The 56,755-nt window shown below is 55.2% G+C and carries 51 protein-coding genes (2 of these 51 cut by a window edge); 25 read left to right on the top strand and 26 right to left on the bottom strand.

The window, feature by feature from the left end; genetic code table 11:
- The 4 genes in view from M8Q36_RS18720 to M8Q36_RS18705 are tightly spaced (at most 25 nt apart) and all read right to left on the bottom strand, a layout consistent with a single transcriptional unit that may run on beyond the window.
- Positions 1-345: the 5' portion of a DUF2975 domain-containing protein gene (locus tag M8Q36_RS18720; protein WP_249881908.1), read on the bottom strand. The gene continues 189 nt to the left of window position 1, outside the view; only the first 345 of its 534 coding nucleotides appear in the window; it begins with the start codon at positions 343-345; its stop codon lies off the left edge, out of view.
- A gap of 25 nt (positions 346-370) precedes the next feature.
- On the bottom strand, positions 371-718 hold the full coding sequence (locus M8Q36_RS18715) for a hypothetical protein (RefSeq protein ID WP_249881907.1): 348 nt from the start codon (positions 716-718) through the stop codon (positions 371-373).
- Entirely contained in the window at positions 705-1,820 is a 1,116-nt protein-coding gene (locus M8Q36_RS18710) for a serine hydrolase domain-containing protein (protein WP_249881906.1), read from the bottom strand. The genes M8Q36_RS18715 and M8Q36_RS18710 overlap by 14 nt, the downstream gene beginning before the upstream one ends.
- Before the next feature lie 9 nt (positions 1,821-1,829).
- Positions 1,830-2,636 carry a MipA/OmpV family protein gene (locus M8Q36_RS18705; RefSeq protein WP_249881905.1) on the bottom strand — a complete coding sequence of 269 codons (807 nt, stop codon included), beginning with the start codon at positions 2,634-2,636 and terminating at the stop codon, positions 1,830-1,832.
- Between the two features lie 146 nt (positions 2,637-2,782).
- Between M8Q36_RS18705 and M8Q36_RS18700 the strand changes: the two genes are divergently transcribed.
- Complete coding sequence (locus M8Q36_RS18700; protein ID WP_249881904.1) at positions 2,783-3,523, top strand: SDR family oxidoreductase; 741 nt, start codon at positions 2,783-2,785, stop codon at positions 3,521-3,523.
- 31 nt (positions 3,524-3,554) lie between these two features.
- On the top strand, positions 3,555-4,028 hold the full coding sequence (locus M8Q36_RS18695) for a GyrI-like domain-containing protein (RefSeq protein ID WP_249881903.1): 474 nt from the start codon (positions 3,555-3,557) through the stop codon (positions 4,026-4,028).
- A gap of 310 nt (positions 4,029-4,338) precedes the next feature.
- Here M8Q36_RS18695 and M8Q36_RS18690 read toward each other — a convergent pair whose 3' ends face one another.
- Positions 4,339-4,734 (bottom strand): nuclear transport factor 2 family protein, encoded by a 396-nt coding sequence (locus tag M8Q36_RS18690; RefSeq protein ID WP_249881902.1) that lies wholly within the window; start codon positions 4,732-4,734, stop codon positions 4,339-4,341.
- Between the two features lie 397 nt (positions 4,735-5,131).
- Positions 5,132-6,055, bottom strand: a complete 924-nt coding sequence (locus M8Q36_RS18685; protein WP_249881901.1) for a LysR family transcriptional regulator — start codon at positions 6,053-6,055, stop codon at positions 5,132-5,134.
- A 128-nt stretch (positions 6,056-6,183) separates the two neighbouring features.
- On the opposite strand from M8Q36_RS18685, the gene M8Q36_RS18680 reads away from it, so the two are divergent.
- Entirely contained in the window at positions 6,184-7,581 is a 1,398-nt protein-coding gene (locus tag M8Q36_RS18680; RefSeq protein WP_249881900.1) for an MFS transporter, read from the top strand.
- Here the strand turns inward: M8Q36_RS18680 and M8Q36_RS18675 are convergent.
- The 4 genes from M8Q36_RS18675 to M8Q36_RS18660 form a co-directional block, all read right to left on the bottom strand.
- Positions 7,578-8,183 (bottom strand): class I SAM-dependent DNA methyltransferase, encoded by a 606-nt coding sequence (locus tag M8Q36_RS18675; protein ID WP_249881899.1) that lies wholly within the window; start codon positions 8,181-8,183, stop codon positions 7,578-7,580. The genes M8Q36_RS18680 and M8Q36_RS18675 overlap by 4 nt on opposite strands.
- A gap of 63 nt (positions 8,184-8,246) precedes the next feature.
- On the bottom strand, positions 8,247-8,789 hold the full coding sequence (locus tag M8Q36_RS18670; RefSeq protein ID WP_249881898.1) for an NUDIX hydrolase: 543 nt from the start codon (positions 8,787-8,789) through the stop codon (positions 8,247-8,249).
- A gap of 152 nt (positions 8,790-8,941) precedes the next feature.
- Positions 8,942-9,115: a hypothetical protein gene (locus M8Q36_RS18665; RefSeq protein ID WP_017456786.1), complete on the bottom strand. Its 174-nt coding sequence runs from the start codon at positions 9,113-9,115 to the stop codon at positions 8,942-8,944.
- A 154-nt stretch (positions 9,116-9,269) separates the two neighbouring features.
- Entirely contained in the window at positions 9,270-9,752 is a 483-nt protein-coding gene (locus tag M8Q36_RS18660) for a GNAT family N-acetyltransferase (protein WP_249881897.1), read from the bottom strand.
- A gap of 346 nt (positions 9,753-10,098) precedes the next feature.
- Here M8Q36_RS18660 and M8Q36_RS18655 point away from each other — a divergent pair, with 346 nt between their 5' ends.
- Positions 10,099-10,719 (top strand): response regulator transcription factor, encoded by a 621-nt coding sequence (locus M8Q36_RS18655; protein ID WP_249881896.1) that lies wholly within the window; start codon positions 10,099-10,101, stop codon positions 10,717-10,719.
- Here the strand turns inward: M8Q36_RS18655 and M8Q36_RS18650 are convergent.
- From M8Q36_RS18650 to M8Q36_RS18630, 5 genes are read right to left on the bottom strand one after another with little or no spacing between them, the layout of a single operon-like run.
- Positions 10,716-16,259 (bottom strand): trifunctional serine/threonine-protein kinase/ATP-binding protein/sensor histidine kinase, encoded by a 5,544-nt coding sequence (locus tag M8Q36_RS18650; protein WP_249881895.1) that lies wholly within the window; start codon positions 16,257-16,259, stop codon positions 10,716-10,718. The genes M8Q36_RS18655 and M8Q36_RS18650 overlap by 4 nt on opposite strands.
- Positions 16,256-16,642, bottom strand: coding sequence for a response regulator transcription factor (locus tag M8Q36_RS18645; RefSeq protein ID WP_045508422.1), 387 nt, complete (start codon positions 16,640-16,642; stop codon positions 16,256-16,258). The genes M8Q36_RS18650 and M8Q36_RS18645 overlap by 4 nt, the downstream gene beginning before the upstream one ends.
- Positions 16,643-16,658: 16 nt before the next feature.
- Positions 16,659-16,922, bottom strand: a complete 264-nt coding sequence (locus M8Q36_RS18640) for a XapX domain-containing protein (protein ID WP_045508421.1) — start codon at positions 16,920-16,922, stop codon at positions 16,659-16,661.
- Positions 16,923-16,926: 4 nt separating this feature from the next.
- Positions 16,927-17,097 (bottom strand): DUF1427 family protein, encoded by a 171-nt coding sequence (locus tag M8Q36_RS18635; protein ID WP_249881894.1) that lies wholly within the window; start codon positions 17,095-17,097, stop codon positions 16,927-16,929.
- Between the two features lie 58 nt (positions 17,098-17,155).
- The gene (locus tag M8Q36_RS18630) at positions 17,156-17,842 is read right to left on the bottom strand and encodes a hydrolase (RefSeq protein WP_016496081.1); all 687 of its coding nucleotides are present in this window, start codon (positions 17,840-17,842) and stop codon (positions 17,156-17,158) included.
- A gap of 238 nt (positions 17,843-18,080) precedes the next feature.
- On the opposite strand from M8Q36_RS18630, the gene M8Q36_RS18625 reads away from it, so the two are divergent.
- From M8Q36_RS18625 to M8Q36_RS18610, 4 genes are read left to right on the top strand one after another with little or no spacing between them, the layout of a single operon-like run.
- Positions 18,081-19,955, top strand: a complete 1,875-nt coding sequence (locus M8Q36_RS18625) for an amidohydrolase (RefSeq protein WP_249881893.1) — start codon at positions 18,081-18,083, stop codon at positions 19,953-19,955.
- Positions 19,956-19,959: 4 nt separating this feature from the next.
- Positions 19,960-20,376 (top strand): DoxX family protein, encoded by a 417-nt coding sequence (locus M8Q36_RS18620; protein WP_249881892.1) that lies wholly within the window; start codon positions 19,960-19,962, stop codon positions 20,374-20,376.
- Positions 20,373-22,007, top strand: a complete 1,635-nt coding sequence (locus tag M8Q36_RS18615; protein ID WP_249881891.1) for an MFS transporter — start codon at positions 20,373-20,375, stop codon at positions 22,005-22,007. Before M8Q36_RS18620 ends, M8Q36_RS18615 begins: the two co-directional genes overlap by 4 nt.
- A gap of 44 nt (positions 22,008-22,051) precedes the next feature.
- Positions 22,052-22,873 carry an alpha/beta fold hydrolase gene (locus tag M8Q36_RS18610; protein WP_249881890.1) on the top strand — a complete coding sequence of 274 codons (822 nt, stop codon included), beginning with the start codon at positions 22,052-22,054 and terminating at the stop codon, positions 22,871-22,873.
- Between the two features lie 53 nt (positions 22,874-22,926).
- Here M8Q36_RS18610 and M8Q36_RS18605 read toward each other — a convergent pair whose 3' ends face one another.
- Positions 22,927-24,705, bottom strand: a complete 1,779-nt coding sequence (locus tag M8Q36_RS18605) for a thiamine pyrophosphate-requiring protein (protein WP_249881889.1) — start codon at positions 24,703-24,705, stop codon at positions 22,927-22,929.
- Between the two features lie 104 nt (positions 24,706-24,809).
- Here M8Q36_RS18605 and M8Q36_RS18600 point away from each other — a divergent pair, with 104 nt between their 5' ends.
- Entirely contained in the window at positions 24,810-25,229 is a 420-nt protein-coding gene (locus M8Q36_RS18600) for a GNAT family N-acetyltransferase (RefSeq protein WP_249881888.1), read from the top strand.
- 3 nt (positions 25,230-25,232) lie between these two features.
- Here M8Q36_RS18600 and M8Q36_RS18595 read toward each other — a convergent pair whose 3' ends face one another.
- The 3 genes from M8Q36_RS18595 to M8Q36_RS25525 all read right to left on the bottom strand — a co-directional run bounded on the left by M8Q36_RS18595 (position 25,233) and on the right by M8Q36_RS25525 (position 28,953).
- A complete protein-coding gene (locus M8Q36_RS18595) occupies positions 25,233-26,807 on the bottom strand; it encodes a sensor domain-containing diguanylate cyclase (RefSeq protein ID WP_249881887.1) in 1,575 nt (524 codons plus the stop codon).
- Between the two features lie 172 nt (positions 26,808-26,979).
- The gene (locus tag M8Q36_RS18590) at positions 26,980-28,200 is read right to left on the bottom strand and encodes a diguanylate phosphodiesterase (RefSeq protein ID WP_249881886.1); all 1,221 of its coding nucleotides are present in this window, start codon (positions 28,198-28,200) and stop codon (positions 26,980-26,982) included.
- A 105-nt stretch (positions 28,201-28,305) separates the two neighbouring features.
- Positions 28,306-28,953: a GntR family transcriptional regulator gene (locus tag M8Q36_RS25525; protein ID WP_249881885.1), complete on the bottom strand. Its 648-nt coding sequence runs from the start codon at positions 28,951-28,953 to the stop codon at positions 28,306-28,308.
- Between the two features lie 271 nt (positions 28,954-29,224).
- On the opposite strand from M8Q36_RS25525, the gene M8Q36_RS18580 reads away from it, so the two are divergent.
- From M8Q36_RS18580 to M8Q36_RS18540, 9 genes are all read left to right on the top strand, one after another.
- Positions 29,225-30,589, top strand: a complete 1,365-nt coding sequence (locus M8Q36_RS18580; protein WP_249881884.1) for an MmgE/PrpD family protein — start codon at positions 29,225-29,227, stop codon at positions 30,587-30,589.
- A gap of 26 nt (positions 30,590-30,615) precedes the next feature.
- Positions 30,616-31,938 (top strand): MmgE/PrpD family protein, encoded by a 1,323-nt coding sequence (locus tag M8Q36_RS18575; RefSeq protein WP_249881883.1) that lies wholly within the window; start codon positions 30,616-30,618, stop codon positions 31,936-31,938.
- Positions 31,939-31,950: 12 nt separating this feature from the next.
- Positions 31,951-32,712 (top strand): sulfite exporter TauE/SafE family protein, encoded by a 762-nt coding sequence (locus M8Q36_RS18570; RefSeq protein ID WP_249881882.1) that lies wholly within the window; start codon positions 31,951-31,953, stop codon positions 32,710-32,712.
- 153 nt (positions 32,713-32,865) lie between these two features.
- Positions 32,866-33,912, top strand: a complete 1,047-nt coding sequence (locus M8Q36_RS18565; protein ID WP_249881881.1) for an amino acid ABC transporter substrate-binding protein — start codon at positions 32,866-32,868, stop codon at positions 33,910-33,912.
- 63 nt (positions 33,913-33,975) lie between these two features.
- The gene (locus M8Q36_RS18560; RefSeq protein WP_249881880.1) at positions 33,976-35,190 is read left to right on the top strand and encodes an amino acid ABC transporter permease; all 1,215 of its coding nucleotides are present in this window, start codon (positions 33,976-33,978) and stop codon (positions 35,188-35,190) included.
- Between the two features lie 9 nt (positions 35,191-35,199).
- A complete protein-coding gene (locus M8Q36_RS18555) occupies positions 35,200-36,267 on the top strand; it encodes an amino acid ABC transporter permease (protein ID WP_249881879.1) in 1,068 nt (355 codons plus the stop codon).
- Positions 36,267-37,025 (top strand): amino acid ABC transporter ATP-binding protein, encoded by a 759-nt coding sequence (locus tag M8Q36_RS18550; protein ID WP_283945969.1) that lies wholly within the window; start codon positions 36,267-36,269, stop codon positions 37,023-37,025. Before M8Q36_RS18555 ends, M8Q36_RS18550 begins: the two co-directional genes overlap by 1 nt.
- Positions 37,026-37,474: 449 nt before the next feature.
- Positions 37,475-39,013: a methyl-accepting chemotaxis protein gene (locus M8Q36_RS18545; protein ID WP_249881878.1), complete on the top strand. Its 1,539-nt coding sequence runs from the start codon at positions 37,475-37,477 to the stop codon at positions 39,011-39,013.
- Between the two features lie 57 nt (positions 39,014-39,070).
- The gene (locus M8Q36_RS18540) at positions 39,071-40,153 is read left to right on the top strand and encodes a mannuronate-specific alginate lyase (protein WP_249881877.1); all 1,083 of its coding nucleotides are present in this window, start codon (positions 39,071-39,073) and stop codon (positions 40,151-40,153) included.
- A gap of 6 nt (positions 40,154-40,159) precedes the next feature.
- Here M8Q36_RS18540 and M8Q36_RS18535 read toward each other — a convergent pair whose 3' ends face one another.
- Genes M8Q36_RS18535 through M8Q36_RS18510 form a run of 6 tightly spaced genes read right to left on the bottom strand, consistent with a single transcriptional unit; the run spans position 40,160 to position 47,067 of the window.
- On the bottom strand, positions 40,160-40,957 hold the full coding sequence (locus M8Q36_RS18535; RefSeq protein WP_249881876.1) for a hypothetical protein: 798 nt from the start codon (positions 40,955-40,957) through the stop codon (positions 40,160-40,162).
- Positions 40,958-41,006: 49 nt separating this feature from the next.
- Entirely contained in the window at positions 41,007-42,158 is a 1,152-nt protein-coding gene (locus tag M8Q36_RS18530) for an MFS transporter (RefSeq protein WP_249881875.1), read from the bottom strand.
- Positions 42,159-42,161: 3 nt separating this feature from the next.
- The gene (locus M8Q36_RS18525; protein WP_249881874.1) at positions 42,162-42,986 is read right to left on the bottom strand and encodes a hypothetical protein; all 825 of its coding nucleotides are present in this window, start codon (positions 42,984-42,986) and stop codon (positions 42,162-42,164) included.
- Entirely contained in the window at positions 42,973-44,412 is a 1,440-nt protein-coding gene (locus tag M8Q36_RS18520; protein WP_249881873.1) for a radical SAM protein, read from the bottom strand. Before M8Q36_RS18520 ends, M8Q36_RS18525 begins: the two co-directional genes overlap by 14 nt.
- Positions 44,412-45,686 (bottom strand): glycosyltransferase family 2 protein, encoded by a 1,275-nt coding sequence (locus tag M8Q36_RS18515; protein WP_249881872.1) that lies wholly within the window; start codon positions 45,684-45,686, stop codon positions 44,412-44,414. Before M8Q36_RS18515 ends, M8Q36_RS18520 begins: the two co-directional genes overlap by 1 nt.
- A 22-nt stretch (positions 45,687-45,708) precedes the next feature.
- Complete coding sequence (locus M8Q36_RS18510; RefSeq protein ID WP_249881871.1) at positions 45,709-47,067, bottom strand: glycosyltransferase family protein; 1,359 nt, start codon at positions 47,065-47,067, stop codon at positions 45,709-45,711.
- Between the two features lie 480 nt (positions 47,068-47,547).
- Between M8Q36_RS18510 and sra the strand changes: the two genes are divergently transcribed.
- The 3 genes from sra to M8Q36_RS18495 all read left to right on the top strand — a co-directional run bounded on the left by sra (position 47,548) and on the right by M8Q36_RS18495 (position 51,585).
- The gene (gene sra / locus M8Q36_RS18505) at positions 47,548-47,685 is read left to right on the top strand and encodes a stationary-phase-induced ribosome-associated protein (protein ID WP_086868995.1); all 138 of its coding nucleotides are present in this window, start codon (positions 47,548-47,550) and stop codon (positions 47,683-47,685) included.
- Between the two features lie 187 nt (positions 47,686-47,872).
- Positions 47,873-49,576, top strand: a complete 1,704-nt coding sequence (locus M8Q36_RS18500) for an NAD-dependent malic enzyme (protein ID WP_200550992.1) — start codon at positions 47,873-47,875, stop codon at positions 49,574-49,576.
- A gap of 302 nt (positions 49,577-49,878) precedes the next feature.
- Positions 49,879-51,585: an ABC-F family ATP-binding cassette domain-containing protein gene (locus M8Q36_RS18495; RefSeq protein WP_249881870.1), complete on the top strand. Its 1,707-nt coding sequence runs from the start codon at positions 49,879-49,881 to the stop codon at positions 51,583-51,585.
- 205 nt (positions 51,586-51,790) lie between these two features.
- On the opposite strand, the gene M8Q36_RS18490 is transcribed toward M8Q36_RS18495, so the two are convergent.
- Positions 51,791-52,393 (bottom strand): inorganic diphosphatase, encoded by a 603-nt coding sequence (locus M8Q36_RS18490; RefSeq protein WP_249881869.1) that lies wholly within the window; start codon positions 52,391-52,393, stop codon positions 51,791-51,793.
- A 275-nt stretch (positions 52,394-52,668) separates the two neighbouring features.
- Here M8Q36_RS18490 and adhP point away from each other — a divergent pair, with 275 nt between their 5' ends.
- The 4 genes from adhP to M8Q36_RS18470 form a co-directional block, all read left to right on the top strand.
- Positions 52,669-53,679, top strand: a complete 1,011-nt coding sequence (adhP, locus tag M8Q36_RS18485) for an alcohol dehydrogenase AdhP (RefSeq protein ID WP_249881868.1) — start codon at positions 52,669-52,671, stop codon at positions 53,677-53,679.
- Between the two features lie 63 nt (positions 53,680-53,742).
- Complete coding sequence (locus tag M8Q36_RS18480; protein WP_249881867.1) at positions 53,743-54,177, top strand: VOC family protein; 435 nt, start codon at positions 53,743-53,745, stop codon at positions 54,175-54,177.
- 135 nt (positions 54,178-54,312) lie between these two features.
- Positions 54,313-55,935 (top strand): TIGR04028 family ABC transporter substrate-binding protein, encoded by a 1,623-nt coding sequence (locus M8Q36_RS18475; protein WP_249881866.1) that lies wholly within the window; start codon positions 54,313-54,315, stop codon positions 55,933-55,935.
- Positions 55,936-55,946: 11 nt separating this feature from the next.
- A protein-coding gene (locus M8Q36_RS18470) for an ABC transporter permease (protein ID WP_249881865.1) crosses the window boundary here: on the top strand, positions 55,947-56,755 show its 5' portion. The gene runs 136 nt beyond the window's last position; the window shows 809 of its 945 coding nt (coding positions 1-809); its start codon is at positions 55,947-55,949; the stop codon falls past the right edge of the window.

The following is a 56,755-nucleotide window of genomic DNA, read 5'->3' as shown; positions in this document are numbered from 1 at the left end:
GCTTAGCATCATCAATGCAATAGTACGCACACAACGTGCCATCGCCAGGTTGAGGATTTGCCGTTTACCAACCAGGCGCATCACCTGCATTCCCTGCCAGATAGCAAAAGCAAACAACCCGACGGGAAAATAGAGAATGATTAACAGCAGTAACTGGTGAAGTGGCGATACGGCAGCCACTGACTGGTTTTCTGCTTGCATTTCGGCAAATTTAAGCATGCTGGAAATAAAAAACGACTCACCGGAAAAATATAACCACAGCGGTGTAATTAAGGCGAGGATGAAAAAGAACGGTAATATCCCTGAGATAAATATCAGGCTGAGTTTATTTCGTACACCTTTCACTTTGTACCTTCCCGAATTAAGGATTCTATTTTAAAACCAGCATGCTCAAGCATGACATAAGCATCAGCGAAATGGCAATCTTGCCAGCCGCCAGTACGCGCGGGCTGCGCGATAACCAGGGCGCAGGCCACGAGCGATAAACGCTGATGGCAATAAACGACGCCTGAACGGTCCATGTCAGCATTCTGAACAGATAACCGGTATTGGTCAGATGCGTGATTGTCTGCATCATTTCGGCACAATAAATGACAATCAAAGCCAGCTGGATATAGTTCAACAACCGTATTTTGTAATGCGCGACCCATGAGCCGCAAATAAACAGAATGACCGAAACAAAAGTTAATATTGCCCACAACATGTCAATCCAGTTCATGATGCGCTTCCGTTTTAGCAGGAGTCAGCGTTAACAACAGGCGCATGGCCGGACCAATAACGGGCCATGCGGTATCTGAGAGGATCACTACGGCGGATTGTTGCTGTAGATCGACCGCAATCGCGGAGGCAAAACCGGAGGATTCACCGTCGTGCCAGGTGATGTCTCGCCCACGAATACGGGTGGTAAACCAGGCATAACCCACGCGTGAATCCGCATCGTCAGTGGCAAATCGTGGCTGCATTGCTGCGCTATCGGCAAGTTTACCCGCCAGTAAGGCCTGCGCATAATGCGCCATATCGACGATGGTTGAACGCACACCGGCAGCCGGCGTGAACGCGTGCTGTATCCATGGCGCTTCGGCAAATCCGGACACCGCCCAACCGTGGTGAAACGTGGGCGTGTCAGGGGTTAATGCTTCGGCAACAACGGTGTTTGTCATTTTTGCCTGCGTAAAAACCCGTATTTTCAGCAGTGTATTAAAAGGTTGATGTGCAGCTCGCGACAGTGCCAGGCCCAGCAAGGCGTAGCCGGTATTTGAATAATCAAATCTGGCGGGCGTGGCTAAGCGGGTGTTATTCACCATTTCGATGACGGATTGTTCGTCATACTCCCAGAAGTTTTCACGCAGGATTATCTGGCTGATCACCCGGATCTTCTGGCGCAGCGATGAGGCCAGCGGCGGCAGGCCAGAGCGATGCGATGCCAGTTGCTCAAGGGTAATTTCGCGCGCCGGGCCGCTGATTTCCGGAATAAGATCGCCAACGCGGGTTTGTGCTGTCGCTTCACCCCGGCGAAATGCCTCCATCAGTAAACTGCTGGTCATGGTTTTGGTCAGGCTGGCGATTTCATATTGTCGGTTGTAATCACTGTTCCAGAGGGCATATTGCACCCCACGCGGCGTGATCAGCGCGGCGGCGACGCTGCCTCGCGATCCTTTCAATAACGGCGTTAAAAACGACACCAAACTGGTATCTCCCGTCTGGCGAGGAGACGGGGGGCTGAAACCGGGTTGCAGGTAAATACCGGCGGCAATCAGAGTGATAAATACCGCGCCCGCAGCGAGCAGCCGCGTGCGGCTGCGAAAGTGACATTTGCTCATGGCGTCGCCTCAGAATGTGTACTGGATCAGTGACGACAGGGTGTACTGCATCCGGCTGTTGACCAGAGGGCTGCTCCCCGAGTCATCGAACAGGTACTGCGCGCGGCTGGTCAATCCTGCCGCCAGGTTTTTATCGAAATGCCATACCAGCTCGGTATACACACCACCTTGCTGGAAGCCTGATGAGGGGGAGTAAACGGCAAAATCGGTGCGTTGCGCCTGCTGCGCCGTTACACCGTAGTGGCGTTGCTGGTAGCCACTGTTCGCCCAGCTTATGTCGCCACCGACCGAGAGCGCGACATTCTGTCCGCGCCAGAGCTCGGCTTCCGCGCCGCTTGTGACGAGCAGGCTTCTGTCTGGCGCTTCGCCGCCGTATCGCTGCTTTTCCGTGGCTGTTAACAGGCGAAGCCACAACGTCCAGTTTTCTTGTTGGTAACGCAGGTCTGTACCCGCCATCAACGCTGCAGACAGGTTACCCATTCCTTGTAGATCGCGGTTTTTTCTGCTGGAAAACGGGTAGTTAAACACCTCTTTTCGCGCCTCATCTTGCATTAACAGCAGGCTTACGCTGAAGGGCGAGTCCGGCGTCAGTCCCCATATCAGCCCGTCGGTAGACAGACCGAACAATCCCCAGTTTTCGCTATGAAGATTCACGCCCGCTTTCAGCAGTGGTCCCACTGCCATGTGGTTTGAACCGGAGTAAATGGGGCGAGCGCTGACGCCCAGCCCGGCAAAACCGGACAACTCTGCGCTGTGTGTCGGCGCACAGATGAGTAATCCAGAGAACAAAACACCCTGTTGCAGACTTCTTTTCATTCGATGCCTCTCCTGGCAAAGGTGGTTGAAGTGGATGCAGGCTAGCCTGGTGTTTATCGTTTTACAATAAGTTTTTATTGTTTTATTTTAATCATCGTTGAGGATAAAAACGCGCATTGGCACAGAAACGGCTTCAGGGAGGCGGGATGGCCAGGTTCACAGGTAAGAAAATTGTCATTACGGGAGCCAGCAGTGGTATTGGTCTGGCGGGGGCGAAACGCATTATTGAGGAAGAGGGGGAAGTCATGATCACCGGGCGTGATGCGCACAAACTGGCGCGCCTTCGCAAGGTGCTGCCACCTGATGCCCGGTTGCTGCAAAACGACGGAGCCGATCCGGCAGCGGCGCAAGCGCTGGCTGAAGCGGTAGCTTCTTTCGGCATGCTGGATGGCTTATGGCTAAATGCCGGGCAGTTGGCTTTTGCTCCTGCCGAAAAGGGTAGTGCCGCGCTGTTCGATAACATGATGAAGAACAATGTTCGTGCCGCGGTACTGCAAATATCCTGTCTTGCCCGCTTTTTGAAAGCGGGTGCGTCGGTGGTGCTGACCGCATCGACCGCCGCATATGAAGGAACACCGCTCTCTGCGATTTACGCTGCCAGTAAAGGGGCGCAGCTGGCGCTGGTTCGCTGTTGGGCAACGGCCTTTGTAGCACAAGGGATCCGGGTGAATGCGCTGGTTCCAGGCGCGATAGAAACCGGTTTGCTTGAGGCGATCCCGGCGCCATTTCGTGATCAATATGATGCGCAGATCCGCGCCATTGTGCCGATGAAGCGGCCTGGAGCACCGGAGGAAGCGGCTGCTGTCGCGTTATTTTTGTTATCTGATGATGCCAGTTATGTCACGGGCAGCCAGTACGTGGTTGATGGCGGGCTGCTGCGTTTATAAACGTTATTCTTAATAATGGTGCGGAGGATTTATGAGTTTACGGTTTGAAAATGCGCTTCCCAGGAGCATCGTTTGTGCGCGCGTTGGTGGTCCATGGAACGAGACAGTACCGGTTGGTTTTCAACAAATTATTGGCTGGGCGCAGGAGCAGGGCGTGACTTACCGGGAAGCGCTGGTGTTTTACTGGGATGATCCTGCGCAAACGGATGTTGCCGACTTGCGTGCCGATGTCGCGCTTACGGTTGATGCGCAAACACAGGTGAAAATTACCGGTACGGCATTCAGAGAAGAAATTGTGCCGGGAGGGTTATACGCCGTGTGGCATACGCTTGTGCGGGACGGCGCTTACGCCAAAGCATGGAGCGATTTGTACGCTGCGATAGAAAACAGCGATTACGAACTTGCTCGCGGCGTTTGTTTCGAAAACTACCTTTGCGATGGTCGTGATGGCAACTGGGATCTTGAAATCTGGCAGTCGGTAGAACCCAGGAGCTCAAACCGCTAACCGCATACGCACGCAGCGAATACCGCGTGCGTAAATCTATTTCAGAATGGCTGACATCAGATGACAGTCAGCTGTGATTAACTCATTTTGAGATAGCCTTGCTGGAAGTGCAATGCAGAAGAGGTGAGAGGCCTGTGCGCTGGATAGATAGCTCAGCCAGGGCTGGGTTTTGTCGAGGCTCTTTAATACATATGTTATTTAACATAATATACATTATGCGAACTAACATGACATTGGATAGAATCCAGCCGTTTGCCATCATGATTGCCGTGTCATTTATCGCTGATTTTCTTGCCTAAGTGCTTCGCAGTTACAGCAGTGATTCCGCCATGGGTGTTCCCTGATGAAATCGCATCTGCCATCGGTCTGGTGTTGTTTTACACGCCTCCCACAATGATGCCCGCAATGTTTGCTTCATCTTCTGTCCTTGTCCGTTGAGGATAAAACTTCGGTACGTCAACAATACATAACCATTGTTGTGCATCGACAATGCAAAATCATCTGACGCGATCGGCTCAGCGTCCTCATTTGCCAGCGCAGCGATCACTTGTTCTCTGCTGTATCGTCTGCCTGATCGACCAATTTCAAAAAAGTCAGGGTGTAAAAGCCTCTCAACAACTTCGGGCTGGCATCGAATTTCAGGATCATGAAGCTGCTGTTCATATCTCACTAGCATCGCCAGTAACGCATCTTCTTTGTTCATCATCTTCCTTCCGGCCTGTTTGCGTCACACATTTTTGAATGTATCGCTACGCACAAATTTTATTCAAATTATTCTTAATTGATTGCAAGGTTGTGCCCTTTACTCTTAAATTCTCAACGACATAAGAACATTCGCACATGGAGAGATTGAATGACGCACCTTGTATTTTATCTCCGCCTTTTTCTCACTTTTATTCGGCTCGGTGGATAATTACACTCCGCAGATAACATCACTCCTCGGGTTAATATTCTTTTTACTAAATGTTAAATGGATAAATTCCGCACTGTTTTATCGGTCAATCGTGCTGTCGTTACATAATCTGGTCTGGCGAAAACAGTTAAAAATAGAGGCGCGACAAGCGCAAATTCTCAAACATTAATAACATCCTCGGGGGAAATGTTTACTTCCCCTTCTCATCCGGGATTAAACGCCGACACACTCCCAGCATAAACTGGCGCAACCAGCGATGCGCGGGATCGACTTCTGAACGCGGATGCCACAGTTGAGATACGGTAATGGCGCGCGTTTTTACCGGCAGCTCAAACATTGCCACTCCCTGCCTGGTCGCAGGGTTGAGAAGAAATGAGGCCGGGATAAGTGCGATAAGATCGGACGCACGCGCCACGGCTAACGCCGCAGGGAAACCCGGTACCACGGCGGCAATTTTCCTGCGCACGCCCTGCTCTGCCAACCCTTCATCGACAGGGCCGCTTGTTAACCCACGACGTGATGCCACGACATGGCTCCAGGCGACATACTCGTTGATCGTCATCTCATTAAGTTGCGCCAGCGGATGCGTATCTCTGACGACGCCCACAAAGCGATCCCGGAACAGTGCCTGCACGCGGATTTCTGGCCCCATTTCGCTCAGTACGCCAATTTCCAGATCGACCCGTCCTTCCCGCAAGGCACTGGAGCCTTTCTCCGGCTTTGGCGTAAACCGCAGCATTACGCCTGGCGCGGCAGTCGCCATTTCCGCAATCAGCGTTGGGCCGAATGCTTCAACAAAACCATCGTTGGCACGCAGGGTAAACATCTGCTCCAGCGAGGCAATATTGAGCTCGGGTTGTGCGGGTCGCAGCAACGCCCGTGCCTCGAAAACGGCGTTGTGCGTGCGTGTCTGAAGCGTTTCTGCATAAGGCGTCAGCACCATATTGCGCCCGGCGCGCACTAATAACGGGTCGCCAGTGGTTTCCCGCAGACGGCTAAGTGTTCGGCTCATCGCCGAGGCACTCAAACCAAGCCGCCGCGCTGCTGCCGCCACACTGCGCTCGGCAATCAGCACATCCAGTGCAACTAACAAATTCAGATCGGGTTCACTCATCGTCATGTCCATAACAGAAGGATCAGATATGGCGTTTACTGCAATGTATTAATGCAAATGCTGCGCCTTCCGCCATATATTCCGCGAAATTATAGTTACCGCAAGCACAAAATCAGCAGAGGTTGTTTATGACACTATTTTTGGATAAACCCGGCGATGAAGGATTGCCAGGGCGCGAGCGGTTGCTGGCCATGATTGCGGTGATGACCAGTACCACAATGGCGGTGTTTGATGGCTCGATGGTGAATATCGCCTTGCCACAAATTGCGCGGGCATTAGATGTCACCGCCGCAGAAGCTATTTGGGTGGCGAATGGCTATCTGCTCTCCGCCGCCATGACGCTGGCAATCTTCGCCGCATTAGCTGCGCATATTGGCTTTCGCCGATTATTCGCTGCCGGGCTGGGCCTCTTCACGCTGGCGTCGCTGGGCTGCGCGCTGTCGCAATCGCTGGAAACACTAGTCGCGATGCGTATCCTGCAAGGGATTGGCGGGGCGGCAACACTCAGCATTGCACCGGCGATTTTACGCTCGGTCTTTCCCAATCGGCTGCTGGGGCGAATTCTCGGAATGAATGCACTGCTAATCGCTTCGAGTACCGCTATTGCGCCGGTACTGGGCGGCACCCTGCTGGCAACGTTAAGCTGGCAATGGCTTTTCGCCATTAACCTTCCGCTGGGCATCCTTGCCCTGCGCTTCACATTACGGGTGATCCCGGCTGCAACCTCTGCGCTGCGCGGGCCATTTGATACGCCGGGTGCGCTGCTTTCGGCTCTTATGCTGGGCTCGGTAGTAATGGCATCGAGCGCCAGAACAGGGCTAACTGCCTTGAGTTACGGGTTTGTTGGGCTGGCTGCCGGGGCATTGTTTGTTTTGCGCCAGCGCCAGGCATTGCAGCCGCTGATGCCGCTGACGCTTTTTGCCTCGCCGCGTTTTTCGCTGGCGGCACTGACATCGCTGGCCTCTTTTGTCAGCCAGGGGATGACGTTTGTCGCCCTGCCGTTCTTGTTTCAGAGCGTGTATGGTTACAGCGCGTTGACCTCGGCGCTGCTGTTTACCGCCTGGCCTGTTGGTATCATGCTGGTTGCGCCCCATGCCGGGCGGCTTGCTGACCGCTACGCACCTTCCTTAATTGCCACCGTCGGTCTGTGCCTTTTTGCGGTGGGATTAATTTTGCTGGCGCGATTACCGCATAATCCGCCGGTGTGGGATGTCAGCCTGCGCAGCCTGATCTGTGGCATTGGCTTCGGTTGTTTCCAGAGCCCGAATAATAAAGAGATGATGGCGAACGCCTCAAGGGAGCACAGCGGGTACGCGTCCGGCGTACTGGCGATTATGCGCACGTTCGGCCAGTGTCTTGGCGCGGCGCTGCTTGGCGGGATACTTGCGCTCTATGCCCCTTCCGGCAATGTGGAGCAGGAGGCTTTTGCGGTCCGGCTTGGCTTAGGGCTGGCCGCTGGCGCGACGCTCCTGGCGATCCTCTTTAGCCTGAGCCGCATCCGGCAGATATCGGCATCGCCGCTTTAGCGAACGCGTTGCGCCAGCCATACGGTATGCCCGGCGCAGTGCGGATCTTCCTGAACCATCCCGATAACCTCGAAACCGTGATTTGCTAATAACGCGCGGTATTCGTCAGGTGCGAGACTGGCATGGAACAACGGTTCACCGGCAAACTGCCCCATTGCGATCCCGTGATCGGTTCCGCTGGTGAACATTAACGCGCTGCCCACATGGCTGTGTTCGGCAAAACGATCGAACATGTTGCGTTGATCCTCATGCGTCAGGTGAAAAAAGCTGTCCCAGGCCAGAAGCCCATCGAAGGTTTCGCCGAGCGATAGCTTGCGCATGTCCTGCTGGATCCAGTGTTGAGCGGGAAACTGCTGACGCGCACGTTCCAGCATTGCGCTTGCGCCATCAACACCGGTGAGTTGAAAACCCTGGCGGATAAACCAGCCCGCAATCGGCTGCCCGTTACCGCACCCGACATCGACAATGCTGCCAGCATCAGGAAGCAGGTTGGCGAATTTTTCCAGCCAGTGTTTTTCAAACAACAACTGCGAGCGCTGCTCAGCAAATGTTTGAGCGTGGCGTTGATAGATCGAAAGAATATGTTGTGCGGCACTGTTCATGTTTATCTCGCGTTAACCCAGAGATTCGACGCATGCGGGTGTGATGAAAGCAAAATGCCTGCGCTATTCCAGCATGCCTTTGAGCTTTGCCAGTAAGTACGCGGTGACTGACGTGGCATCGCTGATCTCTCCTGCACAAATCAACGATTCAAATTCTTTCAGGGTAATTTTGCGCGTCGTCAGACCAAACTCTTCAGGATCCAGTTCCTGCTGCTGATGTACCAACGCTTCAGCGAGGAAAATATGGTAACCCTGGCTGGAGTAGCCCTGTGCCAGCTTCTGATACCCAACATGGCGTATCTTTCCCGCCACCAGCCCGGTTTCCTCGCGCAGTTCACCGGCTGCCACACGCAGAGGCTCCGCCTGCGGCGCGCATTCCCATGCGCCTTGCGGCAGCTCAATGGTGTGCTTGCCCAGTGGATAGCGGAACTGCTCAACCACATACAGGCTGTCACCTTCGCGGGCGATAATCACGACAAAATCGGCTTTTTCAACCACGGAGTAAATACCTTCGTTCCCATCTGCCCGCAGGATTTTGTCTTCGCGCAGACGCATCCATTTGTTGCGGTACACTTCGGTTGTGGCAAGCGTTTTAATCGCCGACATCACGGCTCTCCCTGTTGGTTTTCAGACGTGAAGAGTAACATGTGAATAGCGTAAGCGGGGGAATCTATTTGGCGCAGGAATAGGTTTCAGAGAAATCGGCGGTGGAGAAATAGAGGGGATATTAACATTAATATCCCCTTTGCTATATCGGCTTATGGCACGCCATCGCAATTACAGGCTGCGCCGCCCTCGCCCGCCTGGCACAGGATCTGGCACATGCAGTTCCAGTCCATTTCGCCATTCACCTCACATTCAGTCTGGCTGGCGGCGAAGACATTCATTGATAAACCAAATAATAAAATGGAAAGTAATGCACGGATTTTCATAAAAAGTCCCTTTATGTGATGAATCATGAAATAAAGCCACGCGATAGCGCAGCGTTATTATTATAGGACGGTATTCTATGATGAAGTGTTAAGTAACCTGTTTATTTTAATAGGAATTTTCTTCTCATTAATCCATTTCTTGAATAAATGTTCTTTATCTATCAACAGGAAAATTATATTCCATTTCAATGCAGCGTAATTCCGCGCGCGCCAGCGTAGAGGGGTAAAGACTTTCCCGTAATATGACAAACCCCTGCTTTTGATAGAAACCACAGGCGTTGGGCGTTGATGCCAGCGTGATGCGTACCAAACCGCGCTTTGTGGCTTCCTGTTTAATCGCCTCTATTATCTGCGTCGCCAGTCCCTTTCCTTCCCACTCGGGCAACGTGAAAATGGCCTCCACGCTGGCGTTGGCGAGATCGAGAAAACCCGTGGCAACGGGCTTATCATCTACCGTGGTTGCAACATAAAAAGGGTTGTTGGTAATCATCATACGCTGGCTTTCCGGCATTTTATCCGGTGTCCAGGCGGCGATAACCTTGTCCTCATACACGCCTTTGCAACCGTGGCGGATAGCCTGGTTACGGATCTGCCATATCACTTCAGCCTCTTCGGGCCGGGCCAGTCTGAGTTGCATCGTTATCCCCTTTTCTCATCATAAAAAAACGGCAAAGCACGTGCGAAAAGTTCTGAATTTTGAGTATTAACTTGTCAACCCGTCGCTGCGGTTTCGGTTGACGAGATAGTGGCGTAAAAACAGGTGAGCAAAATTCATACAGCATTCAAACTCTTATCGGGCATAACATATGCTCGCCTGTCGTGATTTCTCACATTACACATCATGTATATCACCGGATAAAAAGCCCACATTGGATGTGGAAATGTCAATTATTTCATCCAGTTAAATTTTGTGTTATCTGTATGTTATGCACAATCACGGCGTGCTTTTCTTGCGTGCCGTTTCCTACCGAGGCTGATAGATAATGGAACCTATCGTATATGTTGTCGATGATGATAACGCCGTCAGACGATCAATTGTCCGGCTACTGGCAGCAGAAGGTTACCGCGCCATTGATTTCGCCTCTGCGGAATCTTTTCTCACTCACCCGCTGGTTTCCGTACCCTCTTGTTTGATTCTGGATTTGAATATGCCGGTTGCGGACGGTTTCGATGTCGCCAGCGCGTTAAAAGATCGCGGACGCGAACTGCCAATAATCTTTCTGACCGGCTATGGCACCATCCCGCTGACCGTGCGGGCCATGAAAGCTGGGGCGCGTGAGTTTTTAACGAAGCCGGTTGAGTCCGAACGTCTGCTGTCGGCGGTCGCGGATGCGCTGACGGTTGCGGCGCAAGATTTCGAGCAACAACAGGAAAACTTTGCCCTCAAGCAGCGCCACTTATCCCTGACGCCGCGTGAGCAGGAAGTGTTTGAACTGGCGATCAGCGGCTTGCTTAACAAGCAGATTGCTGCCGAGCTGGGCGTCAGCGAAATCACCGTTAAAGTCCATCGCCGCCGGGTGATGGACAAAATGCAGGCCCGCTCGCTGGCAGATCTGGGACATGCCGCAAGCCACCTGCATATCGCTAAATCCCGCAGCCGCTAATCCGCAGCCACCGGCAAGGTGAAGGCAAACACGCTGCCGAACGGCAGTCTGGATTTCGCCGTTAGCTTGCCTTTATGCCGCTCGATAATGGCATAACTGATGGTCAATCCCATGCCCATACCCTGCGCTTTGGTGGTATAGAACGACTCAAACAGCCGCGCCTGCACTTCTGTACTCATCCCGCTTCCGGTATCCGCAATCTGGCAAATCACCTCTTGCGGATTCTGCGTTAGTGTTGAGAGCGTTAACACACGCGGGCGTGCGTCGATGTCCGCCATCGCTTCAACGGCATTCATCACCAGGTTAAGCAGCACCTGCTGGATCTGCACGCTATCGCCATAAATAAAGCTGTTGTGCGCCTCCAGCGCATACTCAACCGCTATCTGCCGCCGCGCCAGCTCGCTGCGGGAAAGCGTCATGATATGGCGCAGTAAGAAATGCAGATCGATGCGCTCAAACACCGGCTCCTGCCTGCGCGTCAGCGATTGCAGGCTACGGATCACCTCTCCGGCGCGCTGCCCTTCGCTGATAATCTCCTCCAGACCAACGCGCACATTATCGACCGGGATCGGCGAGCGATTAAGCCAGCGCAGGCTGGCACCGGCGTTGGAGACAATCGACATCAGCGGCTGGTTAATTTCATGGGCAATCGATGAGGTTAACTGCCCGACGGTGGTGGCGCGGGATACCCGCGCCAGCTCGGCCTGAGCGACGCGCACGGCATCTTCGCTCTGCCGCTGGGCGGTAATATCGGTAATGGTGCCAAAATATTCATGCACCTCATCACCGGAAGAGACCGGATCGCCGATGCCAAGGATATACCGGCACTCGCCATCGGTGCGGATAATGCGAAACTCCGCCTGCATGGTGAGCCCCTGCGCAACGCTGCGGGTGACCAGCGCGCTGATATGCGGATGATCGTCCGGGTGAACAAAGGTTAAAAACTCGGCCATGGAGATCAGTTTGCGCTTCTCGTCCAGCCCGAGGATGCGCGCATACTCATCCGACATATGCATCAAATCCTGTTCCAGCTCCCAGCGCCAGGTTCCGGTGTGGCTGATTTGTTCGCCCAGCATCAGCGAGGTCTGGCTGGCGCGCAGCTCCTTTTCGACGCGCCGACGCTGCATGTTCTCTTCCACCAGCTTGGCATACAGCCGCGCGGTCTCCAGCGACACCGCAGCATGTGCGCCAAGCAGGTTCACGACGCGTGACTGGCCGGCGGTAAACATCTCCGGCATCAGGCGGTTTTCCAGATATAACACCCCCACCAGCCGCGCCTGTTTGAACATCGGCACACACATCACCGCCGCCCCGGAAGAGACCAGATAGGGATCCTGACTAAACGGGCTGTACTCTTCCGGCCGACCGGTACGGATCTCTTGTCCGGTGCGGATCACGGCCGCCAGCACCGATAACGGCATATCTGTCGCCAGCGGCATCTCTTTCATCACCCGTACCAGCACACCCTCTTTACTGGTGTGCGCGCTGGCTTCGATTTCCGCAATGTTGTCATCAAGTACGCGAATAAGTAAGCCGCGCTGCGCACCGGCACGCTCCAGCAGCATGGTCATCAGGATCTGAATCAACCGTTCGAGGTTGATCTCCTCAGATAAGGCGCGGGAGGCTTTGATAATGCTTTGCAGATCGCGTATTTCATCGTTCTGCGCAAAGGATATGGTGTCATAGGGTGTACTTTCCACGGGCGTGAAAAGATGAGGATGCTCCTGCTGCAAATGACGAACTTTGGCCTGCGCCCCGGCGCGTCCCCAGGCGGCCATCGCGCCGCGAAAATATGCGTCGGCTGCGGTCTGGTATCCACAAGAGAGCGCAAAACGCCCCGCCAGCTCATGCGCCAGCGCATTGCTGGGGTTAAAACCGGCTTCGCGGGACAGCGTAATCGCCTTCTCATACTGTTCGAGCGCGATGCTGTTCATGCCGTCGAGGCGCACAATTTCCGCGTACACCAGCGCTTCTTTATCGCTGAAGGTTCCCGGATTGACACGCGCCCAGCGGGCGATTTTGTTGTAGTGCTGGTTCAGCCGCAGGCGGTGCTCAGCGGAAAATGTCTCTGGCGTAAGTTGCATCGACAGTGCGAGCGCGCTGTAAAGGTGATAATCCAGCAGACTGATATGCCCCGGTGCGGACCAGGCATGTTTTCCCGCCTCTTTCAGACACGATTCCGCACGGGAACAGGCCCCGGTGAAAAAGTGCGCCATCCCGCGATAGAGCCAGAACCAGAACAGCATCGTGGCGGGCGGTGTCGGTGGCAGCAGCGATCGGGGCAGGATTTCTTTGCCGCTTAACATACTATCCGGCTGTCGCAGATACTCGACAAAGTGACGTTGTAACAGAAGCAGATGATCCATGTCCGAATACTGGGTTTCACGAATAAAAGCCAGACCGCGATCGATATGGCTTAACACCGTGTCGAGGTGATCGCCGCGACTCATGGCGTTGATCACCTGGCGAAAAGCAGCAAAACAGGCAATCGTCAGATCGCCATGCGCAACGGCCGCGGTAAAACAGGCGTTAGCGCACTCCACGCTTCGCGACAGCGGTTGTGTCCAGACACAACTACGCCCCAGCGGCACCAGCGCTTTTGCGGCAAATTCATGTAAACCGTGGCGCGTCACCAGCTCCTGCGCCAGTACGCTGTAACGGTAGCCCAGTTCATACTCTTCATAGCGTTCACCGAGCAGCACCCCAAACCAGGCCAGTGCCGAGGTGGATGCGCCGGTCAGCCCGCGTTCCAGCGTCAGTTGCAGCATCTGGCACAGCAACAGGAAATGCAGGCGCGGACAATTAAAACTGGCATACAAACTGGCGCTTGCCAGCAGGTTCATCAGCGCGTCGGTTTCCTGGTGGTTCATGCGCGGCAGCGCGGTGAACAGATGCGCAGGATTGTCGCCAACACGCGCATGCATCTCCTGCCATGCATGATCGCAGGCCGCATCGTCAGGATAACGGCTGAGGTGAATGCCAAACACGGTCAACCAGCTGAGCGTTGTTTCCAGCGCAAGCTGATAACCGGACTGGCGAATATGCACTTCTGCCAGCAATGTCGCAGCCTGCGCCTTTTCCGTCAGCCCGCCGGGCGAAGCCAGTAACCGTTCGCACAGACCGCGCGCGGTTGAGAGGTTGCCGAGCAAAAACTCACAGGCGGTCTCCTCCAGCGACAGCGCAAAATCATGCCCCGTCTCAGTACGAAGCCGCTGCGCGAGATGTAAATAGTTCAAGGCAGAGGTGTAGTCACCGGTGTGTTTTGCCCGCCTGGCGGCAAGCAGGCTCAGTTCACTGAAGCGCTGGCGTTGCGGCGGCAAAATGTCGTCGCCAGCGGCATTGATGTGGTGAATGGCGCGAAACAGCAGCTCGTTGCCCGGGGCTTCGGCTGCCGTTTGCGCCAGTAGCGTGGCCGTGGCCAGATGCAACTGGCGGCAATATGCAGGCTCCAGCAGTGCGCAGGCAACCTCGTGGATCCGTTCATGGGTAAATGTGTATTCGGCGGCGTTAAGCGTGACCAGTTGTACCGTGAGCGCAGGATGCAGGCGGTAATGCACCTCGCCGGCTGAAAGGTTCAGCACACGGCTTATTAATGTGATATCGCCCGCGCTGCCAAGACAGGCCATGCTCCCGAGCAGAATACGCGTTTCAGGCGGCATTTGCGCCAGCTGCTGGAGCAGTAAGTCGGGGACGTTTTCGCGGTGGTAGCGGGTGCTAATCGCCGCCAGGTCATACTGCCATTTTCCCTGGTAGCTGTTATGGCTCACCAGACCGTCTTCGGTAATACGCTTAAAGAACTCATGGACGAACAGCGGATTGCCGCCGGTTTTTTCATGGATCAGTTTTGCCAGCTCAAGGGTCGATGCCGGGCGCGTCTGAAAAACGGTCGCCAGCCAGCGCGAGATAGCTTTTACCGAGCGCGGCTGCGGCACGCACTCCATCACGCGGCTGGCGGCGCTACGCAAGCGGGCCAGCGCGGTGGCAAACGCCGGATCGTCTAACGAGGCTAAGTCGCGGTGTGAAACCACCATCAACAGCGGCAATGCATGGCTGTGTTGTAACAGGTATTCCAGTAAATGCAGGCTGGCGTCATCGATCCAGTGCAGGTTATCGATAAGGATGATCAGCGGGCAACCCGGTGTGGCGAAAACATTCACCAGGCGCAGCACCATGTGGTTGAACCGCGCGCGTGAATCGAGTGACAAGGTGTCGACAAACAGCACGGGTTTACTGTTAATCAGCAGCCCCAGCTCCGGCGCGAGGCTCACCGCCAGCGCTTCATAACCTGTGAGCGCGCTGCTGAGCCGCGCCTTCCAGCGCGCCACTTCTTCTGCGGGCAAACCCAGTAAATGCAGCGCCAGCGAGCGGAAAGCGGCCGTCAGGACACCCAGCGGCAGAATCGCAGAGTTTTGTTCTACCTTCCCGAGCGCAATAAGCGACGGGCGACTCTGAAAAGCCTTTAACGATGAGGCCATCAGCGACGATTTCCCCATCCCGATGGGACCGCTGATGGTAACCAGCGTTTGCGTACCGCTTTGCACAACCGCATCCAGCGCGTCTGCCAGCGCTTTGGCCTGCGGATGGGCGCGATACAACGTGTTAGCAAAATGCAGTGCCGGTGAGCGATCCTGTAGACCCGGCGTAAAGTGGGCTATCCCGCCACCGGTCGTTAACGTCGCCTGGCAACGGCGCAAATCCGCCATCAGGCCATCGACCGTCTGGTAACGTTTTTCCGGCGATTTTGCCAGCAGCTTCAACACAATGGTGGAGAGCATCTCCGGCACCCCGTCGCGCAGGCTATGCGGCGGCGCAGGTTCAGACGCAATGTGGTGCAACACCCATTCCGCCTGCCCGCCTTCGCTGAGATCGAACGGCAACGTGCCGGTCAACAGCTCATAAAAGACAATGCCCAGACTGTAGAGATCGCTGCGGTTGTCCACGGCGTGATGGGTGCGCGTGGTGTGTTCCGGTGACATGTAGGCCAGCGTACCGCCGGAAAGCGGCAGCCAGCTCTGCGCCGGTTCCCCGACGGTACTGGTCGTCAGACCAAACCCGCCCAGCCGGCAGCCCTCATCGGTGAGAAAAATATTGCCGGGTTTAATATCGCCATGGATCAGGTTGCTCTGGTGCATCTGGCGCAGCGGCGTGCAGACACGCAGGGTCAGTTCAAGCCAACTGGCGATACACGCCATCGGCTGGCTGGTCAGACGGGTGAGCGGTTGAAAGGCGAATGTGGGATAAACCAGCGCGACGCGGCCGTGATACTGCGTGCTGGCAACGGGTTTTACCGCCCAGCGGCTATCAAGCTGCGGGCAGAGCGCCAATTCGTTGTTCAGCAACTGGCTGGCGCGCGGCTCGGCATCGTCGCTCACTGCCGTGGCAAGAATGAAAGCATCGCTCGCCCACGGGTAGTGTGCATTCATCCAGACAATGCAGCCCTCCTGCGCCAGCGGCGTGTAAATAGCATCGTCCTGGAGGGTAAACGGTTGGTTTTCGGCCACCCTCAGCGGCCACGGCGGTGATTTTGCGTTTCCGGTCATGGCGTCTCTTCACCTCCCGCCAGCGTGCGCGAAATATGGTCAAGCAACATGTCGATATCGATCGGTTTATGCAAAAAAGCAACGGCACCGGGTTGCCCCGCGAACCGTTGCCAGGTTTCATCGTCGTGACCGGAAATAAATATCAGCGGCGGCGGGCACGGGTTACATTGCAGTTTCTCGTAGAGCGCCGCCCCACTCATGCCTTTGAGTTTAATGTCGGCAATCACCAGTGCGGTTTGCCGCTGCGCGCTACCATCGTTGAGGAAGGCCTCGGCGGACGCGAAGGTCAGCGTGGCGTACCCGGCCGATTGCAGCAAATTGCTTAACCCGCTACGCACGGACGGTTCATCATCAACAATGGCAATACGCAGGGTGTGCGTCATGGTTATCCTCGGGGCATTAATCCCGGCGCGGCGGTGCGTCCGGCGGTTCAGGTTGCGGCGTACCGCTAATCTTTGGCACACACTCATGGCGAAACCATGCCATGGTTAACGGTTGCCGGGCAAGTAACCGACGGGTAATCGGAACCAGTTGCTCTCCCACCAGCATGCCGAATAACCCCAGCAAGGCAATCACCGGCGGCGCGGGGGAACGCGTTCCCAGTAAAGCATAAATCCCCCCGGCCAGAAGACCGACCAGGAGGGAGAGGATCCAGGATTTCATAGGCTCACCCCGCAGCAGCGTGTGTGATAAGTGTGCTGACGAGCTGTTCGCCCATCAACATACCAAGCAACCCGACCAGCGCAATCGCCGGTGGCGCGGGCGATCGCACCTTCAGCAAGGCGTACATCACGCCAATCAACACGCCTGTGGCGAGAGAGATAAGTCCAATGCTCATGGCATTCTCCTGCCGTGAAAGAGATAAGCTGACCGGCGTTAACCGGCCAGCAAGAGGCTTATTTCGCCGGAACCGGTGCCAGCGTGCGATGACCCGCTTTCGCGCGTGAAGGCGCTTTGTGCACCATGGTGTAGGCGTAATCGACGCCCATGCCGTATGCGCCGGAATGCTCTTTCACAATATTCATGACCGCGTCGTACGTTTCGCGGTGCGCCCAGTCACGCTGCCACTCCAGCATCACCTGCTGCCAGGTCACCGGGATCACGCCGGCCTGGATCATGCGCTGCATGGCGTAATCATGCGCCTCTTTCGAGGTGCCGCCGGAGGCATCTGCCACCATATAGATTTCGTAGTCACCTTCCAGCATGGCGCACAGTGCAAACGTGTTGTTGCACACTTCGGTCCACAAGCCGGACACCACGACTTTACGTTTGCCATTGGCTGCCAGTGCATCACGCACTTTCTGGTCATCCCAGGAGTTCATTGAGGTACGTTCCAGAATATCTTTCTCCGGGAACACATCCAGCAGTTCAGGATAGGTGTTGCCGGAGAAACTTTCGGTCTCGACGGTGGTGAAGATGGTCGGAATATTGAACACTTTGGCGGCTTTTGCCAGCGCGACGGTGTTGTTTTTCAGCACCTGGCGGTCAATAGATTGCACGCCAAACGCCATCTGCGGCTGGTGATCGATAAAGATTAACTGACAGTTCGCCGGGGTCAGAACTTCAAGCTTCGCGGTAGTCATACAAGCATCCTTAGAGGTTAAAGTGAGGAGTGTTACGTTACGTGCAGACAGCAACTCACGCGCCATCGCTATCGTTGGCTGTATGTTAGGTATCCCTCCCCGGCATAACTATTATCTGAAGGTATAACTATCCTTTCGTATACCTATACGTTCGTATAACTGTTCATTCTTTCCCAACGCTTAGCATAATCCGCCCAGACGCTTATCCGGCCCATGAGGCCGCCAGACTGGAGGAAGTATGGATTCGCTCGTACATGCAGAACTGATATTGCTGAATGGTCAGTTTCACACGGTTGATCGGGAAAACCCGTTCGCCGATGCGGTGGCTATCCGCGACGGAAAATTTGTCCAGGTGGGGACCGAAGCCGAGGTGATGGCTTACCGTGGTGAACGCACAAAAGTAGTGGATCTGAAAGGCCATACGGCGATCCCGGGGTTGAATGACTCGCACCTGCACCTGATTCGCGGCGGCCTTAATTACAACCTGGAACTGCGCTGGGAAGGTGTGCCGTCGCTGGCGGATGCCCTGCGTATGCTGAAAGAACAGGCGCTGCGCACACCTTCTCCGCAGTGGGTTCGCGTGGTGGGCGGCTGGACAGAGTTCCAGTTCGCCGAACGCCGTATGCCAACGCTGGACGAAATTAACGAGGCCGCGCCGGACACGCCGGTGTTTATCCTGCATCTGTATGATCGCGCCCTGCTCAACCGTGCGGCGCTGAACGTGGTGGGCTACACCAAAGACACGCCTAACCCGCCGGGCGGCGAAATTCAGCGCGACAGCAACGGCAACCCGACCGGGATGCTGATTGCGCGTCCAAACGCGATGATCCTCTACGCGACGCTGGCGAAAGGGCCAAAACTGCCGCTGGAGCAGCAGGTCAACTCCACGCGTCAGTTTATGCGTGAGCTGAATCGTCTGGGGTTGACCAGCGCTATTGACGCAGGCGGCGGTTTCCAGAACTACCCGGAAGATTACGAAGTGATCGCCGAACTGCACAGCAAACAGCAGATGACCATTCGCATCGCCTATAACCTGTTTACCCAGCGTCCGGGGCATGAGCTGGAAGATTTCGAAAAATGGACCGATATGTTAACGCCGGGCCAGGGCAGCGACTTTTTCCGCCACAACGGTGCCGGTGAAATGCTGGTGTTCTCCGCCGCCGATTTTGAAGATTTCCTTGAGCCGCGCCCGGATCTGGCGCCCGGTATGGAAGAGGAACTGGAGCGCGTGGTGCGCCATCTGGTTGAGCACCGCTGGCCGTTCCGCCTGCACGCCACCTATAACGAATCGATCAGCCGCATGCTGGATGTATTCGAAAAAGTGAACCGCGACATTCCGTTTAACGGTCTGCACTGGTTCTTTGACCATGCGGAAACCATCACCGAAGCCAATATTGAGCGTGTAAAAGCGCTCGGCGGCGGGATTGCGGTTCAGCATCGCATGGCCTTCCAGGGCGAATATTTCGCTGAACGCTACGGTTCGCAGGCCACCAAACAGACGCCGCCGGTGGCGAGAATGCTGGAAGCCGGGTTGCCGGTTGGTCTGGGCACCGACGCCACGCGCGTTGCCAGCTACAACCCGTGGACAGCGCTCTACTGGCTGGTTTCCGGGCGCACGGTTGGCGGTATGCAAATGTACGACCACAGCGCGCGTCTCGATCGCGATACCGCCCTGCTGCTCTGGACGCAAGGCAGCGCCTGGTTCTCCAGCGAACAGGGGAAAAAAGGCCAGATTAAAGTCGGTCAACTGGCCGATCTCGCCATCCTCAGCAAAGACTACTTCCGCGTACCTGAGGAGGAGATCAAAGGGATTGAATCGGTGCTGACGGTGGTCGGCGGTGAGATTGTTTATGCCGCTGGCGCGTTTGGTCCGCTGGCACCGCCGGCGATCCCGGTACTGCCAGACTGGTCGCCGGTGGTGAAGGTCCCTGGTCATTATCGCAGTGCGCCGCCGCAGGTCGCTCGTGTAGGTCAGGCGTCGGGCGTACACCACTGCTCTGGTCCGTGTGGGGTACATATCCATCAACACGATGTTGCACGCGGTGCCGCCATGCCGGTTTCCGATGAGAACGCCTTCTGGGGCGCGCTCGGTTGCAGCTGCTTTGCGTTCTGACATCATGAAAACATCCCTTTTCTCAGCTGTTTCGCCCCGCGTTGATGCGGGGCTGTTTTTCCTGCGCCTGACCGGCAGCCTGCTGTTGCTGTATGTGCATGGCCTGCCGAAGGTGCTGCATTTCAGTAATGAACTGGCGCATATCGAAGATCCGTTTGGTCTCGGCCCGTGGATGAGTCTGCTGCCGGCAATTTTCGCCGAAGTGGTTTGCCCGCTGCTGATCAGCGCCGGTGTCGCCACACGGCTGGCCTGTATCCCGATCATCGTGGTGCTGCTGGTCGCGATGCTGGTCGTGCATGAAGACTGGTCGCTGGCAGAGGGGCAATTCGGCTGGCTGTTGCTGATTATTTTTACCACCTTGCTGTTAACCGGGCCGGGAAGCTGGCGGCTGCGCGTGGCGGCGAAAGGAGCACTGGCATGACGCAACAAAACGAACTGCACGCAGCGGTGACAGTGTCACCTGATATTGATGCTGCCCCAGCCGCTTCAGCCTGGCAGCCGCTGCGCCAGCGCGTTTTCCGCATGCTTTGGATAGCGACGGTGGTATCCAATGTCGGTTCATGGATGAGCGACATCGGGGTGAACTGGACAATGCTCTCGCTGAGCGCCGATCCGCTGGCGGTCGCGCTGGTGCAGGCGGCCAGCAGCCTGCCGATGTTCCTGTTTGTACTGCCTGCGGGGGTACTGGCGGATATCGTTGAACGGCGCAAAATCCTGCTCTTTTCACAAGCCTGGACGTTCTGCGCGGCAGCCGGTCTGGCGCTGTTGTCGTTTACCGGCAATGTCACACCGGAGGTGCTGCTGGCAGCGACATTTTTACTCAGTACCGGCGCGGCGCTTAGCTCACCGGCTTTCCAGGCGGTGGTGCCGGATCTGGTTGAAAAACGCGAACTGAGTCCGGCTATTGCCCTTAATTCGCTGGGCATCAATATCAGCCGCGCGATTGGTCCGGCGCTGGGCGGGCTGCTGCTCTCTTTCGCCGGTCCGTGGATGGTGTTCTTCCTGAACGCCCTGTCGGTACTGGGCGTAGCGTTTGTACTCTATCGCTGGCAGCCGCAGGTGACCATTCAGCGTCTGCCGCCGGAACACTTCTTTACCGCCATTCGCGGTGGATTGCGCTATGTTCACGCCGCGCCGGTGCTGCGCAATGTGCTGGCGCGTACGGTGGCGTTTTTCCTGTTTGGTAGCGCCGGATGGGCCATGCTGCCGCTGGTGGCGCGACGCGAGCTGGGTCTCGGCCCTGGCGGTTACGGCATCATGCTGGCCTGTATCGGGTTCGGCGCGATTTGTGGCGCGATGCTGCTGCCAAAACTGCGCAAACGGTTGAATGCCGACCAGATGATGGTGGCCGCCAGTTTGCTGTTTGCCGTCACCATGGTGGCGCTGGCGTTTATTCGCCATGTCTGGCTGCTCAACGCCTTTGAGTTTTTTACCGGCTTCGCGTGGATTGCCGTGCTCTCGACGCTGAATGTCGGCGCACAACGCAGCGCGGCTCGCTGGGTGAAAGCGCGTGCGCTGGCGGTCTACCTGACGGTGTTCTTCGGCTCAATGACGGTTGGCAGCGCCATCTGGGGCAAGCTGGCGTCGGAATTTGGTGTGACGTGGGCACTTTGTGCCGCCACGCTGGGGATGGTGCTGGGAACTGCTACAGTTTTACGTTGGCGGCTGGAAAAAGACGCCGCGCTGGATCTCGACATGGTTGATCCGGCGAGCTTCGCGACCGAAACCGACATTCCGCATGAGCGCGGGCCGGTAATGGTTAGCTGCGAATATCGGGTCTCCCCGCAAGATGGGCATGATTTTGTCTGTGCGATGCAGGAGATGCGCCGCGTGCGCAGGCGTACCGGCGCGATGGGCTGGGCGGTGTATGAAGATGCCCACCATGCTGGCCTGTTTGTTGAAACCTGGGTGATGGGCTCGTGGATCGAGCATTTGCGCCAGCATGAACGTCACACGGTCAATGACAAACTGATTAGAGAGCGCGTGCTGGCCTTTCATCAGGGCGACGAGCCGCCGGTGGTCCGGCATCTGGTCGCGCCCGCGCAACGATAAGTGTTATGCAGTAAAAAACCACAACACAACAATGAGGTAAACACATGAGCACAATCAAAACGCAGGATGGTACTCAGATCTATTACAAAGACTGGGGTGCGGGTAAGCCGGTTCTCTTCAGCCACGGTTGGCCGTTAGATGGCGATATGTGGGACAGCCAGCTGAATTTTCTTGCTGAGTGCGGCTACCGGGTGATTGCGTTCGACCGTCGCGGTTTTGGTCGCTCCGATCAGCCGTGGAATGGCTACAACTACGATACCTTTGCGTCCGATATTAATGATCTCATCACCGCGCTGGATCTGCATGATGTGACGCTGGTTGGCTTCTCAATGGGCGGCGGTGACGTCACCCGTTATATTGGCCGCTACGGCAGCGCGCGCGTCGCCGGTCTGGTACTGCTCGGCGCGGTGACGCCGATTTTTGGCAAAACCGACGATCACCCGCAGGGCGTTGATAAAAGCGTATTCGACGGGATTAAAGCCGGTCTGCTAAAAGATCGCGCCCAGTTTATCAGCGATTTCGCCACGCCGTTTTATGGCCTGAACGCCGGGCAGAAAGTCTCTGACGGCGTGCTGACGCAAACGCTGAATATCGCCCTGCTGGCGTCGCTGAAAGGCACACTTGACTGCGTTACCGCGTTTGCGGAAACAGATTTCCGCCCGGATGTGGCAAAAGTGGATGTGCCGACGCTGGTTATTCACGGCAGTAACGACCAGGTCGTACCGTTTGAAGCAACCGGTAAATTATCGGCTGAACTGATTAAAGGCGCGGAACTGAAAGTCTATGAGAATGGCCCGCACGGCTTTGCGGTCACGCATCAGGATCAGTTGAACGCCGATCTGCTGGCGTTCCTCAACAAACTGTAACGCCTCCGGATGTTGCGCTCGCCCGGTACGCCATGCGCACCGGGCTTTTTTTATCACTTCTTATGGAACAACTGGCTGGCGGTATCGCTCAGTACCTGAACGGCACCGCGATCCCCTTTTACCATCGACGCCATAAACGCTTTCGCCTGTTTAAACGTAATATGCGGCGGCAACGGCGCGACTTCCGGGTCGGTTTTCACCTCCAGCACCACCGGACGATCGGCCTGCAAAGCTTGCTGCCATGCGCCAGACAGCGCCTCAGGCGTATCGACAAAAATCCCCTGTAATCCCAGCGACTTGGCAAAGTCGGCATACCGCACATCCGGCAGTTGCTGCGTCGCTTCAAAGCGGGGATCGCCCTCCATTACTCGCTGCTCCCAGGTGACCTGGTTGAGATCCTGGTTATTGAATACGCAGATGATTAAGCGCGGATCCTGCCACTGTTGCCAGTATTTCTGAATGGTGATCAGTTCGGCCATATTGTTCATTTGCATGGCGCCATCGCCCACCAGCGCCACCACGGGTTTTTCCGGCGCGGCAAATTTCGCGGCAATGGCGTACGGCACCGCAGCACCCATACAGGCCAGCCCGCCGGAAAGCGAGGCGCGCTGCCCCTGCTTAACGCGGTAGTCGCGGGCGAACCAGTTCGCGCAGGAACCGGAGTCAGAGGTGACAATCGCATTCTCCGGCAGTAGCGGAGACATCTCCCAGACCACGCGTTGCGGGTTGACCGGTTTTGCCGGCGCCATGGCGCGCTGCTCCATCAGTTGCCACCAGTCGCGCACCTGACGGGCAATCTCTTCCTGCCAGCTACGGTCGTTTTTGTGCGTCAGCAACGGAAGCAATGCGCGCAGGGTTTCGGCTGCATCCCCGTGCAAATTGACTTCGCAGGGGTAGCGCAGGCCAAGCATTGCCGGGTCAATATCGATTTGTACCGCGCGCGCTTTGCCCTCCGGTGGCAGAAATTCCGTCCACGGAAAACCGCTCCCGATCATCAATAACGTGTCGCACTCCTGCATCAGTTTCCACGACGGTTCCGTGCCCAGCAGACCAATGGAGCCGGTAACGAATGGCGCATCATCGGGCAGCACATCTTTGCCGAGTAGCGCTTTCGCCACGCCTGCGCCCAGTAAATTTGCCGTTTGCACCACTTCCACCGCCGCGTTACGCGCGCCCGCGCCAATCAGTATCGCCACTTTTTTCCCGGCGTTCAGCACCTCCGCCGCTCGTTGCAGGTCGTTTTCATGTGGGATCATGCGCGGTCGCTGGTAGCCCGAACCTGAATGGGTAAATCCGTGCGCATGCTGTGGCGGTTGCCAGGCTTCATCCTGTATATCTTTAGGGATGATCACTACGCCAACGCCGTTTTGCGCCATGGCCACACGAACACCGCGATCGATCAGATGGCGGACTTGCGCGGGCGATGCCGCTTCTTGCACGAAGTTGGCGACATCGGCGAAAACGCGATCCAGGTTCATCTCCTGCTGATAGCTGGCCCCGCGCGCGGTGGTTTCTGCCTGCCCGGTGATGGCCAGCACCGGCGCGTGATCCATTTTGGCGTCATACAAGCCGGTGAGCAGATGCGTGGCACCTGGGCCGCCCGTCGATAAGCAGACCCCCAGTTCACCGGTGAACTTTGCATGGCCGACCGCCATAAACGCGGCCATCTCTTCATGGCGAACCTGGATAAATTCAATCCCGTCGCCCGCTTTATTAGCGCGCTGGATGGCGCCCAGCACACCGTTGATGCCATCGCCTGGATAACCGTAAATGCGAGTCACGCCCCATTCTTTAAGACGCTGAACAAAGAAATCACTGGTTTTCATGCTCACTGTACTTTCTCCTTGCGAATTGGTAACAGTCTTTAAGGGTAGACGACGCTCGCCGCTGACCGACCTGTTATCATTCTGATAAATACAAAAAGGAGAAGAGAGAAATGGCGCTGATAGTTAAACACGAAGTGACTGAGCAGGATCAGCAGGAACTCTTTACCGGCTTGCGCCGCTACAATCAGCAGTTTGTGAATCTGAGCGAATGGGCGCATCTGGGCGTCTATTTTCGCGATGATAATGGCGCCATGCAGGGCGGTTTGATTGCCCACCAGCAAGGTGGATGGCTGAATATCCACTATTTATGGGTGCATGAGGATCGGCGTGGCAGCGGGCTTGGCAAAGAGCTGATGCAGCGCGCCGCGCAGGAAGCGGTTGCGCTGGGTTGCCACCATGCGCTGGTGGACACCTTCAGTTTCCAGGCGCTGCCTTTCTATCAAAAACTCGGTTATGCATTGCAAATGTCACTGCCGGATTATCCGCACACCGGTATGCAGCGCCACTATCTAACGAAAGCGCTGGTCTGAAATTCAATCCGCTTGCCGTAACAGCGCTTCTGTTGCGGCAACTGCGCGATCGCGCCCTGCTATTTTTGCCTGGTAAAGCGCTTTGTCTGCGCCCTCTTTCAGCCGGATGGCATCGTCAAAATTCGCATCGGCAATCAGGCTGTAGCAGCCTGCGCTGATGGTGACCACATTTTCCTGCCCGCTGGTTTTGGTGTGGGGAATTTTGGCGCTGCGCACCAACGCAACAGCCTGACGCGCGACAAACAGCGCGCCTTCCGGGCCAGTATCGGGCAGGATAATGGCAAACTCTTCGCCGCCATAACGGGCAATCAAATCGTGACTGTGCACTTTCAGTTTGGCAATAATTTCACCAACCATTCGCAGGCAGTTATCCCCGGCAACGTGGCCGTAAAAATCGTTATAACGCTTGAAATAGTCGATATCGAGCATGATAAGCGAGACGGGTTTTTGCGTTACTGCTGAGGCTTTCAGGCTTTTTGCCAGAAACAGATCGAACTGGCGACGGTTGGCAAGCCCGGTCAACCCGTCAGCCAGCGCCATCAGTTGCAAGGTGTGGTTGATGCTGGTGAGCTCATCGCGCAGGACGGCAAGTTCCGTCTGGTTGCGCACATTAAGCCTGACCTGGCGGAAGATGATCGCCCCCATCAGTAACGTGCCCAGCAACAGCAAAGCGTTAAGCACCAGATCCGGCAGGCTGTCTTTTAGCCAGCTATGCCACAGTGCGGGTTTGTCATAACCCGCCGCTACCACCAGCGGATAGCGCTCCAGCCGGGCGAACCCATAAATGCGCTCAATGTGATCCAGTGCGGAAACCCAGGTGCCATTCCCCCGGTCCTTTTTCGCCAGCTCGCGGGTAAATAGCGGGCTGGCAGAGAGATTGCGGTTGATGATTTCATCGCCATAGGGGCGCACATACACGGCGGTGCCGTCGGTATTGACCAGAGCCAGCTGGTCGCGGCTTTGCAACTCAAAATAGGCATAAAAATGGCGGAAATAGTCGACTTTTACCGTTGCCAGCAGAACCCCGGCAAAACCGCCGGAACTGTCGCTGATGCGCAGCGATACCGGGATCACCAGATCGCCGGTTGAGCGGCTGCGAATTACATGGCCGATGTGAATACTGCCGTGGCCGTTACGGCGGTGGTAGACAAAATATTCGCGGTCACTGTTGTTCGACATCACCGGAATTTTGCCAAACGAGGTGGCTTTCATATTGCCCTGGGTGTCGTAAACCATCAGCCCATGCAACTGCGGTAACCGCTCTGCCAGCTCGGCGAGATAAACGCCGAACTGACTGACATCAATACCTTCAATGCTGTCTGTTGGCAGGTTGCGGCGAATGTCCCGCAGCACCAGTTCCGTTTGCAAAAAGGTATCTTCCGCCTGGCGCGCCTGTGAAACGGAAAGGTTAATCGCATCGCGTTCACTGTCTTCGACGACGCGTTCCCATGCTCGCGATAGCGTCCATGCGCTGGTCGCGCTGCCAGCGAGTAACAGACCAACCATAAAAAAAGTGATACTGCGCCCGAGGGAGGAATGGAGCGCCAGCGCCCGCGCAACACGTCTTTTGAATTTCATCACTCCCCCGCAACCACATCCACTGTTATTCAGTTAAGCATAGAAGAACGATGATTTATAAGCCAAATAGCGCAGGGGTTTGCGCTATTTCCTGCGGAATACGCGCAGCGCAGGCATAAAAAAGGAGAATACCGCGAGGATCCTCCTTATATGTGAGATTAGCCGGAAAAGATTAGATTTTGTGCAGGATGCGCTGTGGCCAGTTAATTGCCGAAACACCGTTAAGCATCGGGCGGGCAAACAGAAACCCCTGGAAACGCTGAATGCCAACGGCCTCCAGCCAGCACCACTCTTCCACTTTTTCCACCCCTTCGGCGACGACAGTAATTTGCAGTTCGGCGCAGCAATCGATAATCGCTTTCACAATCGCCTGTTTCGGGCCATGCAGATGAATATCGGTGACGATGGTGCGGTCGATTTTCAGCTTGTCTGGCTGGAATTTCGCCAGCAATGACAACCCGGCAAAACCGGAACCAAAATCGTCAATCGCCAGACCAATACCGGCGGCGCGCAGCTGGCGGATGGCCCAGGTAAACTCTTCGTAACCGGAAATCACTTCATCTTCTGTCACTTCGACGATGATCTGCCCGGGGTTAAGCTGGTTACGGGTGATGTGATTCAGCAGAATGTCCACCGCGCCGGGAATTTTGACCAACGACATCGGCAGCAAATTGATGGCGACTTTGTGGTTGCCAATGCCGAGGCGACGCGCCATGGCCAGCGCCCAGCCTTTCGATGCGAGGTCGGCTTCGTGCAGCTTGTTTGGCGCAATCGTTGAGAAATAGTCCTGCGGGCTGCCGCCGTCGGGCCCGCGGATCAGGGCTTCCAGTGACGAAATATTGCCACGCAGTGGTTCAATAATGGGCTGGAAGGCAAACTGGCACGGCTGCTCATGAAATAACGGGGTATCACTGGCGAAAGGTGATGTTTTGATGGCAAAGCGCCACTGTTCGGGCGACGTGTTACGCACCCCGCCGTTGGTGTTCGGCGAGGCGATAAAGGTGCGAATAAATTTGTAGACCCGATCATTGCTGGCCAGCTTATATTTCAGCGTGCCAAAGCGGAGGATCGCGCGTAGCACGACGTGGGGTTTCATCACCCGCAAATCGAACAACACCATTCCTCTGTCAACAAAGCGGCGGCGCGGCGCGAAATCACGCAGCAGTTCAACCACGTTACCGTGGCGGGGATCTTTGCCGATCCGCTCATACACCGCGTTAACCGATGCCTGCGGTCCCTCAAGGACCTGTAAAAAATGATCGCCGTCGAACAGTAAAATTCCCGTTACATGCAATTGCGCGTTGCGCAGGCTTGCTCGCTCGACAAGGCCTGCCAGTTGTGAGGGATCTAATGTTCGATTCAGTCGGCTACGGTAAATCAAAGTCGCTAACACGAAATGCTACCCTCAGAATGCCCACAGAAAGCCCGATTAAAAATACGCCATTCCGGAGTCTATCAGCGGTTGAGGATTCCCGTCCGTCAAATAAGGGGCAATCTGTTAGCGTTCTCGTTGGCTTAAAATTGTCAAACGTGCGCGATAGCCATGGCGAATATGCTCACAGGCGATTTCCTGCGCCGCAGCACTGTCACGTCGTGACAGCGCGTCAACAAGAGCCTGGTGTTCGCGTTTCGACTCTTCGGTACGCTCTTTCAGTTCGTAGGTGGTGCTGCGCAATAACGACAAATGGATGCGTAAATTGTCGAGCATTTCATTGAGATAGGGATTATGTGTTGCGCGGTAGATTTGACGGTGGAACATGCGGTTGTGATCGTGAAGGGCTTTGCTGTCGGTCAGAGAGGCTTCGGCGTGAACCATCTCCTGTAGCAGGGCGATCTCCGCGTCAGAAGCGGCATTGACTGCCAGTGACATCGCCAGCCGCTCCAGCCCTTCGCGCACATCGAACAACTGACGCAGGCGCTCGTAACTGATGTGGGCGATGATAAGGCCACGTTGCGGTCCCGGTTCGGCAAGCCCGAGCGTTTCCAGACGGTGAAGCGCTTCACGTATCGGCGTTCGGCTCAGGCCAAACTGCTCTGCCAGCCGCGTCTCCTGTAGACGCTCTCCCGGCAGCAACTCTCCCGCTTCAATGGCGGAAATAAGAATTTCAAACGGCGTTAAGCCCGCGTCGCGACCCGTCGATTTCACGTTTTAGCTCCTTTCGTATGTACTGATGATGGCTTTGCAAAGTCTGCACCCTGCCGTCGTTCATCTTGCCACAGGAACGGGGAGGCTTTTGCATTTTTTATTCTTTGCTTATTTAAAAAACATCTTTTGACGTTTACGAAATCGCTGCTATGTTTATTTTAAATTCATTGTATACAAATGAATTCAAGAATACACAAAACCAATATTTGCTTTTTATTTTGTAAGCCAACACCGTATTTGCAAGTCAACACCAGGGAAACTGTGTTTTACCATGACAACGAAAGCAGAAACTGCATTAACCCGTGGAGAACAGCTAAGCCATTTCATCAGCCATGCTAATCAACTCGTTGTGCCGCCTGCCGTGCGGCACGAAGCCAAACGCGCATTAATTGATTTTCTCGGCGTGGCGATCGGTGCCGTTAACGACGATGCCGTTCATGCTGTTCGCCAGGTAGCGAAAAAGTGGAACGCCACCGGTGATGCGCGAATTTTCCTTTCTACGACTACCACCCCTGCTCTTGCCGCATTAGTTAACGCCACCATGGCGCACGCCGCCGATTACGACGACACCCACCCAGCGGGCGCAGGCCACCCCGGCGGCCCGTGCTGGTCAACGGCACTGGCGATGGCGCAGGCGCATCCGGTTGACGAGGAACAGATCCTGCTGGCCTTCATCACTGGTTTTGAAGTGATGGCGAAACTGGGCGGCGGCTGGGTTCCGGGCGTTGGACGTAACCTGCAACGCCGTGGTTTTCACCCTACTTCTGTTGTCGGTCGCGCCGGCGCGGCAGCCGTTGCAGCGGCGATTTTGCAGCTTTCCGAAGAACAGGTGCGCAACGCGTTAGGCGCGGCGGCAACCATGATGGGCGGTTTGCAGAAATCTTCCGGCACCCACGGAAAACCGTTTCACGCCGGGAAAGCGGCGATGGACGGTATTCTGGCGGCTGAACTGGCAGCGGAAAATTTTGTCGGTGCCCACCATTTTTATGAAGCTGACGGCTGGGTAAAAATCTTTATCCAGGACGGCAGCGCGGAAATTCCCCCGCTTGATTTCGGAGAGAGCTGGGAACTGCTCACCAACGGCTACAAGCTGTATGCCAGCTGCCGTGGTACGCACGCTTCCATTGAAACCGCACGTAAACTTTATCCGCAATTACAGGGGCGCACTATCACCCGAATTTCGGCAAAAGTGCACCCGATGGGCATGGTGAACGCCGGGATTATGGATCCGCGTACGCCGCTGGAGAGTAAATTCAGTATTCCTCACTGTATCACTCTTGCATTAAGCGGCTACGCGCTGACAGATACCGATTTCACCCAGGCGACGGTTGACGATCCGCGCCCACGTACGTTGCTGCCGCTGCTGGAAGTGGAAGCGGTTGATGGACAGTCCGCCAGTTCCGCCTTTATTGATGTCTGGCTGGATGATGGCAGCGTGTTGCATGCGCATACGGATGTCTATCGCGGCCACGCGCAAAATCCACTGAGCGACGATGAGTTGCGCGCGAAATTTGATGCCCTCACCGTCCCTGTTCTCGGCGCGGCGCGAAGCGCACAATTATATGACGCCGCCCTGCACTTTGAGCGCCCCGGATCACTGGCGCGCATTACCGGATTACTTGCCGGCGACCACTAATTCTTTTTTGTACAGGAAATCTGTTCATGACCATTGCCCGACAACTTGCCGGTAATTTACTGGCGTTCTCCCGGCAGGCTTTCCCGCAGGCCGCGTACGCCCAGGCGCGTACCGCGATAATTGATACGTTAGGCGTGACGCTTGCCGGCGGTGTGCAGGATGGCTCGCGCAAACTGCGTGCAGTGATTGTCCCTTCAGCCGCGACCGGCAACAGCCGCGTATTTGGCACCGACCTGAAGCTGAACGCGCTCGATGCCGCCCTGTTAAATGGCGTCTCTTCGCACCTGCTTGATTTTGATGATTCCAACTCCTGGCTGCACGGCCATATTTCTGTCGCCGTTTTGCCCGCGCTGCTGGCGCTGGCGGATGAGCTGGATATCAATGGCGAAGCGGTGTTGCGCGCGTATATTACCGGCTATGAAACCGCGGTGCGCATGGGTAAAGCCGTGAGCCCGTTTCAGTACCGTCATGGCTGGCATCCGACCACCACGGTTGGTGTTTTCGCCGGTGTCGCGGCCTGCGCGGTGGCACTCGATCTTAATGAAGAGCAAACCGCCACGGCGCTGGCGATGACCGCTTCACTCTCCAGCGGCATTAAATCGAACTTCGGCACGGAAACCAAAGCCCTGGCGGTCGGCCAGGCGGCGCGGAGCGCGGTAATGGCGTGCAAACTGGCAAAAGAGGATTTCAGCGCAGGCGCGAATGCCTTCGAGCATCATCAGGGATATTTCCACGTCTATAACGGCCAGGCGAATGTTGACCCGCTCCCGTTAACGGAAAACTGGGATGCAACGCCGTTTATTCTCGATACCGTGAAGAGTAACAATTACAAATACTTCCCATGCTGTTACGCTATTTTGTCGCCGCTGGATGGCGTGCTGGCGCTGCGTGAGGAAACCGGGTTGCAGCCGCATGAGATTGAGCATATTGAGGTGAAAGTTCACCCGATCCGCTTCCCGCATATCAATATTCCGCAGCCGGAAAACCCGCTGGCGGGTAAATTCAGCCTGCATTATTGCGTGGCGCGTGCGTTTGTCACCGGCACTCTGACGCTGGATGATTTTATCGACGACGCGCGTTTTCAGGATCCGGCGACACAGACGTTAATGCAGAAAGTGACGCTCGAGCGCCATGACGAAGAGATTACACACAGCGCCTTCGTCACGCTGACCACCGTCGACGGGCGGCAGTTTGCCTTGCGGGTCGCCGGGGCGCGGGGTTCCAGCCCGGCAATCCCGCTGCCGGATAACTTGATTGAACAGAAATTTCTTGATTGCGCCAGCCGCATTCTGCCAGCGGCAGAGGCTCAGGCGCTGTATCATCGGCTGCTGCAGGATGATTTTCGTTAAACGGATGTGAGTATGACACTGACGTTGATTCCACCGGAGATTTCCCCGTTATTTGCCGGGGTGATGGTGTTTTGCAGTTTTCTGACCTCGGCACTGACGGCCGCCATGGGCCTCGGCGGCGGCACGGCGTTGCTGGCGATCATGGGGCTGGGGATGCCGGTGAGCAGCCTGATGCCGGTTCACGGCATGGTGCAGCTTGGTTCCAATTTTAGCCGGACGCTGATTCAGCGCGTCCATGTGGTGTGGCCGCTGGTGCTGTGGTTTTTACTGGGTAGCGCGGTAGGCATTGCCGTTGGCGCACCGGTTGCGGCGGTGATCCCGGACAGCATCGCCCGCATCGCGCTGGGGGTGTTTATTCTCTGGTCGGTGCTGCGTAAACGCGGCGAACAGAAACCGCTGAGCCGTCCGTTGTTTATTATTGGCGGCGCGGTGAGTAGTCTTGGAACGATGATCGTTGGCGCAACCGGGCCGATGGTCGCCGGTCTTATCAGTTCACAAGGGCTAAAACGCCAGCCGTTGATTGCCACACATGCAACCTGCATGGTGTTGCAACACGGGTTAAAGATCCTCGCTTTCGGGCTGATGGGCTTTGCCTGGGCCAGTTGGTTACCGGTGCTGGCAGCAATGATTATCAGCGGCGCGCTGGGTACCTGGCTGGGAACGCGGGTGCTGGATAACGTACCGGAACGGCTGTTCCGCATACTGTTTCGCATTACCATGATCCTGCTCAGCGCGCAGTTGCTGTGGCAAGGTGTGCAGGGATGGCTGCAATAATTCCATCGGCGGTTTCTGGATATGCTTTACTGAATTCGTTCTTTGCTAAAGAGGTCATGGATGAGGAACATACGTATACAAACGGAAAGGTTAGTGAAATCAGTAATAAATACAGTCAATTAATCGGATAGCAACTTTTAAAAAGGATCGGTCATGCTCAAAAAATCTCACCTTGCCGCCTCTGCTTTGCTGCTGGCGCTCGGCAGCTTCCTTGCGCCTGCCCAGGCGGAAAACGCGCCTGCTGTTAACGGCGATACCGTGAAAAAAATCAAAGCGCGTGGCGAACTGGTGTGTGGCGTTCACCCTGCCCGTCACGGTTTTGCCGCGATTAACAGCAAAGGCCAGTGGGAAGGTCTTGATGTTGATTTCTGCCGTGCGCTGGCAACCGCAGTGCTGGGCGACGCCTCGAAAGTGCGTTTCACCCCGCTCTCAACCGCGCAACGCTTTATGGCGCTGCAGTCTGGCGAAGTGGACGTGTTGTCACGTAATACCACCGCGACGCTCACTAACGATGTGTCGCTCGGCATTAGTTTTGCGCCGCCTAACTTCTACACCGGCACCGGTTTTATGGTGCGCGCCAACAGCGGCGTGAAAAAACTCGAAGATCTCGACGGCGCAACCGTTTGTGTCACGCCAAGCAGCACCGAACGTAACGTCGCGCAGATTTTTGGCTCGCGCAACATTCACTACACGCCAGTGGTTATTGAAAACAACAAAGAGTATGTCGCCGCCTACCTCGCGGGTCGCTGTGATGTGATCGCCCGCGATAAAGTGGCGCTGCCCGGCATCCTGGCGTTTGATACCGACAAACCGCAGGATCATATGATCCTGCCGGGGATGTACTCCAAAGAGCCGCTGGCGATGGCGGTGCGCAAAGGTGACAACCAGTGGTATGACATTGTGAAATGGGTGGTTTACGCCACTTTCGATGCCGAAGAGATGGATGTTAACCAGAGCAATGTCGATGAAAAACTGAAATCCAGCGATCCGGATGTTCAGGGCCTGCTGGGTGTCACCGGCGGCTTCGGTCAGAAACTGGGGCTGGATGACAAATGGGTGTACAACATCGTTAAACAGGTGGGCAACTATGGCGATATTTACAACCGCCACTTTGGCCCGAAAAGCGCTGAACCGCTGGATCGCGATTTGAATAATCAGTGGAACAAAGGTGGCCTGCTTTACGGTCTGCCGATCCGTTAATCGCCGGGCCGCCTCCGTCTTGCGGGGCGGCCCTTCTCCACTCCTGCCACAGTCGTAATTTTAATGATGAAACAGTCTGACAACTCCGGTGTTCTGGCGTCGGATGCGACGCGCGAGGCCACCGCGTTTCGCCTTTTCACCTTTTTTGGCAGTCAGTCCGTGCGCAGCGCCTGCTACCAGTTGCTGCTGGCGGCGCTGCTTGCAGGATTTAGCTACTGGCTCTACAGCAACGTGGTGGAAAACCTGCATGCGCAACGCATTTCGACCGGTTTCGGTTTTCTGCACCAGCCTGCGCACTTCGCCATCGGGGAAACGTTAATTCCCTACTCCGCGAATGACACCTACACCCGCGCGCTGGTGGTGGGATTTCTTAATACCCTCTATGTGACGCTGTGCGGCATTGTGCTGGCGACACTGCTCGGATTTTTGGTTGGTATTGGCCGGGTTTCCAGAAACTGGTTATTGATGAAAGTGTGCGTCACTTATGTGGAGCTGCTGCGTAATGTCCCGGTGATCCTGCATGTGATCTTCTGGTCGATGGTGATCCGCAACCTGCCCGCGCCGCGCCAGGCGATAGCACTGCCGGGCGGTTTTCTTACCAACCGGGGCTTAACGTTCAGCGTTCCGGCGGCGCACAGCGGCTGGCAGTGGACATTGCTGGCGCTGCTGGCTGGCTGTGTGTTAAGCCTGCTGGTTTCACTGCTTGCCCGTTACTGGCGCGAGCGGCGCAGCAAAGTGCTGCCGACAGGACGCATTCACTTCGCGCTGATTATCGGCCTGCCGCTGCTGGTGTGGTGGTTGTCCGGTGCGCCCCATGCGTTGAATACGCCGGAGCTGCGCGGGTTTAACTTTCGCGGCGGGTTTACCATCAGCCCGGAATTTACCGCGTTGCTGCTGGGGATCTCGCTCTACTCGTCTGCCTATATCGCCGAAATTGTTCGCGCGGGGATTCAGTCCGTGCCAAAGGGGCAACTGGAAGCGGCGCGCGCGCTGTCGTTTTCATCGTGGCATGTCATGCGTCATGTCGTCATTCCGCAGGCGATGCGGGTGATGGTGCCGCCGCTGGCGAGCAAGTATGTGAGCCTGGCGAAAAACAGTTCGATAGCTGTGGTGATTGGCTACCCGGAACTGGCGAATATCAGCAACACCATGATGAGTCAGACCGGCCAGGCCCTGGAGGCTATCGCCATTATGATGGTGGTGTATCTGGTCATTAGCGGCACCACGTCGCTGTTGATGAACCTGTTCAACCGCTACGTCGCCATTAAAGAGCGCTAAGGAACCGTTATGCATAACTCTGTGGTTTTCTGGCTGCGGCAGCATTTATTTAGCAGCGTTGCACAAAGCGTATTGACGCTGCTGTTATTAACCGTGCTGGCGCTGGTGGGGTCAACACTGCTGCGCTGGGGCGTGATAGACGCTGTTGGCTTCAGCGGTACGGCTGAGCAGTGCCGGGCGGCGGCCGGTGCCTGTTGGGCGGTGATCGGCGAGAAGTATCGCCCGATCCTCTTCGGGCTCTATCCGTATGATGAGCAGTGGCGTGCCGCCCTGGCGGTGCTGGTGTGGTTTGTCACCGTCGGGCTTTCATTGTCGCCGATGTGCTGGCACTCGCGCCTGTTGTGGCCGCTGTGGATAGTCTCGCTGGTTGTGATGTCGGTGCTGATGAGTGGTGGTCTGTTCGGGCTACCGCCGGTCTCTTCTGCGGACTGGGGGGGACTGCCGCTGACGCTGCTGCTTTTTTCCGGGACGGTGATTATTGGCATGCCGGTGTCGGTGGCGCTGGCGCTGGGCCGCCGTTCTCCGCTACCGTTTTTGCGCGGTTTGTCGGTGGTGTTTATTGAAGGGTTACGCGGCGTACCGTTGATCACGATCTTATTTGTCGCCGTGAACGTTTTTCCGCTGTTTTTACCGGCCGGGATGGAAGTGAACAAGCTGCTGCGGGTGATTATTGGTATTGCCCTGTTCTTTGCCTGCTATCAGGCTGAAGTGATCCGTGGTGGTTTGCAGGCGGTACCGCGCGGTCAGTATGAAGCGGCCGCGGTGCTGAATCTGGGTTACTGGCACACCACCACCAAAATTGTGCTGCCGCAGGCGCTGCGCATCTGCCTGCCGGCGGTGACCAACCATATTATTGCGGCGATGAAGAACTCGTCATTCGTGATCATTATCGGCCTGTTCGATGTTCTGACCGCCACCACCGCCGTGATGCAGGACCCGGTATGGCGTCGTTATTACATTGAAACCTATGTATTTATCGCCGGCCTGTATTTACTGTTTGGCTTTTCGCTTTCCCGTTACGCGGTGTGGGTCGAAGGACGCATTGATGAACGCCGCAACCCTGAAGGAGTTTCCTGATGCAAACCACAACGCCCCCGAACGATGCGATCATTCAAATGACCTCCGTCAGCAAATGGTACGGGAAATTTCAGGTGCTGGATGATGTCTCGCTCAGCGTAAAAAAAGGCGAACGCGTGGTGATTTGCGGGCCATCCGGTTCCGGTAAATCGACGCTTATCCGCTGCATTAACCGGCTGGAAGAGCACCAGAAAGGCCAGATTCTGGTGAACGGTATCGAAATGAATGACAACGTGCGCAACATTAGCCGCATTCGTTTGAGCATCGGCATGCTGTTTCAGCAGTTTAATCTGTTCCCGCATTTAAGCGTGCTGGATAACCTGATTATCGGCCCCACGCTGGTGCGCAAGATGAGCCGCCCGCAGGCAACGGAGCTGGCGATGCACTATCTGGAAAAAGTGCAGATCGCCAACCAGGCGCATAAGTTCCCGTTGCAGCTCTCCGGCGGCCAGCAGCAGCGCGTGGCGATTGCCCGTGCGCTCTGTATGCAACCGGAGATTATGCTGTTTGACGAGCCAACCTCGGCGCTGGACCCGGAAATGATCAAAGAAGTGCTGGATGTGATGCTGGATCTGGCGGACAGCGGCATGACGATGATTGTGGTCACGCATGAAATGGGCTTTGCCCGTACCGTGGCGGATAACGTGATTTTGATGGCCGACGGCCGCATTGTTGAGTCTGCGCCGCCGGAAACGTTTTTCACCCAGCCTGCGCATCCGCGTACCCGCCAGTTCCTCGATCAAATACTCAGCCATTAATCGTAATGCGGCGGGTTTCCGCCGCAGTTCCGCCCGCAACAGATATTCTCCAGCATCGCTAATAGCCATTAAGAAAATAATGGTATTGTCCTTTTCTTATGCTCTGGGCTTTATCCAAAAGTAAAAATGTTAGCCCGCGATGTTAATGTTTCTATTTTTGATCGTCTATTTATTCGCCTTTGCTGCATCACTGGCTATTAATTTGACTTAAGAATGTACTTATGGCTGGTTTGTTTTTTTGTCGTCATTTTTCTTTCGCAAAATCATAACAATATTTATAAATTGAGTCGTAAGTATGACTAAAAAAATATTTAACGCAGCTACTTTCCGTTGCCGATAACTTTGTGGAGAATGCACGGGTAATAACAAAAACTCACTGGCCGGTAAATTATAAAAAAGCCTATTACCGCGTCAGCATTTATTGATCGCGGTACATTACGGGGTTTTTCATGAAGCGTAACACTCCTGTTACACAGAAAGAGTATTTGCTTAACGATGGGGCGACGCTGTTGTCGACCACAAATACGCACAGCCATATTACTTATGCCAATACGGCATTTATTGACGCCAGCGGATTTACCGAAGACCAGTTGATGGGTGAAGCGCACAATATTATTCGCCACCCGGATATGCCACCCGCCGCGTTTGGTGATATGTGGTTTACCATCCAGCAAGGTGACAGCTGGACCGGGATGGTGAAAAATCGCCGACAGAACGGCGATCACTACTGGGTGCGCGCCAACGTAACGCCGGTTTATCAGCAAGGCGAGTTGACCGGTTATATCTCGGTGCGGAATATTCCACAACGCGATGAAATTGACGCCAGCGCCGCGCTTTATGATCAAGTGAATGAAAACAAACTTCGCGGTTTCCGTTTTTATAAAGGTTTAGTGGTCCGCCGAGGTTTATTTTCTTTCCTTTCAATTTTCCAGCGGATTAGTGTTTCAAAACGTATTAACCTGGGCGGCATTATTACCGCTGCCCTGTTAGTGGTATTGCAATTTTTGCCATTTAATGCTGCTGAAAAAGCCGGTGTAACAGTTATTGTACTGGGGTTACTTTCCGCTTTTTTACAGAGCCAAATATCACGCCCGCTAAAAATAGTTTTGTCACAAATGCAAAAAGTGGTCTCCGGGCGAAAAGCCGACTATCGCCATTTTAACCGTGTGGATGAAATTGGTTTGCTGATGCGCCTGGTAAACCAGTCCGGGTTGAACCTTAATTCGCTGGTGGGCGATGTTTCCGCGCAAATAAAAGGCATTCGCGTCATTAGCGGGCGCATCTCCAGCGAGGGGGATTCCCTGCGTCAACGCACAGAAGAAACTTCCGGCGATCTGCACCAGACTGCGGCGGCAGTTGAAGAGATTGCAAGCGCAGTCAGGCAAACGGCGGAAACCGCAACAGAAGCGATGGCGCGCGCGGATGAGACCAGCGCCAGCGCGATGGAAAGCGGCGATGTGATGAAAAAGACCATTGCCATGATGCAGTCGGTTTCCGCGGACAATAACAAAATCGTCGACATTATTGGCGTCATCGACAGTATCGCTTTTCAGACCAATATTCTGGCGCTGAATGCGGCGGTGGAAGCGGCGCGTGCCGGTGAATCCGGGCGTGGTTTTGCCGTGGTTGCCGCGGAAGTGCGTAATCTGGCGCAACACTCCGCCTCTGCCGCGCGTGAAATTCAGACGCTCATCGAACACAACGTGGCTAACGTGAAAAGCGGCGTTGAGATGGTAGCGAACACCGAAACCCACCTGACAGCGATGATCGACAGCGTGATCAATATGTCGGCGATGATTAAAGAGATCGGCATCGCCACCCACGAACAGACACAGGCGCTGGAGTTGATTAACCAGTCCGTTTCGCGTATTGGCACCATGACGCACAATAACACCGGCATGGTGGAACATGTCACCAGCGCGGCGGAAGATCTCTCTGAACGCGCCGCCCGCCTTCATCGCGCAGTACATGTTTTCGGCGGTAGCTGATAGTCCCAGACACCATGCTATAGTGCTGCTCCCCGGTCGCGGAAAACAGGACATAGCATGGTGTTTCTAAGAGCAGTGCTGATCTTCATCTTTTCGGCAGCCGCCCATGGCGCCGATCGCCTTTCTCCTCCCGCCGGGTTTATGCAACCGCCGGAACACAAAACAGCAAAAGCGGTTAACTGCCCCACTGCACCCGCCCCTTTTACTGGCGTGCTGGATTTTCAAAGCAAGTATGAAGGCTCCGACAGCGCGCGTGCCACGCTCAATCCTGAAGCCGACGCCGCTTTTCGCCAGCAAACAAAATCGATTACTGATATGGAGCGCTTTGTCAGCCGCCAGGTCACCGCCTGGGCGCAAAACGGGAACCCGTCGAACGTCGCCTGTGTGGTCAATGCCCTGGCAGACTGGGCCAGCGCGGGTGCGTTAACGGGTGATGCGAAGAACCATACCGGCAGATCCATGCGTAAATGGGCGCTGGCCACCTTCTCTTCTTCCTGGCTGCAGTTGCAATATTCGCCTTTGCATCCGCTGCGCGCTTATCCGGCTCAGCAGGCAAATATTGAGCGCTGGCTCAGCACACTTGGCGATTTAACCGTTAACGAATGGCATGATTTACCGCTGAATAAAGTCAATAACCACAGCTACTGGGCGGCCTGGGCCATTATGGCAACCGCGGTCGTCACGCAGCGGCGCGATCTCTTTACCGACGCGCTGGATATTTACCGCACGGCGATGCAGCAAATTGGTCCGCAAGGTTTTTTACCCAACGAACTGCGCCGTCGCCAGCGGGCTTTCTCTTACCACAATTACGCTATCCAGCCTCTGGTGATGATTGCGCTGTTTGCCCGTGCGAACGGTGTCGATCCAGAAGCGGAAAATCACGACGCGCTGCGGCGTCTGGGGAAAGTGGTGATTGGCGGGTTAACCGATGCGCAGCCGTTTGCGCAAAAAACGGGCGTTACGCAGGATGTGTCGTTTTTACAGCACCCGACCAATCTGGCCTGGCTTGAAGGCTGGTGCCAGTTGTATAGGTGTGATGATGCGCTGCGCCAGCGTATAGCGCCCCTGCGCCCGCTGCAAAACACCCGTCTGGGCGGTGATCTCAGCCACCTGATGGCCGCCACCGCCCGACAGGAGTAAGTGAGGTTAACCGGCGTTCCCGGCTATCGCCAGATAGTCTGTATAGAGCTGTGGCGCACCGGAAAACGATGCGAGCGTGCGCCACTCGTCATACATGCGTTCCGTATCCTGATGTGCGGCGACAAAGGCCAGTGATTTTTCCGTGGAGACATCCAGCCCCGGATGAAAGGCGTTCAGCGACGCCAGACTCTCGATTTCCAGCATCACCGCGTACTGATCGAGACGATTACCGCCCTGACCTTTCAGCATGTGGAATTTCCAGCCGGGGTAATCTTCGACGCGGTGGATATTATCAGTAATGAATTTTTCGAAGGTCTGCGGCAGTACGCCTGCGCGCAGTGCGAGATTGTGGAAACCGACGACGCGCGCCACCGTGTCTTGCCCGGCTTTGGCCTGGTAGTTTGGCCCTTCCGGCAGGGAGCTGTTTGTATTTTCCGCCACCAGGGAATAAGTGGTGAAAATGGTCGGCAGTTCGGCGAACGTCGCGAAAGTTTTCCATTCAGCAATCAGCGCCAGTGCCTGCGGGTGTTGCTGCCAGAATTGCTGCGCTTCGGCGGTCTGCTCGCCACTGGCTGTCACATAGCGGGCGTACTGCTGCGCATCCGGCGCTTCGTACAGCATCAGATATTCGTTTTCTCGCTCACCGCGTAAACCTTTCAGCAACGTCCAGCGCCAGCCAGGATACGCCGGGATCTGCACACCGCGCTCGCGGGCGAATTGCTCAAAATCGCCCGCCGTTACCCCTTTTTTCAGGTTGAGGCCAATGTAGTGCACGCTAAAAACTGCATGAGATGGGTAATTCATAAAGACTCCTTTCTTCGTACCGTTGAGATAACACGGACACGTCCGTGAATTAATGGATGATTTTGCGCGCCAGCAGGCTAACCAGCAGCAGGAGCACAATGCCGGCGCTGAACACCGCGCTCAGGCTGAAGTGTTGGGCCATGGCACCAATCAGCGCCGGGCCGCTCAACAACCCCGCATAGCCGAATAATGTGACGGCGGGAAGCGCGAAGTGTGACGGCACGCCGGGCTGATTCCCCGCGCCAGAGAAAAGCACCGGCACAATGTTCGCCAGCCCCGCGCCAACCAGCGCAAATCCGGCAAGGGAAAGCATGGCGCTATGCAGTGAAACCATCACCAGCAGCCCCGCTGCAGCACACACGCCGCCGAAGAGCAGCACGCGCACGTTGCCATACGTGTTGATTAAGCGATCGCCGTATACCCGCCCCAGCGCGACGGCAATGGAATAGAGCGTAAAGCCCAGGCCCGCCTGCTGCGCGGGCATCTGCCGTTCGCTGTGCAGGAAAACGGCGGACCAGTCCAGCATTGCGCCTTCGATCAGAAAGATAAAAAAACAGACGATGGCGATGAAAAGCACCTGCGGATGCGCCAGCGTTCGCAGCAGGCTTCCCTTCGCGCCGGTTGGTGGCGGGCGTCTGGCTAATAAATGGCGGGATGAAGCCAGCGCGATCGCCAGAATCAGCAGCGCAATCAGTAAAATGGCGTGTCGCGGTGCCACACCTGCCCACAACAGCACGCTGACACTTCCGGCACCCGCGATGCAACCCAGACTATAAAAGCTATGAAACCCGGCCATTCTTGCCTGTCCGGATTCACGCTCAACCACCACCGCCTGGCTGTTCATCGACACATCGAGCAGGCCATTTGCCGCGCCGAAAAAGAGTAGAACCCCGCCCATCACGACGGGGGAATCGATAAACAACATTACGGGCAGATCGAGACACAACACCAGGGCGCAGCAGAGGATCACGGCCCGGCAGCCAAACCGGCTGATTAAGCTGCCGCTGAACGGCATTGCCAGCATCGACCCTGCGGCAATGCAAAACAGCAGCAAACCCAGCGCGCCATCATCAACGTGCAGCGTGGCTTTCACCAGCGGGATCAGCGGTGCCCACGCCGATACCGCCAGACCAGCGATAAAAAATATCGCCCGCGTCGCATGCTGTGCGCCGGTATTTGTGGCCGGGTAAATATTGGTCATTGGCTACACTCCTTGTTCATCCCCGCAACCCTGGCTTTCGGCCACGGCCAGATAATCGGTGTAGATTTGCGGCGATCCGGAGAAAGACGCGAGCTGTTTCCACTCCTCGTACATCTGTTTGGTGTCCCGGTGTGCGCTGGCGAAAATGGCTGCCTGATCGGTGGCGATATCCGGCTCAGGATAGAAAACATCCAGCGCCGCAAGACTTGCGATCTCCATCATCACCACATATTGATCCAGCCTGTTGCCGCGCTCGCCTTTCAGTAAACGGAATTTCCAGTCCGGGTAATCTTCAATGCGTTGGTAATTTTCGGCGATAAAAGTCTCGAAGGTCGCGGCTTCGACATCCGGGCGTAGCGCCAGGTTATGGATGCCAATGACTCTGGCTTCCGGTTCCTCGCCCGGCCGTTCGCGATAACGGGGGCCATCCATCACGGTGCTTTTTTTGTTTTCTGCCAGCAGCCGATAATCGGTGTAGATCGTCGGTAACGCGCTGAATGTTCCCAGTTGTTGCCATTCGCGCAGCAATTGCTGAGCGTGCGGGCGATCGCGCCAGAACTGGCGCGCCAGCTCGGTGAGGTTGCCGTCTGCGCGCAGGTAACGATCGCGCAGGTCGGCGTTTTCGATTTCATACAGCATCAGAAATTGCCCGGCGCGCTCTCCCCGCAGGCCGCGCAGCAACGTCCAGCGCCAGCCGGGATAACAGGGGATGTGACACCCTTTCTCGCGAACAAACTGCTCAAATTGTTCATTGGTGACACCGGCTTCGGTGTCGATTGCGATGTAATACAGGCTAAAAACCGGTGCGGATGCGTCAGTGTGTTTCATGTGCAAGCTCCATGGTGAATTGAGTGTTAATGATTGCTTCCACTAACGTGACGCCGTTTGGCGTGAGCCTGACGTCATCGCCAGTCACGGTGATGAGCGCTTTTTGCCTTAACGTCTCTAACGCGCGGTGAATAACCGGGTTGTTGAAAAAACTGCGACCGTCGAAGCGCTGGCGGAATTCGCTATCGTTGACCGGACGCAGCGTGGAGAGCGCCATTTTGAAGGCATTAACTTCGCGCTGGAGCGGGGAAAACCCCTGCTGCGATTCAATCGGTAAGCGCCCTTCTTCCAGCGCCTGGGCGTAACGCTTGTAATCCGTAATGTTGATCGCCTCTGACTGCGTACATTTCGAACTGCCGCCAAGGCCAATCGCCACTTCCGGATACTGTTTATCAAGGTCAGTAATCAGCCCTTTCCATTTCTCCGCAGGCTGTGTGCGCTGATGGAAATACATGGTGGGATGCTCAATATAATCATCGGCGAAGTAGCGCTCGATCAGCTCGCGCATCTGGTACTGCTTACCCAGCCCCGGAAAGACGCTATTGGCCCCTTTTTTCTGCCATAAGCTCTGGCGCTGCCCCGATACCCCGGTGCGCTGCTTCATCAATTCCGCCATATGCAGCTTTGTGCAGACGACATGAGAAAGCGCCAGTTCGCGGCACTTTTCCATATCAAATTTCACATCATCGACGCTTTGCCCTGGCAGACCGTAGATCAGATCCACGCTTATCCAGTCGAAACCAACTTCGCGCGCGTTGGCTATCGTCTCTTCACAGGTTTCCGCGCTATGTTTACGCCCACAGGCCTCGATAAGCTGGTTATTGAACGACTGGACGCCAAAACTGATTTTGCTGAAACCCAGCGTTTTGAGCAGTTGCAGATAGGATTTTGTCAGCGTTGCGGGTTCCCCTTCAAAACGCAGTGTGGCGGCAGAAAAATTGAAATTTTGCTGGTAAAACGCAATCAGTCGGCGGAGTTCCGCTTCCGGCAGCAACGACGGCGTGCCGCCGAAAACGTTAAATTCGCCCACTTCTGCTTGAGCCAGCGCGGGCACGTTTTGCAGCCACAATTTCGCTTCCTGAATGTTCTGATCCACCACCCGGTGAAAAACGGCCCGTGAGGGGGCGCTCTGCGGGTTAATGATAATGGTCGGGAACTGGCAGAAATGGCAGCGGTAGCGGCAGGTGGGAATCGACGCCCAGAGATGGATCTGTGCTGCCTGTTTAATGTCGTGTTCCATCTCGCGGAAAAAGGCGTCCTGCGGGTAGTCTTTGATGTCGCCCGGAAATACGTGACAGCCAAAAGGATCCCGGTAGACATACTCCAGCAAAGTGTGATTTTCCGGCGCCGCCAGGAAATCGTATACGCGCGGCACCGGGTAGTGCGGGTCGAGATCGTTCAACGACTCCAGAAGAGTGCTGTTCATCAGAAAACTCCCCCGTTGGCAAAGTAGTTATGTGCCATGCCGGACTCGCGATCCTCACAGAAATACCAGACGAAACGCTGGAAATCGCGATCCTGAACCTCGTCAAAACAGGCTGGCAGCGGCGGCGGGAAACCAATGTCTTCGCCCATCGCGCGGCGCATGGCGCTGAAAATCTCGTCGCGAAACTCGAAATAGAGCCGGTAAGCGGGCGTTTTATAAGCATGGATGGGAGTGAAATCGATAATGCGCGTTTCGTGTTTGATGGCCTCAATGCGCCGGAATAGACGGTCAGCCACCACCGGACCGAAGAAGTCACGCACGGCGTCGCTATCCAACAGCAGATGCGGGTTGAGGAGCACCGGCAGCACAATATTTTTCGGTACGTAATCTTTGATGGAGTAGTGCCAGGCCTGTAATGACTGTTCTGGTGTCGTGTCGCTCAGCGAGGTTTGCTGTCCCCCTTCCGGGCGAACATCTTTCATGATGATGATGCCATCTTGCCCGTAGGCGACACCGGTTATTACTTCCTGCAGAATGGTGTCCACGCGGCGGCTGTTGATTTCAACGTGGGAATCACGTGCGTAGACAGGTTTTCCGCCTGCGGCGATGACGCGAATACCGAAATCCCAGTCATCGGAAAGGTGCTCGACAAACCGACCGTTATTGAGCTGGTAAAAGATCTCAATGCCGCCGACGTTGTCGTACATCGTGCGTTCAACCGCAAAGCCTTTGCCATCCGGGAAGCCGCCAAACAGCGAGAATGAGACATCGCGGCAGCGCAGCGTTTTCTGGATCTCGGCAAACAGGTTCGGGCGCAGACGGAAGTCGTTTTCGTTGTAGTAGTAATTACAGGTGCCTAAGTCCCCTTCTTCCTCGATCATTTTTGCAATCAGCGTATGCAGCCACCAGCTGTCCACGGTGCAGTCCGCATCGGCCGAAACGATATAGTGCTTTCGGTTTATGCCAAGGCGTTTATCACGCGCTTTTGAACGCAGCGAGGCGTAGTCCATTCCGCATTTTCGCGCGGAGGAGACACCCTGCGTGGTTTCCTTGATGATATGAATATCCATTGCCGGATTGAGTCGGTGAAAATCATGTATTTGCGCCACTGAATCGTCGGTGGAATTATTATCCACAACGATCAGCTCCCAGTTATCATGCGTCAGCATGTTATTACACGTTTTTTGATTAAGTAACGACATAAGCACTGCGTTAATTCTGTCGCTCTCGTTATAAACGGGCAAAACAATCGAAACATAAACATTGTTACGCATATATACTCTCCCTGAGTAATAATTAAGACTCAATGCTCTTACTGCTAAGTATTTTCTTACCAATAAGAAAATTTTGGTAAGCCATTTCTGACATTAACGGTTTGTTGGTGATGAGTTTATAAACGCTAAGAATAAACTCATCGTCCGGTAAATCATCTTTATCGGCCGAGATGTCCATAATTGGCGCAAAGAAACCATATTGCCCATAGACCTCATCATAATATTCGTAACGTGTCGAAATGTAACATCGCCGGTGACTAATCGCTTCACCAATTGGATTGCCATAACTGTCGTAATCCCACGATGTCAGAAAAGAGACAATGTCACATGAGTAATATAAATCTTCAATGGTGTAGGTGTTCATGCCCGGGGGCATGTAACCGTGCTGCAACCAGCCAATAAAGTGTATAAACGGTTCAACCTGTAATGTCCTTGCTAAATTAACCAGCGATTGATAACACTCTGGTGCCTCATGGCGATCGCCAGCGATGACAAGAAATACGCGTCCATCGAGACCGTGTTGCTGAAAGAGTTGGTTAAGCTTTGATACCAGGTAAATATCCCGGTCAAGCCGTTTTTGTGGGATAAGGCGCGTGGTTCGGGCAATCAATATATCATTGCAACCTATACCAAGGGTGCGCCGCATATCACTATGACTTCGCGCCTCGCTAAAGTTGTAAGCGTTCTTTTTAACTTTAACTTCAACAGCATAGTTACACCATTCTTCAAGTTTTGCTTTCAAATCCTCATTAAGCGTAACGTAGGTGATATAGGGGGATTTTATGGGTTTGATGGCATATGGGTATGGATAAGCACCATATTTCATCACCGTTTTTTCGCTGTTCCACATTAAATCATGGTCGCGCCAGGTGACGAATTTCTCTAAATCATATCGCTTCCCATATACATCTATTGCAATATATAGGGCCTTTGTATAAATAATATTTTCCGGAAGCGTGCCGTTTTCAACATAAACCGTACCGATATTGAGTTGCTCCCATTGCCGCACGATTTTTTTTGCCAGTTGGCATGCTGTTTTATCAATAACGGAAAGGATTCTTTCACGTTCTGCTGATGAAACAGTTATTTTTTGGCTAATCAATACATTATGCGAATACTCGATAAAATGGGTGTTGTAATCAGGTAGGCTGGTAATGTCATTTATTCGTACAAGCGTAAAGCCACCTTTATATATAGCATTCTCCCATTCATATGGTTTATTGAATTTGCCTTTATCAATCTTGATGTCGTAACCAAGATCAAGATAAGGTTTAATTCCCTTGTGCACTAACTCTTGTGCTGTTTTGAATGCTTCAACAGTAATTCCTGAAAAAGCAACAGCATCAAAAGAAATAAAAATCACTCCATTTCGAACGTCCATGGAATTACCTCTTTCTCATTGCGAAGATATTTTTAATTATTCCATTGGTGCTAAGAAAAGCATATTACAGACTGGGTTTAAAGTGGTTGATATCGCAATATTGAAGATAATGTCATTTTTTTACTTTTCGTCACATAAAAAAGCGAAATGATGTTTCATCCTTAATATATCACTTTAATCATTGTAACTATCAAGCAACTTTGTGAAGGCGTTTAAGCTGAAGAATATTCTACTTTAATTGAGACTGTTCGGGATTTTTACTCGCAAACCCTATAGTGTGCAGGAATTTAATCTGTTAGAGAGGCTTTATTATTTATCACCATAAAACCTAAAGGTAACTTTTCTTATTGCACTTTGTGCTGTGATGTCCGACGATAACAACTCGGTATGTTTTTTGTACCGCGCAATGATGAGATTGAATTTCGCCCGGTCAGTCACCGGGCTTGTCCTTGAAACATTGAACTGGATTAAGGAGTAAGCATGAAATCGAACCGTCAGGCACGTCATCTAATGGGGCTGGATTACAAAGTGTCGAACACCCGCAAAGTTGTCACGAAAGACAACCAGGAAGAGACGGTGGTCGCTCACCGCTCCGGGCGTCACCGCCGCGCAGGCTGATTTGTCCCCCCTCACCACCCCGTCCGGGGTGGTGTTTTGTCCCCCTCTCCTTGTTATTGCTAAAAATTCAATCAACGAATACCGCGATCGGGAAGTATTTGCTGAAGCGATGCTTTATACTTGCGCCCGCCGCTGTACCAGCCCGTGACGCACCCCCACGGGAGAAAGTTGAACAAGGAGCTGTAAGATGAATGCAAAGCATAATAAAAACCGATCGTTATATATCCCTTACGCTGGACCTGTGTTGCTGGAATTTCCGTTGCTGAACAAAGGCAGCGCCTTCAGCATGGAAGAGCGCAGCAACTTCAACCTGCTTGGCCTGCTGCCAGAAGTGGTTGAAACCATTGAAGAACAAGCCGAACGCGCCTGGTTGCAGTATCAGGGCTTTAAAACCGACATCGATAAGCACATCTATCTGCGCAATATTCAGGACACCAATGAAACCCTCTTCTATCGGCTGGTGGAAAACCATCTCGAAGAGATGATGCCGGTGATTTATACCCCAACCGTCGGCTGGGCGTGCGAGCGTTTCTCTGATATTTACCGCCGTGCACGCGGGGTGTTTATCTCCTGGCAGAACCGCGCCAGCATGGACGACATCCTGCAAAACGTGCCGAACCACAACATCAAGGTGATCGTGGTGACCGACGGGGAACGTATTCTCGGTCTTGGCGACCAGGGTATTGGCGGCATGGGCATTCCTATTGGTAAGCTGTCGCTTTACACCTCCTGCGGCGGTATCAGCCCGGCCTACACCCTGCCCGTGGTGCTGGATGTTGGCACCAACAACCAGCAGTTGATTAACGATCCGCTCTATATGGGCTCGCGTCATCCGCGTATCACTGGCGATGATTACTACGCTTTTGTGGATGAATTTATTCAGGCGGTGAAACAGCGCTGGCCGGACGCGCTGTTGCAATTCGAAGACTTCGCGCAGAAAAATGCCATGCCGCTGCTGAACCGTTATCGCGATGAAATCTGCTGCTTTAACGATGACATCCAGGGCACGGCGGCAGTCACTGTCGGGACGCTGATCGCCGCCAGCCGCGCGGCGGGCAGCCAGCTCAGCCAGCAGAAAATCGTCTTCCTTGGCGCGGGTTCTGCCGGGTGCGGTATTGCCGAACAGATCATTGCGCAGACTCAGCGCGAAGGGTTGAGCGAAGCGGACGCGCGCCAGAAGGTCTATATGGTTGACCGTTTCGGCCTGCTGACGGACGAAATGCCGAATTTGCTGCCGTTCCAGAGCAAGCTGGTACAAAAACGCGAAAACCTGCAAAACTGGGACACCGGCACGCAGAACGAAGCCCTTTCCCTGCTTGATGTGGTGCGTAATGTGAAGCCGGATATTCTGATCGGCGTCTCCGGCCAGACCGGGCTGTTCACGGAAGAGATCATCCGCGAAATGCACAAACACTGCCCGCGCCCGATTATCATGCCGCTGTCAAACCCGACCTCGCGCGTGGAAGCAACGCCGCAGGATATCATTAGCTGGACGGATGGGATGGCGCTGGTTGCCACCGGCAGCCCGTTCTCACCGGTGCAGTGGAAAGAGAAAACCTACCCGATTGCCCAGTGCAACAACGCGTATATTTTCCCGGGCATTGGCCTCGGCGTTATCTCCAGTGGCGCGTCGCGCATTACGGATGAAATGCTGATGGCGGCAAGCGAAACGCTGGCGGAATACTCCCCGCTGCTGCTCAATGGCGAAGGGTTGGTGCTGCCGGAGCTGAAAGATATTCAGCAAGTCTCGCGCGCCATTGCGTTTGCCGTTGGCAAAATGGCGCAACAACAAGGCCTGGCGGCAAAAACCTCGGCCGAAGCGCTGAAGCAATCCATTGACGACAACTTCTGGGAGCCGAAGTACCGCAGCTACCGCCGTACTTCTATTTGATCTCCGCACCCGGCGCCGCTGTGCGCCGGGTTTTTCCCTGCTGGTAAAACATTCATTTCCCCGCTAAACTCCTTTTCACCCATTAACTTACTGAATATAAAAAAGGAGGCTACTTATGCTGTATTGTGAATTGTTTGACTATTCACATGCCTTTGGCGATCGCGCCAGCTCAAGCGTTATCGGTTTCGTGCTGCGATAACTTCGGCTTGAGCGAAGACAACAATCCCTTCCCTTGGGCTTACCAGGTTATCGTCAGCGATGTTTGACGAGGCACGATCGTGCCTGTAACTCTTGAGTAAGCAATGAGCACATTATTATCTGCACAATCCATCCGTGTTGAAACGGCGTTTGGTCCGTTATTCTCCGATCTCTCCTTTACCCTGAAAAAAGGCGATCGCCTTGGGCTTATTGGCGACAATGGCTGCGGTAAAAGTACGCTGCTAAAAGTGCTGGACGGTTCGCTGTCGCCGCTTTCCGGCAATGTGACGGTGGCGAACCAGTGCCTGCTGGCGCGCGTCGAGCAGCATCTGCCCGATGCCCTGTTATCGATGACGCTGCTTGATGCGGTACTGGCGCAGCTCCCGACACTTGAGCGCGACAGCCAGCGCTGGCGCGGCGAAGCATTATTGGCCAGCATGGGGCTGAGTCCGCAGGAAATCACCTTAACGGCCGCCACGCTGAGCGGCGGGCAACATACCCGCTTGCTGCTGGCGCGGGCGCTTATCCGCGAACCGGATCTGCTGCTCCTGGATGAACCCGGCAACCACCTCGATCTGCCCACGTTGCTGTGGCTGGAACAGTTTCTGCAAAGCTGGTCCGGCAGTTTCGTGATGGTGTCGCACGACGCGGCGTTACTGGATGCGGTGACCAATGGCAGCTGGATCCTGCGTGATCATACGCTGCACTACTTCGCACTCCCCTGTAGCGCGGCGCGGCAGGCGCTGGAAGCGCGGGATGAGAGCGATGCCCTGCGTCACAAAGCGGAGCAAAAGGAGATCGACCGCGTTACCGCCAGCGCCAAACGGCTGGCCACCTGGGGGCGCGTCTATGACAACGAAGATCTGGCGCGCAAAGCGAAACAGATGGAGCGCCAGGTTGAACGCCTGAAAGAAAGCCAGACTGAGCTGACCGAGGGCAGCCAGTGGCGGCTGGCGTTGCATGGCGAGGAACTGAGGGCCGACCGTCTGCTGGAGATGGAACAGCTCGCTGTTCCGCCTGCGCCAGGGTTACCGAACTTGTTTCAGGTTCCCATCGCGCGGCTGAAAAGCGGCGATCGCGTCGCTATTGTCGGGCGTAACGGCTGCGGGAAATCCTCGCTGCTGCGTCTTATCTGGCGGGCTTACCAGCAGGAAAGCGCACCGGGGTTGCGTTTGCATCCCCGGCTGAACGCCGGTTACTACGACCAGACGCTGCATCAGTTACCGGATGACGCTACGCTGTTTGACGCGCTAGAGCCGTTTGCCCCCACGCCACAGGATCGCAAAATGGCGCTCATCAGCGCCGGTTTTGCCTGGGCGCGCCACGGGCAACGCGTAGCGACACTGAGCGGAGGTGAGCGCTCCAGGTTGCTGTTTGTCGGTCTGTCGCTGGCGCGCTTTAACCTGTTGATGCTGGATGAGCCAACCAACCATCTGGATATGGCAGGCAAAGAGGCGCTGGCGCAAACGCTGCAACAGTTCAGCGGCGGTGTGTTGCTGGTCAGCCACGACAGAGCGCTTATCAACAGTAGCTGTAACCGCTTCTGGCTGGTGGAAAACGGTGAACTGAGCGAATGGCATGATGCTGAAGCGGTGTTTGAACGCCTGCGCGAAAGTGTTCGCCACGAGCAGTCAGCGCCGGAGGCGCTTAGCGTCGCCGCTGAGCCAGAGGATATTGATGCCCTTCTGGAGCGGTTAATTAAGCTTGAAACCCAACTGGCAGAAGACCTGGCGCGTAAAGCGAAGCACCAGAAACCGCAACTTCAGGCGCAGTGGCGCGAGGAGATTGCACGCCTTCAACAGAGGTTGTAGTACCACAACAAACAGGCGCCGTAAGGCGCCTGTTTTTTAACATCAGCCTGTGCTGCGGGTCAGCAACAGGTGCTGGTTTATTCTTTTCGCCCGGAGGAGACACCCTGCGTGTCTTCGGATCGACATCGTGCAGAACCGGCAGAGACTTTTTAGTGAGGACGTCACTCAAAAGCGCAACCCATGTCAACGGCATGCAGGCGGTTTCTTACTGCTGCGGTTTTTTCGCTTTCCAGGCCTCCCATGCCTGTTTGATTTCCTGCTTCGCGGTTGCCGCGTCGTTAAAACCGTTCAGTTCCACTTTTTTACGTCCGTCCGGCAACTGTTTGTAAACGCGGAAGAACGCCTCCAGCCGTTGCTGCTCGATTTTAGGCAAATCGGTGATGTTTTTAATGTCGTCATAGGTCGGGTCGATTTTACTGTCCGGTACGGCAACAATTTTGTCGTCCGTTTCGCCGCCATCAATCATTTTCAGCACGCCAATCGGGCGCAATTTGATAAGCGTTCCTGGTACCAGCGGCGCGCGAGTATAGAAAATCACATCCAGCGGATCGCCATCTCCCGCCAGCGACTGCGTCAGCGAGCCGTAGTTTGCCGGATAAGCCACCGGCATTGACTGGAAGCGGTCGGCCACGATAAAGCCGGTTTTGGCGTCCGTTTCATACTTAATAATGCCGCCCGCCGGGATTTCCGTTACCGCGTAGAATTCTTCCGGGTTATTTTCCGGCTGCGGAAACGCAAGAATATTGTGTGCCTGAACCGAGGCGGATAAGAGAACGCTGACGGCCAGCAGTTTTTTCACCAGATGCATTGTTAATCACTCTTTTGTTATAGAAAGCAACAATTTGGCGGCAATGGATGACAGTAGCATGACATTAATGCTGTGAACTCTATAGCCTTATTAACAGCGTGGTTACTGATTGTTTACCCTACCTAAACCAGGGGAAAGGCACAGAAAGTATTACAGCATGTTGCCCTGCTCTTGAATGTCCCTCCTAAACCATTAATTCTAAAGACGTATATTACGGATGAAGCCATACGCCACACCCGGATCTCAGTTCCATGCCTCATCACAGGAGAAGCACCATGAAGGCTGCTGTTGTTACAAAAGATCATCAGGTTGAAGTGACTCAAAAAACATTACGCCCGCTGAAACATGGCGAAGCGTTACTGAAAATGGAGTGCTGTGGCGTTTGCCATACGGACTTGCACGTGAAAAACGGGGATTTCGGCGACAAAACCGGGGTGATCCTCGGACACGAAGGCATTGGCATTGTCACCCAAGTGGCCGAGGGCGTGACCTCGCTGAAAGTGGGCGATCGTGCTTCTGTGGCGTGGTTTTTTCAGGGCTGCGGTCACTGCGAGTACTGTAACAGCGGCAATGAAACCTTGTGTCGTGAGGTGGTGAACGCTGGTTACACGGCGGACGGCGGCATGGCGGAAGAGTGCATTGTGGTAGCGGATTATGCGGTGAAAGTGCCGGACGGGCTGGATTCCGCTGCGGCCAGCAGCATTACCTGCGCAGGCGTGACCACCTATAAAGCGGTGAAAGTCTCGCAGATCAAACCGGGCCAGTGGATTGCTATTTACGGACTTGGCGGTCTGGGCAATCTGGCGCTGCAATACGCAAAGAATGTGTTTAACGCCAAAGTGATCGCCATCGACGTAAATGATGAGCAGCTTAAACTCGCTGCCAGCATGGGCGCAGATCTGACCATCAACTCGCGCAGCGAAGATGCGGCAAAAGTGGTGCATGAAAAAACCGGTGGCGCGCATGCCGCTGTGGTCACGGCGGTGGCGAAAGCGGCATTTAATTCAGCCGTTGATGCCGTGCGCGCCGGTGGGCGCGTGGTGGCCGTGGGTCTGCCGCCAGAAGCAATGAGCCTTGATATTCCGCGCCTGGTGCTGGATGGCATTCAGGTCGTGGGCTCGCTGGTTGGTACGCGCCAGGATCTGAATGAAGCCTTCCAGTTCGCCGCGGAAGGCAAAGTGGTGCCGAAAGTGGCGCTGCGCCCGCTGGAAGATATCAACGCCATCTTTAAAGAGATGGAACAGGGCCAGATCCGTGGTCGTATGGTGATCGACCTCCGCCATTAATCGCCGGGCATTGCCTATAATCGGGGGCGTTACTGCCCCCTTTTTTCTGACACAGAGGTGCTTATGACCCCCACTATTCCCGGGCTTGAAGTGCTGTTTATCGCCGGTTTCGGCCCAATTCCCAAGAACGTGGCCGACAGCCAGGCGTTTTACCAGCACACCCTTGGGCTGCCGTTGAAACCGATGGAGGGCGCGAGCGATTACCTTGTCGCCGACCACGATGCGCTTGACGGCGCAAAACACTTTGCCCTGTGGCCGTTGCATCACGCTGCCGCGTCGTGCTTTGGCGCAGAGAAATGGCCGGACTCCCACCCCGTTCCGCAAAGCTGGGTTGAATTCGAAGTGCAGGATTTGGCTACCGCTACCGATGTGTTGGTCAACAAAGGGTATCAACTGCTGGTTGCCAACCGTCTGGAACCCTGGGGGCAGAGCGTCACGCGCCTGCTTGCACCTGAAGGAGTCCTGGTTGGGCTGACCATTACGCCCTGGCTGCGTTAACGCGCTGTCTTACCGGGGCATGCCCCGGTTTTGCGCTTTCCTGAAATGCTTATCTCAATTCCTTTGTTCCCTTGTTATAGCGCGCACCGGATGATGAATCCGACGTTAAGACAATAGATAACAAAGGAATTCACCATGCACATCCCTTTTCGCTTGCCGCTGCTGACGGCGCTGATAACGGTCGCTTCCGTTCAGAGCTGGGCGGCACAGACGCCGGTTAAAGGTGGCACGTTAATTTATCTTGAGCAGCAGGCGCACACCAATTTATACCCTCCTGCCGGCGGTTTTTACCCCAACGGCGGCATTCTTAATCAAATCACCGACAAGCTGACCTGGCAGAACCCCAAAACACTGCAGGTGGAGCCGTGGATTGCTGAAAGCTGGAGCACCAACGCCGATAAGACCGAATACACCTTTAAAATTCGACCGGGGGTGACCTTTTCCGACGGCACGCCGCTCGATGCCAACGCGGTAGCGAAAAACTTCGACACCTACGGCCTTGGCAACAAAGCGCAACGCCTGCCGGTATCGGAAGTGATCAATAACTACGATCACAGTGAAGTGATCGATGCGCAGACCGTTAAGTTCTACTTTAAAAAACCGTCGCCGGGCTTCCTGCAAGGCACCGCTACTATTGGTTCTGGTCTGGTATCGCTCAGTACGTTACAGCGTAACTTCGAACAACTGGGCGACGCACGGCAGATTATTGGTTCCGGGCCGTTTGTTGTCAGCGATGAAAAACTGGGGCGTGAAGTCACGCTTACCGCGCGTAAAGATTATCACTGGGGGCCGAAGAACCTCACCCAGCAAGGCCCGGCGAATCTTGATGGCATAAAAATTATTGTCACCCCGGAAGACAGTGTGCGCATCGGCGCGTTGCTGTCGGGTCAGGCGGGCTTTATTCGCCAGGTGCAGGCGTACGACGAAAAGCAGGCCACCGATCAGGGTTTCAACATTTATGCCGCGCCGACACGTGGCGTGAATGACAGCATAAGTTTCCGCCCCGATAACCCGCTGGTTGCCGATGTGCGGGTCCGCCAGGCGCTGCTGCACGCCACCGACGCTAAACAAGTTGTCGATACCCTTTTCTCGCCGAATTATCCGCAGGCAACCTCTGTGATTGCTCATTCAGCCGCCGGTTACGTCGATCTGCGCGACAAACAGACATTCGATCCGGCGAAAGCGAAGCAATTGCTGGACGACGCGGGCTGGAAAACAGGCGCGGACGGTATTCGCAGCAAAGACGGACAACGACTGGCGCTGGCAGTGTATGAATCCTTGCCGCAACCGCAAAACAAAGAGGTGCTGCAACTGGTGGCGCAGCAGTGGCGACAGGTTGGCGTGGCGTTGAGCGTAAAAGCCGGCGATGCGGGTAGCCATACGCTGGATAACCTCGACCCGCTGAAAACACCGCTCACCGTTTCCGAAGTCGGGCGTGCCGATCCGGATGTAGTGAAAAGCATGTTCTATCCGGCAAACCGCGACGCGCTGCTGCAAAAAGGTGGCTCCAGCGACAAGGTGAAAAATTTCCGCGACGACAAACTTAACGACCTGCTGGTGAGCATTTCCGCCGAAGTGGATGGACAAAAACGTCTGCAACTGACCGGTGACGCGCAGCGTTATCTGCTGGATAACGCTTATGTGATCCCGATTTTTGAAGAGCCACAGGTCTTTGCCGGTGCGCCGTGGCTAAAAGGCGCAAGCTTTGAAGCAGTAGGTCGCCCGTCGTTCTACGGCGCGTGGATTGAAAAACACTGAGGAGGCGGGCGATGAGCCACTATCTTCTGCGGCGCGCCGGGCAAGGTCTGCTGGTGTTATGGGTCGCGTTTACTCTCTCCTTCGTGCTGCTTCAGGTGCTGCCGGGCGACGCGGTGCTGATTAAGTTTCAGAACCCGGATCTGGGCCTCAGCCCGACGCAAATCGAAGAGATGCGCGTGGCCTACGGCGCAAACAGCCCGCTCTGGCAGCAATATTTTCATACCCTGCTTGCCATGGTGCGCGGAGATTTTGGTTACTCGGTGCAAGCGGGCGTGCCGGTAAGCGAGCTTATCGCCAGCAATTTGCCGGACACGCTCCAGCTGGCGCTCCCCGCCTTTGCGCTCGCGGTAGCACTGGCCTTCACGCTGGCGTTTGCCTCCCGACTTCCGGCGCTGCGCTGGCTAAGTAATGCGATTCAGTCTGTTCCAGTGCTGCTGATCTCCCTGCCGACCTTCTGGCTGGGTATCGCGCTGATTCAGCTGTTCTCATTTCACTGGCGGTTGATCCCGGTGATTAACCCTTCGCCACTACAGGGGCTGATCCTGCCGATTATTACCGTTGCCATTCCGATTAGTGCACCGCTGGCGCAAATTTTCATGCGCAGTATCGATCAGGTTGCCGCGCAACCCTTTGTTGCGGTAGCACGCGCGAAAGGCTTTAGCGAAACCGGCGTGCTGTGGCGGCATGTGACGGGCAACGCCCTGCTACCGGTGCTGAACATTGCCGGGTTGCTGCTGGGTGAATTGATTGCCGGGGCGCTAATTACCGAAACCGTGTTTGGCCGTTCCGGCTTAGGCCAGCTTACTCAGCAGGCGGTAAA

The organism is Kosakonia sp. R1.Fl (assembly GCF_023516815.1).
Taxonomy (GTDB): domain Bacteria; phylum Pseudomonadota; class Gammaproteobacteria; order Enterobacterales; family Enterobacteriaceae; genus Kosakonia.
The sequence above is the reverse complement of the archived record's forward strand: the minus strand, read 5'-3'. Positions and strand labels throughout refer to the sequence as shown.

Excerpts from the sequence above, each read along its gene's own strand:
- M8Q36_RS18715 (WP_249881907.1), bottom strand. The coding sequence starts at position 718 with ATGAACTGGATTGACATGTTGTGGGCAATATTAACTTTTGTTTCGGTC.
- M8Q36_RS18710 (WP_249881906.1), bottom strand. The coding sequence starts at position 1,820 with ATGAGCAAATGTCACTTTCGCAGCCGCACGCGGCTGCTCGCTGCGGGC.
- M8Q36_RS18705 (WP_249881905.1), bottom strand. The coding sequence starts at position 2,636 with ATGAAAAGAAGTCTGCAACAGGGTGTTTTGTTCTCTGGATTACTCATC.
- M8Q36_RS18700 (WP_249881904.1), top strand. The coding sequence starts at position 2,783 with ATGGCCAGGTTCACAGGTAAGAAAATTGTCATTACGGGAGCCAGCAGT.
- M8Q36_RS18695 (WP_249881903.1), top strand. The coding sequence starts at position 3,555 with ATGAGTTTACGGTTTGAAAATGCGCTTCCCAGGAGCATCGTTTGTGCG.
- M8Q36_RS18690 (WP_249881902.1), bottom strand. The coding sequence starts at position 4,734 with ATGATGAACAAAGAAGATGCGTTACTGGCGATGCTAGTGAGATATGAA.
- M8Q36_RS18685 (WP_249881901.1), bottom strand. The coding sequence starts at position 6,055 with ATGAGTGAACCCGATCTGAATTTGTTAGTTGCACTGGATGTGCTGATT.
- M8Q36_RS18680 (WP_249881900.1), top strand. The coding sequence starts at position 6,184 with ATGACACTATTTTTGGATAAACCCGGCGATGAAGGATTGCCAGGGCGC.
- M8Q36_RS18675 (WP_249881899.1), bottom strand. The coding sequence starts at position 8,183 with ATGAACAGTGCCGCACAACATATTCTTTCGATCTATCAACGCCACGCT.
- M8Q36_RS18670 (WP_249881898.1), bottom strand. The coding sequence starts at position 8,789 with ATGTCGGCGATTAAAACGCTTGCCACAACCGAAGTGTACCGCAACAAA.
- M8Q36_RS18665 (WP_017456786.1), bottom strand. The coding sequence starts at position 9,115 with ATGAAAATCCGTGCATTACTTTCCATTTTATTATTTGGTTTATCAATG.
- M8Q36_RS18660 (WP_249881897.1), bottom strand. The coding sequence starts at position 9,752 with ATGCAACTCAGACTGGCCCGGCCCGAAGAGGCTGAAGTGATATGGCAG.
- M8Q36_RS18655 (WP_249881896.1), top strand. The coding sequence starts at position 10,099 with ATGGAACCTATCGTATATGTTGTCGATGATGATAACGCCGTCAGACGA.
- M8Q36_RS18650 (WP_249881895.1), bottom strand. The coding sequence starts at position 16,259 with ATGACCGGAAACGCAAAATCACCGCCGTGGCCGCTGAGGGTGGCCGAA.
- M8Q36_RS18645 (WP_045508422.1), bottom strand. The coding sequence starts at position 16,642 with ATGACGCACACCCTGCGTATTGCCATTGTTGATGATGAACCGTCCGTG.
- M8Q36_RS18640 (WP_045508421.1), bottom strand. The coding sequence starts at position 16,922 with ATGAAATCCTGGATCCTCTCCCTCCTGGTCGGTCTTCTGGCCGGGGGG.
- M8Q36_RS18635 (WP_249881894.1), bottom strand. The coding sequence starts at position 17,097 with ATGAGCATTGGACTTATCTCTCTCGCCACAGGCGTGTTGATTGGCGTG.
- M8Q36_RS18630 (WP_016496081.1), bottom strand. The coding sequence starts at position 17,842 with ATGACTACCGCGAAGCTTGAAGTTCTGACCCCGGCGAACTGTCAGTTA.
- M8Q36_RS18625 (WP_249881893.1), top strand. The coding sequence starts at position 18,081 with ATGGATTCGCTCGTACATGCAGAACTGATATTGCTGAATGGTCAGTTT.
- M8Q36_RS18620 (WP_249881892.1), top strand. The coding sequence starts at position 19,960 with ATGAAAACATCCCTTTTCTCAGCTGTTTCGCCCCGCGTTGATGCGGGG.
- M8Q36_RS18615 (WP_249881891.1), top strand. The coding sequence starts at position 20,373 with ATGACGCAACAAAACGAACTGCACGCAGCGGTGACAGTGTCACCTGAT.
- M8Q36_RS18610 (WP_249881890.1), top strand. The coding sequence starts at position 22,052 with ATGAGCACAATCAAAACGCAGGATGGTACTCAGATCTATTACAAAGAC.
- M8Q36_RS18600 (WP_249881888.1), top strand. The coding sequence starts at position 24,810 with ATGGCGCTGATAGTTAAACACGAAGTGACTGAGCAGGATCAGCAGGAA.
- M8Q36_RS18595 (WP_249881887.1), bottom strand. The coding sequence starts at position 26,807 with ATGAAATTCAAAAGACGTGTTGCGCGGGCGCTGGCGCTCCATTCCTCC.
- M8Q36_RS18580 (WP_249881884.1), top strand. The coding sequence starts at position 29,225 with ATGACAACGAAAGCAGAAACTGCATTAACCCGTGGAGAACAGCTAAGC.
- M8Q36_RS18575 (WP_249881883.1), top strand. The coding sequence starts at position 30,616 with ATGACCATTGCCCGACAACTTGCCGGTAATTTACTGGCGTTCTCCCGG.
- M8Q36_RS18570 (WP_249881882.1), top strand. The coding sequence starts at position 31,951 with ATGACACTGACGTTGATTCCACCGGAGATTTCCCCGTTATTTGCCGGG.
- M8Q36_RS18565 (WP_249881881.1), top strand. The coding sequence starts at position 32,866 with ATGCTCAAAAAATCTCACCTTGCCGCCTCTGCTTTGCTGCTGGCGCTC.
- M8Q36_RS18560 (WP_249881880.1), top strand. The coding sequence starts at position 33,976 with ATGATGAAACAGTCTGACAACTCCGGTGTTCTGGCGTCGGATGCGACG.
- M8Q36_RS18555 (WP_249881879.1), top strand. The coding sequence starts at position 35,200 with ATGCATAACTCTGTGGTTTTCTGGCTGCGGCAGCATTTATTTAGCAGC.
- M8Q36_RS18550 (WP_283945969.1), top strand. The coding sequence starts at position 36,267 with ATGCAAACCACAACGCCCCCGAACGATGCGATCATTCAAATGACCTCC.
- M8Q36_RS18545 (WP_249881878.1), top strand. The coding sequence starts at position 37,475 with ATGAAGCGTAACACTCCTGTTACACAGAAAGAGTATTTGCTTAACGAT.
- M8Q36_RS18540 (WP_249881877.1), top strand. The coding sequence starts at position 39,071 with ATGGTGTTTCTAAGAGCAGTGCTGATCTTCATCTTTTCGGCAGCCGCC.
- M8Q36_RS18535 (WP_249881876.1), bottom strand. The coding sequence starts at position 40,957 with ATGAATTACCCATCTCATGCAGTTTTTAGCGTGCACTACATTGGCCTC.
- M8Q36_RS18530 (WP_249881875.1), bottom strand. The coding sequence starts at position 42,158 with ATGACCAATATTTACCCGGCCACAAATACCGGCGCACAGCATGCGACG.
- M8Q36_RS18525 (WP_249881874.1), bottom strand. The coding sequence starts at position 42,986 with ATGAAACACACTGACGCATCCGCACCGGTTTTTAGCCTGTATTACATC.
- M8Q36_RS18520 (WP_249881873.1), bottom strand. The coding sequence starts at position 44,412 with ATGAACAGCACTCTTCTGGAGTCGTTGAACGATCTCGACCCGCACTAC.
- M8Q36_RS18515 (WP_249881872.1), bottom strand. The coding sequence starts at position 45,686 with ATGCGTAACAATGTTTATGTTTCGATTGTTTTGCCCGTTTATAACGAG.
- M8Q36_RS18510 (WP_249881871.1), bottom strand. The coding sequence starts at position 47,067 with ATGGACGTTCGAAATGGAGTGATTTTTATTTCTTTTGATGCTGTTGCT.
- sra (WP_086868995.1), top strand. The coding sequence starts at position 47,548 with ATGAAATCGAACCGTCAGGCACGTCATCTAATGGGGCTGGATTACAAA.
- M8Q36_RS18500 (WP_200550992.1), top strand. The coding sequence starts at position 47,873 with ATGAATGCAAAGCATAATAAAAACCGATCGTTATATATCCCTTACGCT.
- M8Q36_RS18495 (WP_249881870.1), top strand. The coding sequence starts at position 49,879 with ATGAGCACATTATTATCTGCACAATCCATCCGTGTTGAAACGGCGTTT.
- M8Q36_RS18490 (WP_249881869.1), bottom strand. The coding sequence starts at position 52,393 with ATGCATCTGGTGAAAAAACTGCTGGCCGTCAGCGTTCTCTTATCCGCC.
- adhP (WP_249881868.1), top strand. The coding sequence starts at position 52,669 with ATGAAGGCTGCTGTTGTTACAAAAGATCATCAGGTTGAAGTGACTCAA.
- M8Q36_RS18480 (WP_249881867.1), top strand. The coding sequence starts at position 53,743 with ATGACCCCCACTATTCCCGGGCTTGAAGTGCTGTTTATCGCCGGTTTC.
- M8Q36_RS18475 (WP_249881866.1), top strand. The coding sequence starts at position 54,313 with ATGCACATCCCTTTTCGCTTGCCGCTGCTGACGGCGCTGATAACGGTC.